The organism is Stenotrophomonas sp. YJH_SMC_40, from assembly GCF_059368615.1.
Genome location: NZ_JCAFRX010000011.1, coordinates 1 through 56,361, shown reverse-complemented (window position 1 = coordinate 56,361; position 56,361 = coordinate 1). Strand labels below are relative to the sequence as shown.

Annotated in this window: 50 protein-coding genes and 1 riboswitch (1 of these 51 only partly in view); of the genes, 28 read left to right on the top strand and 22 right to left on the bottom strand. The window is 66.8% G+C overall.

Annotation, left to right across the window (positions count from 1 at the left end):
• Positions 1-1,137, top strand: partial view of a penicillin-binding protein 1C gene (pbpC, locus tag AC5P6X_RS18670; protein ID WP_329757028.1) — the 3' portion only. It extends 1,245 nt beyond the left edge of the window; the window shows 1,137 of its 2,382 coding nt (coding positions 1,246-2,382); its start codon lies off the left edge, out of view; its stop codon occupies positions 1,135-1,137.
• 72 nt (positions 1,138-1,209) lie between these two features.
• On the opposite strand, the gene AC5P6X_RS18665 is transcribed toward pbpC, so the two are convergent.
• Together AC5P6X_RS18665 and AC5P6X_RS18660 are read right to left on the bottom strand one after the other, a co-directional pair.
• Positions 1,210-1,785: a ferritin-like domain-containing protein gene (locus tag AC5P6X_RS18665; protein WP_005410647.1), complete on the bottom strand. Its 576-nt coding sequence runs from the start codon at positions 1,783-1,785 to the stop codon at positions 1,210-1,212.
• 29 nt (positions 1,786-1,814) lie between these two features.
• Complete coding sequence (locus AC5P6X_RS18660) at positions 1,815-2,297, bottom strand: peroxiredoxin (protein WP_285311798.1); 483 nt, start codon at positions 2,295-2,297, stop codon at positions 1,815-1,817.
• 260 nt (positions 2,298-2,557) lie between these two features.
• Between AC5P6X_RS18660 and AC5P6X_RS18655 the strand changes: the two genes are divergently transcribed.
• Entirely contained in the window at positions 2,558-3,451 is an 894-nt protein-coding gene (locus AC5P6X_RS18655) for a DnaJ C-terminal domain-containing protein (RefSeq protein ID WP_005410645.1), read from the top strand.
• An 88-nt stretch (positions 3,452-3,539) separates the two neighbouring features.
• Here the strand turns inward: AC5P6X_RS18655 and pilH are convergent, their stop codons facing one another.
• Both pilH and AC5P6X_RS18645 read right to left on the bottom strand, forming a co-directional pair.
• The gene (gene pilH / locus AC5P6X_RS18650; RefSeq protein WP_005410644.1) at positions 3,540-3,911 is read right to left on the bottom strand and encodes a twitching motility response regulator PilH; all 372 of its coding nucleotides are present in this window, start codon (positions 3,909-3,911) and stop codon (positions 3,540-3,542) included.
• Between the two features lie 88 nt (positions 3,912-3,999).
• Positions 4,000-4,995: a YhdH/YhfP family quinone oxidoreductase gene (locus tag AC5P6X_RS18645; protein WP_329757030.1), complete on the bottom strand. Its 996-nt coding sequence runs from the start codon at positions 4,993-4,995 to the stop codon at positions 4,000-4,002.
• A 153-nt stretch (positions 4,996-5,148) separates the two neighbouring features.
• On the opposite strand from AC5P6X_RS18645, the gene hflK reads away from it, so the two are divergent.
• The 5 genes from hflK to AC5P6X_RS18620 all read left to right on the top strand — a co-directional run bounded on the left by hflK (position 5,149) and on the right by AC5P6X_RS18620 (position 9,886).
• Positions 5,149-6,282, top strand: a complete 1,134-nt coding sequence (hflK, locus tag AC5P6X_RS18640; protein WP_005414168.1) for an FtsH protease activity modulator HflK — start codon at positions 5,149-5,151, stop codon at positions 6,280-6,282.
• Entirely contained in the window at positions 6,279-7,142 is an 864-nt protein-coding gene (gene hflC / locus AC5P6X_RS18635; RefSeq protein ID WP_005414169.1) for a protease modulator HflC, read from the top strand. Before hflK ends, hflC begins: the two co-directional genes overlap by 4 nt.
• 34 nt (positions 7,143-7,176) lie before the next feature.
• A complete protein-coding gene (locus AC5P6X_RS18630; protein ID WP_425524694.1) occupies positions 7,177-7,857 on the top strand; it encodes a DUF2065 domain-containing protein in 681 nt (226 codons plus the stop codon).
• Positions 7,814-9,106, top strand: a complete 1,293-nt coding sequence (locus AC5P6X_RS18625) for an adenylosuccinate synthase (protein WP_005410639.1) — start codon at positions 7,814-7,816, stop codon at positions 9,104-9,106. The genes AC5P6X_RS18630 and AC5P6X_RS18625 overlap by 44 nt, the downstream gene beginning before the upstream one ends.
• Positions 9,107-9,223: 117 nt before the next feature.
• Complete coding sequence (locus AC5P6X_RS18620; RefSeq protein WP_049450955.1) at positions 9,224-9,886, top strand: hypothetical protein; 663 nt, start codon at positions 9,224-9,226, stop codon at positions 9,884-9,886.
• On the opposite strand, the gene AC5P6X_RS18615 is transcribed toward AC5P6X_RS18620, so the two are convergent.
• Positions 9,822-10,499 carry a M23 family metallopeptidase gene (locus AC5P6X_RS18615; protein ID WP_043034524.1) on the bottom strand — a complete coding sequence of 226 codons (678 nt, stop codon included), beginning with the start codon at positions 10,497-10,499 and terminating at the stop codon, positions 9,822-9,824. The two genes, AC5P6X_RS18620 and AC5P6X_RS18615, sit on opposite strands and share 65 nt — an antisense overlap.
• 4 nt (positions 10,500-10,503) lie before the next feature.
• On the bottom strand, positions 10,504-11,466 hold the full coding sequence (locus AC5P6X_RS18610) for a L,D-transpeptidase family protein (protein ID WP_005410636.1): 963 nt from the start codon (positions 11,464-11,466) through the stop codon (positions 10,504-10,506).
• A 232-nt stretch (positions 11,467-11,698) separates the two neighbouring features.
• Between AC5P6X_RS18610 and AC5P6X_RS18605 the strand changes: the two genes are divergently transcribed.
• Complete coding sequence (locus tag AC5P6X_RS18605; RefSeq protein WP_108270176.1) at positions 11,699-13,825, top strand: methyl-accepting chemotaxis protein; 2,127 nt, start codon at positions 11,699-11,701, stop codon at positions 13,823-13,825.
• 90 nt (positions 13,826-13,915) lie between these two features.
• On the opposite strand, the gene AC5P6X_RS18600 is transcribed toward AC5P6X_RS18605, so the two are convergent.
• On the bottom strand, positions 13,916-14,206 hold the full coding sequence (locus AC5P6X_RS18600; RefSeq protein WP_049450953.1) for a hypothetical protein: 291 nt from the start codon (positions 14,204-14,206) through the stop codon (positions 13,916-13,918).
• 14 nt (positions 14,207-14,220) lie between these two features.
• Positions 14,221-14,760 carry a hypothetical protein gene (locus AC5P6X_RS18595; RefSeq protein ID WP_049450951.1) on the bottom strand — a complete coding sequence of 180 codons (540 nt, stop codon included), beginning with the start codon at positions 14,758-14,760 and terminating at the stop codon, positions 14,221-14,223.
• Positions 14,761-14,900: 140 nt separating this feature from the next.
• On the opposite strand from AC5P6X_RS18595, the gene AC5P6X_RS18590 reads away from it, so the two are divergent.
• On the top strand, positions 14,901-15,641 hold the full coding sequence (locus AC5P6X_RS18590) for an alpha/beta fold hydrolase (protein ID WP_049450950.1): 741 nt from the start codon (positions 14,901-14,903) through the stop codon (positions 15,639-15,641).
• Positions 15,642-15,650: 9 nt separating this feature from the next.
• On the opposite strand, the gene AC5P6X_RS18585 is transcribed toward AC5P6X_RS18590, so the two are convergent.
• A complete protein-coding gene (locus tag AC5P6X_RS18585) occupies positions 15,651-16,142 on the bottom strand; it encodes a hypothetical protein (protein ID WP_049450948.1) in 492 nt (163 codons plus the stop codon).
• Positions 16,143-16,164: 22 nt separating this feature from the next.
• Positions 16,165-18,255, bottom strand: coding sequence for a catalase (locus AC5P6X_RS18580; protein WP_108270175.1), 2,091 nt, complete (start codon positions 18,253-18,255; stop codon positions 16,165-16,167).
• A gap of 114 nt (positions 18,256-18,369) precedes the next feature.
• On the opposite strand from AC5P6X_RS18580, the gene AC5P6X_RS18575 reads away from it, so the two are divergent.
• The 3 genes from AC5P6X_RS18575 to AC5P6X_RS18565 all read left to right on the top strand — a co-directional run bounded on the left by AC5P6X_RS18575 (position 18,370) and on the right by AC5P6X_RS18565 (position 21,056).
• The gene (locus tag AC5P6X_RS18575) at positions 18,370-19,092 is read left to right on the top strand and encodes a helix-turn-helix transcriptional regulator (RefSeq protein WP_005410629.1); all 723 of its coding nucleotides are present in this window, start codon (positions 18,370-18,372) and stop codon (positions 19,090-19,092) included.
• An 82-nt stretch (positions 19,093-19,174) separates the two neighbouring features.
• The gene (locus AC5P6X_RS18570; protein WP_005410628.1) at positions 19,175-20,542 is read left to right on the top strand and encodes an amino acid permease; all 1,368 of its coding nucleotides are present in this window, start codon (positions 19,175-19,177) and stop codon (positions 20,540-20,542) included.
• A gap of 103 nt (positions 20,543-20,645) precedes the next feature.
• On the top strand, positions 20,646-21,056 hold the full coding sequence (locus AC5P6X_RS18565) for a VOC family protein (RefSeq protein WP_005410627.1): 411 nt from the start codon (positions 20,646-20,648) through the stop codon (positions 21,054-21,056).
• A 76-nt stretch (positions 21,057-21,132) separates the two neighbouring features.
• On the opposite strand, the gene gcvP is transcribed toward AC5P6X_RS18565, so the two are convergent.
• A complete protein-coding gene (gene gcvP / locus AC5P6X_RS18560) occupies positions 21,133-24,000 on the bottom strand; it encodes an aminomethyl-transferring glycine dehydrogenase (RefSeq protein WP_049450946.1) in 2,868 nt (955 codons plus the stop codon).
• A gap of 62 nt (positions 24,001-24,062) precedes the next feature.
• Positions 24,063-24,165: riboswitch (glycine riboswitch) on the bottom strand.
• Positions 24,166-24,464: 299 nt separating this feature from the next.
• Between gcvP and AC5P6X_RS18555 the strand changes: the two genes are divergently transcribed.
• From AC5P6X_RS18555 to AC5P6X_RS18545, 3 genes are all read left to right on the top strand, one after another.
• Positions 24,465-25,691, top strand: coding sequence for a multidrug effflux MFS transporter (locus tag AC5P6X_RS18555; RefSeq protein WP_108270174.1), 1,227 nt, complete (start codon positions 24,465-24,467; stop codon positions 25,689-25,691).
• A gap of 140 nt (positions 25,692-25,831) precedes the next feature.
• A complete protein-coding gene (locus tag AC5P6X_RS18550) occupies positions 25,832-26,728 on the top strand; it encodes a siderophore-interacting protein (RefSeq protein WP_043034529.1) in 897 nt (298 codons plus the stop codon).
• 68 nt (positions 26,729-26,796) lie between these two features.
• Entirely contained in the window at positions 26,797-27,189 is a 393-nt protein-coding gene (locus AC5P6X_RS18545) for a hypothetical protein (RefSeq protein WP_005410623.1), read from the top strand.
• A gap of 291 nt (positions 27,190-27,480) precedes the next feature.
• On the opposite strand, the gene AC5P6X_RS18540 is transcribed toward AC5P6X_RS18545, so the two are convergent.
• From AC5P6X_RS18540 to AC5P6X_RS18525, 4 genes are all read right to left on the bottom strand, one after another.
• A complete protein-coding gene (locus AC5P6X_RS18540) occupies positions 27,481-29,445 on the bottom strand; it encodes a M2 family metallopeptidase (protein ID WP_108270173.1) in 1,965 nt (654 codons plus the stop codon).
• 644 nt (positions 29,446-30,089) lie between these two features.
• Entirely contained in the window at positions 30,090-31,739 is a 1,650-nt protein-coding gene (locus tag AC5P6X_RS18535) for a phosphoethanolamine transferase (protein ID WP_108270172.1), read from the bottom strand.
• A complete protein-coding gene (locus tag AC5P6X_RS18530) occupies positions 31,736-32,488 on the bottom strand; it encodes a phosphatase PAP2 family protein (protein WP_032966948.1) in 753 nt (250 codons plus the stop codon). The genes AC5P6X_RS18535 and AC5P6X_RS18530 overlap by 4 nt, the downstream gene beginning before the upstream one ends.
• Positions 32,489-32,599: 111 nt before the next feature.
• A complete protein-coding gene (locus AC5P6X_RS18525; RefSeq protein ID WP_108270171.1) occupies positions 32,600-34,303 on the bottom strand; it encodes an ArnT family glycosyltransferase in 1,704 nt (567 codons plus the stop codon).
• Positions 34,304-34,434: 131 nt separating this feature from the next.
• Here AC5P6X_RS18525 and AC5P6X_RS18520 point away from each other — a divergent pair, with 131 nt between their 5' ends.
• Together AC5P6X_RS18520 and AC5P6X_RS18515 are read left to right on the top strand one after the other, a co-directional pair.
• Positions 34,435-35,148 carry a response regulator transcription factor gene (locus tag AC5P6X_RS18520; RefSeq protein ID WP_005410617.1) on the top strand — a complete coding sequence of 238 codons (714 nt, stop codon included), beginning with the start codon at positions 34,435-34,437 and terminating at the stop codon, positions 35,146-35,148.
• The gene (locus tag AC5P6X_RS18515) at positions 35,135-36,421 is read left to right on the top strand and encodes a sensor histidine kinase (RefSeq protein WP_012480983.1); all 1,287 of its coding nucleotides are present in this window, start codon (positions 35,135-35,137) and stop codon (positions 36,419-36,421) included. Before AC5P6X_RS18520 ends, AC5P6X_RS18515 begins: the two co-directional genes overlap by 14 nt.
• An 86-nt stretch (positions 36,422-36,507) precedes the next feature.
• Here AC5P6X_RS18515 and AC5P6X_RS18510 read toward each other — a convergent pair whose 3' ends face one another.
• On the bottom strand, positions 36,508-36,897 hold the full coding sequence (locus AC5P6X_RS18510) for a VOC family protein (RefSeq protein ID WP_108270170.1): 390 nt from the start codon (positions 36,895-36,897) through the stop codon (positions 36,508-36,510).
• Between the two features lie 127 nt (positions 36,898-37,024).
• Between AC5P6X_RS18510 and AC5P6X_RS18505 the strand changes: the two genes are divergently transcribed.
• Entirely contained in the window at positions 37,025-38,275 is a 1,251-nt protein-coding gene (locus AC5P6X_RS18505; RefSeq protein ID WP_012480981.1) for a DUF819 family protein, read from the top strand.
• Positions 38,276-38,626: 351 nt separating this feature from the next.
• On the opposite strand, the gene AC5P6X_RS18500 is transcribed toward AC5P6X_RS18505, so the two are convergent.
• Entirely contained in the window at positions 38,627-38,851 is a 225-nt protein-coding gene (locus AC5P6X_RS18500) for a YbdD/YjiX family protein (RefSeq protein ID WP_005410613.1), read from the bottom strand.
• Positions 38,851-40,932: a carbon starvation CstA family protein gene (locus tag AC5P6X_RS18495; RefSeq protein ID WP_329757084.1), complete on the bottom strand. Its 2,082-nt coding sequence runs from the start codon at positions 40,930-40,932 to the stop codon at positions 38,851-38,853. The genes AC5P6X_RS18500 and AC5P6X_RS18495 overlap by 1 nt, the downstream gene beginning before the upstream one ends.
• A gap of 215 nt (positions 40,933-41,147) precedes the next feature.
• On the opposite strand from AC5P6X_RS18495, the gene AC5P6X_RS18490 reads away from it, so the two are divergent.
• On the top strand, positions 41,148-41,999 hold the full coding sequence (locus AC5P6X_RS18490; RefSeq protein ID WP_005410611.1) for a pirin family protein: 852 nt from the start codon (positions 41,148-41,150) through the stop codon (positions 41,997-41,999).
• Positions 42,000-42,127: 128 nt separating this feature from the next.
• Here AC5P6X_RS18490 and AC5P6X_RS18485 read toward each other — a convergent pair whose 3' ends face one another.
• The 4 genes from AC5P6X_RS18485 to AC5P6X_RS18470 all read right to left on the bottom strand — a co-directional run bounded on the left by AC5P6X_RS18485 (position 42,128) and on the right by AC5P6X_RS18470 (position 47,186).
• Entirely contained in the window at positions 42,128-42,586 is a 459-nt protein-coding gene (locus tag AC5P6X_RS18485) for a hypothetical protein (protein WP_005410610.1), read from the bottom strand.
• Between the two features lie 195 nt (positions 42,587-42,781).
• Complete coding sequence (gene aqpZ / locus AC5P6X_RS18480; RefSeq protein WP_005414195.1) at positions 42,782-43,501, bottom strand: aquaporin Z; 720 nt, start codon at positions 43,499-43,501, stop codon at positions 42,782-42,784.
• 121 nt (positions 43,502-43,622) lie between these two features.
• The gene (locus AC5P6X_RS18475; protein ID WP_005410608.1) at positions 43,623-44,486 is read right to left on the bottom strand and encodes a pirin family protein; all 864 of its coding nucleotides are present in this window, start codon (positions 44,484-44,486) and stop codon (positions 43,623-43,625) included.
• Between the two features lie 636 nt (positions 44,487-45,122).
• Entirely contained in the window at positions 45,123-47,186 is a 2,064-nt protein-coding gene (locus AC5P6X_RS18470; protein WP_043034534.1) for a 3-hydroxyacyl-CoA dehydrogenase NAD-binding domain-containing protein, read from the bottom strand.
• Positions 47,187-47,421: 235 nt separating this feature from the next.
• Between AC5P6X_RS18470 and rpoE the strand changes: the two genes are divergently transcribed.
• The 9 genes from rpoE to recO all read left to right on the top strand — a co-directional run bounded on the left by rpoE (position 47,422) and on the right by recO (position 56,090).
• Entirely contained in the window at positions 47,422-48,042 is a 621-nt protein-coding gene (rpoE, locus tag AC5P6X_RS18465; protein WP_005414197.1) for an RNA polymerase sigma factor RpoE, read from the top strand.
• The gene (locus AC5P6X_RS18460; RefSeq protein WP_049402273.1) at positions 48,039-48,920 is read left to right on the top strand and encodes a sigma-E factor negative regulatory protein; all 882 of its coding nucleotides are present in this window, start codon (positions 48,039-48,041) and stop codon (positions 48,918-48,920) included. The genes rpoE and AC5P6X_RS18460 overlap by 4 nt, the downstream gene beginning before the upstream one ends.
• A gap of 74 nt (positions 48,921-48,994) precedes the next feature.
• Positions 48,995-50,530, top strand: a complete 1,536-nt coding sequence (locus AC5P6X_RS18455) for a DegQ family serine endoprotease (RefSeq protein ID WP_005410604.1) — start codon at positions 48,995-48,997, stop codon at positions 50,528-50,530.
• Between the two features lie 180 nt (positions 50,531-50,710).
• Positions 50,711-52,504, top strand: coding sequence for a translation elongation factor 4 (gene lepA, locus AC5P6X_RS18450; protein ID WP_005410603.1), 1,794 nt, complete (start codon positions 50,711-50,713; stop codon positions 52,502-52,504).
• A gap of 54 nt (positions 52,505-52,558) precedes the next feature.
• Entirely contained in the window at positions 52,559-53,353 is a 795-nt protein-coding gene (lepB, locus tag AC5P6X_RS18445) for a signal peptidase I (RefSeq protein ID WP_005410602.1), read from the top strand.
• A 52-nt stretch (positions 53,354-53,405) separates the two neighbouring features.
• Positions 53,406-53,789, top strand: a complete 384-nt coding sequence (locus AC5P6X_RS18440; protein WP_005410601.1) for a DUF4845 domain-containing protein — start codon at positions 53,406-53,408, stop codon at positions 53,787-53,789.
• Positions 53,779-54,459 carry a ribonuclease III gene (gene rnc, locus AC5P6X_RS18435; RefSeq protein WP_005410600.1) on the top strand — a complete coding sequence of 227 codons (681 nt, stop codon included), beginning with the start codon at positions 53,779-53,781 and terminating at the stop codon, positions 54,457-54,459. Before AC5P6X_RS18440 ends, rnc begins: the two co-directional genes overlap by 11 nt.
• On the top strand, positions 54,456-55,352 hold the full coding sequence (era, locus tag AC5P6X_RS18430; RefSeq protein WP_005410599.1) for a GTPase Era: 897 nt from the start codon (positions 54,456-54,458) through the stop codon (positions 55,350-55,352). Before rnc ends, era begins: the two co-directional genes overlap by 4 nt.
• A gap of 18 nt (positions 55,353-55,370) precedes the next feature.
• Positions 55,371-56,090: a DNA repair protein RecO gene (recO, locus tag AC5P6X_RS18425; RefSeq protein WP_005410598.1), complete on the top strand. Its 720-nt coding sequence runs from the start codon at positions 55,371-55,373 to the stop codon at positions 56,088-56,090.
• Positions 56,091-56,361: the final 271 nt, after the last annotated feature.

Here is a 56,361-nt window from a genome sequence, read left to right as displayed (position 1 = left end):
CTGCAGCGGGTCGGTCCGGCGCGCTTTGCTGCGCGCCTGTCGCACTCCGGCATCCAGCTGCGCTTCCCGCCGGGCAGCACGCCCAACCTGTCGCTGATCCTGGGCGGCACCGGTGCGCGGCTGGAAGATCTGGTCGGTGCGTTCGCCGCGCTCAACCGCAACGGCATCGCCGGGCGCGTGCGCTACACCGATGACGAACCGATGATCGAGCGGCGCCTGGCCTCGCCAGGCGCCAGCTGGATCGTGCGCGAGATGCTGGAATCGAATCCGCGGCCGGGGTATAGCGTCGGGACGTTCGATGTCGGTGGCCGCCCGCGCGTGGCGTGGAAGACCGGCACCAGTTACGGGTACCGCGATGCGTGGGCGATCGGCAGCACCCGCCACTACACCGTGGGCGTGTGGGTGGGCCGGCCGGACGGCACACCGCTACCGGGCCAGTACGGCGCGGTGACCGCGCTGCCGCTGATGTTCGAGGTGGTGGACAGCCTGCCGCGCCAGCGCGGTGACTCGGCCGCTGCGCCGATGCCGGCCAGCGTCAGCCAGGAAGACATCTGCTGGCCGACCGGTGAGCGTGCCGAAGGCCTGCCTGCTGCGCTCTGCCAGCGGCTGATGCCAGCCTATCTGCTGGAAGGCGCGGCACCACCGACCTTCCCCGAACGCGAGGCACGGCGCTGGCAACCGGGTCGGCAGCGCTACCTTGCCGATGCGCGTACCGGTCTGCGCGTGTCAGCCGATTGCCGCTTGCCGCACGAAGAAGTCGCGCGCGAGATCGCGCGCTGGCCAGCGTTGCTGTCGCCGTGGCTGTCCAAGGCCACGCGCGAAGCCTCGCAGCTGCCGGCGCTGTCGCCGGACTGCCGTAATGATGGCCGCGAGGCCAGCGTTGCGCTGCACATCGATGGGCTCAACGATGGCGCCACGCTGGCGCGCGCGCCGAATTCGGAACATGGCGTACGCCTGCAGCTACGCGCGCTGGGTAGCGAGCAGGCGGTGGACTGGTTGCTCGATGGACGCTGGATCGCACAGACGCGCGGTGCGCAGCTGATGCAGCGCGAGTTCGCCGAGCCGGGCGCGCACACCTTGACCGCGCTGGCGGCAGATGGCGCGTGGACACAGGTAAGGTTCAACGTCCTGCGGTAGGTGCCAACCTTGGTTGGCACGCGATGAATGCGCCCACCAGGGTGGGCAACTGCCAAGGCGTATGCGGGGCCGCTATTCCCCGATCCACCCATCCAGCAGGTCGGCGAACTCGTCGGCGTGCTCTTCTTCCTGCGCCAGGATCTCTTCAAGGATGCGCTTGGTGGTGGTATCGCGGTCACCGATGAAGTTGATCATCTCGCGATAGCTGTCGATGGCGATGCGCTCGGCCACCAAGTTCTCGCGCACCATGTCGCGCAGGTCGCTGCCTTCCTTGTATTCGGCGTGCGAACGCGCGGTCAGCGTATCCGGATTGAGGTCGGGCTCGCCGCCCAGCTGGACGATGCGCTCGGCCAGCTTGCCGGCATGCGCCTGCTCCTGCTGTGCATGCTCGAGGAACTCAGCCTTGACCGCGTCGGCCAGCATGCCCTTGGCCATGAAGTAGTGCCGGTAGTAGCGCAGAACGCAGACGTACTCGGTGGCCAGTGCGTCGTTGAGCAGCTTGATCACCACCTCGCGGTCAGCGCTGTAGCTGTCTGTGATCGCCCCGTCTTCGAGGTTGCGCCGGGCGCGCTCGCGCAGGGTTGCGCGATCGCTGATGCCAGGAACGTTCGCGGCGGGCTTGCTGGCTTTGGCTGGCTTGCTGGACATGGCTGGCCGTTTCCTTCTGCGGTGGGGAATCAGGTGGGGAGATGCTCCAGCACGTACTCGGCCGAAGACACTTCGAACTGGCCGGGCTGTTCAACCCAGGCCTCTCGAACTACGCCGTTGTCGACGTACAGGGCAAAACGACGAGAGCGGATTCCCATGCCCGACGCGCTCGCATCAAGCTCCAGACCCAGGGCGCGGGTCAGCTCGGCATTGCCGTCGGACAGCATCAGAAGGCCGTCGGGCACGCTCTGGTCGGCGGCCCAGGCCTTCATCACGAACGGGTCGTTGACGGCCATGCAGTAGACGTCGATGCCGCGCTGGCGGAAGGCCTCGAACTTTTCGACGTAGCCGGGAAGGTGACGTGCCGAGCACGTCGGGGTGAACGCGCCGGGCACGGCGAACAGCACCACCTTGCGCGCATCGAACAACGAATGCGTATCAAGCGTTTCAATGCCCTCGCGGATGCGCTTGAGGGTCACTTCCGGAATGCGGTCGCCGACATGGATGGTCATGGGAACTCCTTGCTGGGGGAGGCTAGTGGGCCGGATGGGACAGGGGCGTCAAGACATTGGAAACCCGGTGTGCAGGCCCCATCTTCCGGCGTTGTGGCAGGGGCTTCCAGCCACAGCGTGGCGCACGGGGATGGCAGCCGCATTGCGCAGGATCAGTCGGCCTCACCGGGGCCGCACGAGGGGCGGCGTAGCCTCGCAGGCGCGTAGAATGAACCCGGGGCGGCGCCACCGGCGCGGCCGAAGCGAATCGAGGTAGCTGGATGGAATTCAAGGATTACTACGCCACCCTGGGGGTGGAACCGAGCGCGGGCGAGGCGGAGATCAAGACCGCCTACCGCCGGCTGGCACGCAAGTACCACCCGGACGTCAGCAAGGAGGCTGGGGCCGAAGACAAGTTCAAGGCGGTCAACGAGGCCTACGAGGCGCTGCGTGATCCGGAAAAGCGCGCGGCCTACGACCAGCTGCGCGCGCAGGGCTATCGCCCGGGCGAGGAGTTCAACGTGCCGCCGAACTACGGCGGCGCCGGTGGTTTCAATTTCGAGGAAGTGTTCGGTGGCGGCGGCCCCAACGGCGGCTTCAGCGACTTCTTCGAAAGCCTGTTCGCGCGCCAGCGCGGTGGAGCGGGCGCGGGGGCCGGTCCGGGCTTCAGCAGCCAGGGCCATGCGCCCAACCGCGATACCCGCGCCAAGTTGTCGGTGCCACTGGAAGCGGCCTACAGCGGCGACAGCCTGCGCATCACCGTCAACGGCAAGCAGCTGGACGTGCGCGTGCCCAAGGGCATCCGCCCGGGCCAGGTGATCCGCCTGGCAGGGCAGGGCAACCATGGCGGCAACCTGCTGCTGGAAGTGGAATACGCCGCCCACCCGCAGTTCGAGGTCGATGGCCGCAACATCCTCTATACGCTGCCGCTCACGCCGTGGCAGGCCGCGCTGGGCACCAGCATCAGCGTGCCGACCCTGGGCGGCGCGGTGGAACTGAAGATTCCGGCCGATTCCGATGCCGGTCGCAAGCTGCGCCTGCGCGGGCGCGGCCTGCCGGGCAACCCGGATGGCGACCAGATCGTCGAGATCGAGATCGTGGCCCCGGCTGCGACCGATGAGGCGCAGAAGAAGGCGTACCGCAATCTGGCCAAGGCGTTCGGCGAGACCATTTGAAGGTAGTGCCGGCCGCTGGCCGGCAACTTCATTGCCCTGGACGGTGATGCGTGGTTGCCGGCCAGCGGCCGGCACTACCGCGCGCGTCTCAGCCCTGGCCCGCGAACACGCGCTCCAGCACCTCGGACAGCTCGTCCTCCGAGAACGGCTTGGTGATGTAGGCCTTGGCGCCCTGGCGCATGCCCCACATGCGGTCGGTGTCCTGGTCCTTGGTGGTCACCAGGATCACCGGGATATGCCGGGTCGCCTCGTCGCGGGCGAGGGTACGGGTGGCCTGGAAGCCGTTGAGGTTGGGCATCACCACGTCCATCAGGACCAGGTCGGGCAGCTCGGCCTTGGCGGTTTCGACCCCGGCGGCGCCATCGGTGGCGGTCAGGATCTGGTGCCCGAGCTTCTCGACGATGCGCTGTATCCCCAACAGCTGCGACGGTGAGTCGTCGACGATCAGAATGCGTGCCATGTTGTTCCCCATGTAATGCCCGCAGTGTAGTGCGGGCCCATTACCGGCGGGAGGGCCACGTCTGCCGTCCGTCGCCTGCCTGCGACGTTCAGTCGATCCGCACCACGGTGCGACCCAGCGAACCGCCCGCCAGCATCCGTTCGAACACGGCAGGAAGGCCATCGAGGCCGACTTCGGCGGTGCAGATGCGGTCCAGGTGCTGCGGCTTCCAGTCACTCCCCAGCCGCGACCACACTTCCTCACGCAGTCCGCGTGGCGCATTGGCCGAGGACACGCCCAGCAGCGAGACACCGCGCAGGATGAACGGCATCACCGTCATGTCCAGCGTCGGACTGGCTGCCAGGCCGGCACTGACCACGCTGCCGTAGGGCACGGTCTGCGCCAGCAGGCTGGCCAGCATGTCGCCTCCGGCATTATCGAGGCCACCCCCGAAGCGGGCCGACTGCAGCGCGCCGGTGTCGGCCAGCGCGTCGCGCGGCAGTACCTCGGTGGCGCCGATGCTGCGCAGGAATCCTGCCTGGTCCGGCTTGCCGCTGACCGCGTGCACGCTGTAGCCGGCACGGCTGAAGATGGACAGCGCCAGCGCACCGACACCGCCGCTGGCACCGGTGACCGCCAGCGGGCCGAGTTCCGGGGTCTGGCGGTTGTCCTGCATGCGCAGCAGGGCCAGCGCCGCAGTGAAGCCGGCGGTGCCCAGCACCATCGCCTCGCGTGGGGTCAGCCCGGCCGGCTGGGCGATCACCGCGCGCGATTCCAGCCGCACGTACTGGCTGTAGCCGCCGTCGCGGGTCTCGCTGAGGCCGCAGCCGGTGGCCAGCACCGCGTCGCCTTCAAGCCAGTCCGGGTCGGTGCTGGCGACCACGGTGCCGGCCACATCGATGCCGCCCACCAGCGGGAAGCGGCGCAGGATCTTCCCTTTTCCAGTACCGGCCAGCGCGTCCTTGTAGTTGACCGAGGACCAGTGGGCGCGGATCAGCACTTGGCCGGGGTTGAGGTCGTCGACCCCGAGCCGGACCAGGCCGCTGCGGTAGCCGCCGTCGTCGTTTTCGATGCGGAAGGCGGTGAACGGGGTGGTGGGGGCCATCGGCGTTGCCTGACTTCGAGGAAAACGCCACCTTACCCCGTTGCCCCCCTTTCGATCCTGCCGATCCGCCCCATCTTGTATGATCGGTGATGGTTTCACGGCTGGCGGTGCGGGAAGGGCCCGCGCCGCAGCCCAAATCTTGATGGAGCGTGCATGGCCTGGAATACACCCGGCGGCAACAAGGGCGGACAAGGCCCCGAGGACAATCGACGCGGGCCGTTCGGGTCACGCGGCGGTGGCAATGGTGGTGGCTGGGGCGGTTTGCCCGGGCCGCTGAAGGACCTGTTCGACGGCGGCATCGTGCGTTGGGTGGTGGCAGCCGTGGTGCTGCTGGTGCTGTTCTCCAGCTTCCAGCTGATCGGCGAACAGCAGCGTGGCGTGGTGCTGCGCTTCGGCCAGTTCTCGCGCATCCTGCAGCCCGGCCCGAACTTCAAGCTGCCGTGGCCGATCGAATCGGTCACCAAGGTCAACGCCACCGAGATCAAGACGTTCTCGATCCAGGTGCCGGTGCTGACCCGCGACGAGAATATCGTCAACGTCTCGCTGAACGTCCAGTACCGCATCGACGACCCGCAGCAGTACCTGTTCGGCACCGTCGATGCCAACCAGGTGCTGGAGCAGTCGGCGCAGAGCGCCGTACGCGAGGAAGTCGGCCGCGCCGATCTCAACGCCGTGCTGAACAACCGTGGCCCGCTGGCCGTGGCCGCCGAGGAGCGCCTGCAGGCGCTGCTGAAGGCGTTCAAGACCGGCCTGACCGTGACCGGCCTGACCCTGCAGGATGCCCGTCCGCCGGAAGAAGTGAAGCCGGCTTTCGACGAGGTCAACGGTGCCCAGCAGGTCAAGGAACGCCTGATCAACGAAGCCCAGGCCTACGCCGCCAAGGTCGTGCCGGAAGCCCGGGGCCAGGCCTCGCGCGCCCGTACCACTGCCGAAGGCTACAAGCAGGCCGTGGTGTCCAAGGCCGAGGGTGACGCGCAGCGCTTCAGCCTGTTGCAGGCCCAGTACAAGGACGCCCCGGAAGTGACCCGCAAGCGCCTGTGGCTGGAGACCGTGCAGCAGGTACTGAGCGAGAACCGCAAGGTGATCGGTGGCGATGGCCGCCAGCTGATCTACGTGCCGATGACCGGCGATACCCGTCCGAGCACGTCGGCTCCGGCCGCAGTGGCCAACCCGGACGTGGTGATGCCGTCGCTGCCGGGTGCAGCGACGGAAGCTTCCCGTGATCCGGGCCGGCCGGTGGGCCGCCCGACCGGGCGACCGAGCGGCCGTGAGGAGGGCAGCCGATGAAGAGTCCTATCTGGATCGCCGTGATCGTGGCGGTGGTGCTGGGCCTGCTCGGCTCGGTGTACGTGGTCCGTGAGGACCAGACCGCCATGGTGCTGAACCTGGGCAAGGTGGTGCGTTCGGACATCAAGCCGGGCCTGCACTTCAAGGTGCCGGTGGTGGAAACGGTGAAGGTCTTCGACCGCCGCTTCCAGGTGCTCGACACCGCGCCGGCGCGCTACTTCACCGCCGAGCAGAAGGACGTCAGCGTCGACTTCTTCGCCATCGGCTACATTTCCAACGTGGGTGACTACTTCCGTGCCACCGGCGGCGATCCGCGCATCGCCAACGCCCGCCTGGCACCGATCATCACCGACTCGCTGCGCAACCAGATCAACTCGCGCACCCTGCAGCAGCTGGTCTCCGGCGACCGCAGCGAGCTGATCGCCGAGCAGCTGAAGGGGATCAACGAAGCGGTGGCCGGCCTGGGCATGCAGATGATCGACCTGCGCATCAAGCAGGTGGACCTGCCGACCGACAGCCAGGTGATCAACGACGTGTACGAGCGCATGCGTGCCCAGCGCAAGCAGGAAGCCGCAAAGCTGCGCGCGGAGGGCGAGGAGCAGTCGCTGACCATCCGCGCCCAGGCCGACCGTGACAGCACTGTGCTGATCGCCGAGGCCGAGCGTGATGCCCAGCGCCTGCGCGGTGAAGGCGATGCCGAGGCGGCCCGCATCTACGGCAAGGCCGGCTCGGCCGATCCGTCGTTCTATGCGTTCTACCGCAGCCTGGAGGCCTACCGTGGCTCCATGACCGACGGCAACGGCGTGATCGTGCTCGACAAGAACGACCCGTTCCTGCAGTACCTGAAGAACGACCGCTGAGGTCGCAGGGCAGTACCCCACGGGGCCCGGCCATATGCCGGGCCCCGTGCTTTTTCCGGAGTCCCCCATGAAAGATCTGTTTGCCGCTGTCTGCCTGGTCGCGGTGCTGGAAGGCCTGTTCCTGTTCGTCGCCCCGTTCGCCTGGAAGCGCATGGCCGAGCGCCTGCTGGACCTGCCCAGCCCGGCCCTGCGCAGCTTCGGTGGGCTGGTGCTGCTGGCCGGCCTGAGCCTGCTGTGGTGGGTGCGGCACTACCGCCTGCGTTCACATGCATGGCCCGGCTCTGGTGGATGCCAACCTTGGTTGGCGTTGCCGGCCAGCGGCCGGCGCGCCCGCCTGCGTTCACCTGCGTGGCCCGGCTCTGGTGGATGCCAACCTTGGTTGGCATTGCCGGCCAGCGGCCGGCACTACCGGGCGGGGCCTGAGTGGCCGGGACGACCGGGCGGGGCGGCTGACCGGCCGGTAAAGCCACCCGTCGGAAAGGTGGCACCCGACCCCGGAAACCCGGATAATGCACAAAAGCCGGACGGGCCTCCCCGTTCGGCTTTTTCCGTGTCTGGGCCTTCCATCGCCGGCCGCTCCCCGTTTGGAGCCGCCTTGCAGGTGCTGGCCAGCCCCGCCACGGTTTACCCGTCCGCGGCCCCGATGGCCGCAACAAATCGAGGAGCCCGTCATGGGTCAGTCTGTCGTAGTGTTGGGTGCCCAGTGGGGCGATGAAGGCAAGGGCAAGATCGTCGATCTGCTCACTGAGGAAATCGGCGCCGTCGTGCGCTTCCAGGGCGGCCACAACGCCGGCCACACCCTGGTCATCAACGGCAAGAAGACCGTCCTGCACCTGATCCCGTCGGGCATCCTGCGTGACGACGCGCTGTGCCTGATCGGCAACGGCGTGGTGATCTCGCCGGCCGCGCTGCAGAAGGAAATCGCCGAGCTGGAAGCCTCCGGCGTGGAAGTGCGGTCGCGCCTGAAGATCTCCCCGGCCGCGCCGCTGATCATGCCGTACCACATCGCCCTGGACCAGGCGCGCGAGCGCGCTGCCGGTGGCAAGGCGATCGGCACCACCGGCCGTGGCATCGGCCCGGCCTACGAAGACAAGGTGGCGCGTCGCGGCATCCGCATCGCCGACCTGCATTACCCGAAGCAGCTGGAAGAACTGCTGCGCACCGCGCTGGATTACCACAACTTCGTGCTGACCAAGTATCTGAACACCGATGCGGTCGACTTCCAGAAGACCTTCGACGAAGCGCTGGCCTTCGGCGAATACGTGCAGCCGATGAAGTCCGACGTGGCCGGCATCCTGCACGACCTGCGCAAGCAGGGTAAGCGCGTGCTGTTCGAAGGCGCGCAGGGCGCGCTGCTGGACATCGACCACGGCACCTACCCGTACGTCACCAGCTCCAACACCACCGTCGGTGGCGCGCTGGCCGGTTCCGGCGTCGGCGCCGATTCGATCGACTACGTGCTGGGCATCGCCAAGGCTTACGCCACCCGCGTCGGCGGTGGCCCGTTCCCGACCGAGCTGGACGACGAAGTCGGCCAGGGCATCCGTGACCGCGGCGCCGAGTATGGTGCGTCGACCGGCCGTCCGCGTCGTTGTGGCTGGATGGACATCGTCGCGCTGAAGCGTGCCGTGGCCATCAACGGCATCAGCGGCCTGTGCATCACCAAGCTGGACGTGCTGGACGGCATGGAAAAGCTGAAGGTCTGCATCGCCTACGAATACAACGGCAAGCGCACCGAGTACGCGCCGCTGGACGCGCAGGGCTGGGAAGAGTGCACGCCGGTGTACCTGGAGTTCCCGGGCTGGAGCGAGAACACCCACGGCATCACCAACTGGGACGACCTGCCGCCGGCTGCGCGCGCCTACCTGCGTTCGCTGGAAGAGCTGGCCGGCTGCCCGATCAGCATCGTCTCCACCGGCCCGGACCGCGACCACACCATGGTCCTGCAGGATCCGTTTGCCTGAGGTAACGCCGGGCGCTGCCCGGCGTAGGTGACAGGAAAAGCCCCGCGCAAGCGGGGCTTTTTCGTTACTGTGTCAGCGGGGTCGGCGAGGAAGCAAAGCGATGACCAGGATGTCAGCGTGAAGGGCGAAACGGCCGTGCGGATCACCCTGTGGGTGTTGTGGAGCCTGTGGGGCATCGCCTGCCTGGTACTGGTGCTGGGCGCGGCAGCCAATACCCTGGCTTCGCGCACGCAGACGGTGCCGTTGGTGCTGAGCCCTGGCGCAACCGCCCAGATCACCGTCTACCGCCTCATCGATGATCAACTGCGGCTGCGCCTGCGCTATGCCGCGGACGGTACGGACGCTGACCCCGAGGTGCTGCTGCGCATCGAAACTCCGACCGATCATGGAGACTTCCGCGCAGGGGAGCGTTCGGGAGTGGCCGGACAGGGCATCAATCGTGGGCTGGCTTCGGTTGAGTCCAGCGGCCTCATGGCGTCCTACTTCGGCTATGGTCGCGGCGATGCATTGCCACGCGGCCGCTCATGGGTGCGGCTAACCGTGCTGGAGGTGGACCCGGCGCTGGCCGATCGCGCGGCCACCGTCGAGCTGCAGCCGCCACTGGACCTGTTGAAGCTGACTGACCTGGATTATGTCTGGTTGTGGCCGTTCTTCTTCTGGAAAGTGGCGGCACTGCTCCTGCTGATTCCAGGAGCTGCCTTGGCGGTGTTCACGTTCACTTTGCGGCGCTGGCAGCACCGGGCTTCGAAGCAGGCGGATTCAGCAGTGGATACGGATTGATCGATTCCCCCTTCCACCACTGCTTCTCCGGCCCCAGCACGTGCACTTCAAAGTGCAGATGCGGAGCCTCGGCACTGGCGTTGCCGGTGCTGCCGACATAGCCGAGGACGTCTCCGCGCTTGATCACCTGCTTCTCCGCCAGGCCATCGGCGTAGCGCTGCAGATGCGCGTAGTAGTAGCACCAGCGGCCACTGGGCTCGAACTGGTAGATCGTCAGGCCACCGCGCTCGCTGTTGAACAGTTTTTCCACCGTGCCATCGGCCACTGCCAGCACCGGCGTACCGGCGGTGGCCATGATGTCGATGGCATCGTGCACGCGGCCTTCGCTACGCGCATCGGTGAACGTGTCGCGCAGCTGGGAGGCCAGGACGCCCTGTACCGGCAGCAGCAGACCCGACGGCGCATCCGCAGTCCGCGCGGCTGACGGTGCGGTGGCGGCGGGGGCAGGGGCCGTGTCGAGCGGCGCTACCGATCCCTTGGCCGGCGCCACAGCGGCTGCCGGTTGTGCTTCCGGCAGCGAGGCGGCTACCGGCTCGCCTGCATCGCGGCGCAGCCACCAGCCGGCCCCCAGTCCCAGCAGCACGCCCAGCACGATCAGCTGCGAAAGACGCATCGGCTCACTCCTGCATCACCACGGGGACGGAGGTATCCACCGCATCGGCCACGCGCAGCGCATCCCAGTTGGTCATGCGCACGCAACCATGTGACTCGGTCTTGCCGACATGGCCGGGCTCGGGCGTGCCATGCAGGCCGTAGTGTGGCTTGGACAGGTCGATCCAGACCCGGCCGACTGGATTGTTCGGGCCCGGCGGCAGTGTCGCCTTCTTTTCGCCCTTGCGCGCATCCCAGAACAGCTTGGGGTTGTAGTGGAACGGCGGGTCGCGATACACGCCCAGGATCTTCCATTCGCCGATCGGCAGCGGATCATGCTGGCTGCCGGAGGAAACCGGCACCTGAGCGATCACCTTGCCTTGCGCATCCAGCAACTGCAGGCTGGAATCGGACTTGTCGACGACCACCTTGGCCGCCTTCGGTAGCGGCGATGGTGCGATATTGGGCACCTGGATGCGGTTGCCCGCCTTGCTCAGATCCACGCCCGGATTGAGCAGCTTCAACAGCTCAGGGGATGCGTGGAAGCGTTCGCCCAGCGACTCTTCGACGTTGTTGAAGCCCAGCGATTTCAGTTTGGCCTGTGCGGCGGGGCCCTTCGGCACCGCCTGGAACGGCCCGGCGACATCCTCGCTGGTCAGCGTGTAGCTGGCCAGGGGGGTGACCGTATCAGCCTGCAGGGCCTGCCAGGTCGCGTCGTCCAGTTCACCGGTGACGGTCAGGCCGTGCGCCGCCTGGAAACCCGACACCGCGCGCCGCTGGTTGCTGCCCACTTCACCGTCGATCTGGCCGGGCGAGAAATTCGCGCGATCCAGCAGCACCTGGGCATGCAGGGCGGAACGTGCTGCGGTGTCCGGTCCGGCCTTCTCGGCGATGGGGGCGGGCAGTCCAGGCGGCGGTGCCTGCGCGAACGCCGGCGATGCCAGCAGCGAGAGAGCGAGCAGGGTGGATCGGTACACGGGTAATGGCATTGGGAACTCCAGCAGATGACGCCACCACCTTGCCTGCAGGCCGCGCCGAGCCGCCGTGAAAGAGATCTGACGTCTGCATGAGCAGTCGGGTCGTTGCGCCACCGTCCCCGCGCGGGTGCCGCCGGCCAAGGGCTCACCAAGGTGAATGGTGCCCCACGCCATTGGCGGTTGGCGATCAAGATTGCCTGGCGGGCCGCCGATAACGCCACATCCCCCCGTTTTGGATGTACCGATGAACTACTTGAGGAATGTCAGGGTTGCCTGGCGTCTTGGGCTGGGCTTTGGCCTGTTGCTGCTGTTGGTTGCGGCCGTGGTGGCCACCGGCGCCACCGCCAGTGTCGTGCAGAAGCGCGCGATGCAGCAGGTGGTCGATGTCAGCGTGGCCAAGGTGCGCCTGCTCTCGCAGATGCTCGATGCCAACAACCAGATGATGGTCGTTCGCCGCGAGATGCTGATCCGCCAGGGCGATGACCGTGGCCATGATGAGCAGCGCATCGCCGATCTGGTCAAGCGCTATGAGGCCAGTTGGACCGCCTACCAGGCGCTGCCCAGCGACGCCGAGGGCAAGGCCATTGCCGAAACCATCGCCGCCAAGCGTGCCATCGCGCGTCCGCTCAACAAGCAGACCAGCGAACTGATGGAGCAGGGCGACTACCCGGGCGCCGTGGCGCTGACCCTGGGCCCGGTGCAGGAAGCCGCCAACGGCTGGAACAAGGCGCTGTCCGATGGCGTGGACTTCGAAGAGAAGGAAAGCCGTGAGGCGGCCGCCGAGGCGATCCGCCTGGGCGAGCGCAGCCTGCTGCAGTTGCTGGTGCTGGGCGGCGTCGCGCTGCTGGTGGGCATCGCCGCCTCGGTGATGATCGGGCGCAGCCTGACCGGCCCGCTGGCCCGCGCGGTGAACCTGGCCGAGCGCCTGTCCAAGGGCCAGCTGGATCAGGAGTTCCGCCTCGGCGGCCGTGACGAACTGACCCAGCTGGGCGAGGCGATGGCCAGCGTGCGCCAGAGTGTGCAGGCGGCGATCGGCGCGCAGCTGCAGATGGCCGAACAGCACGAGGAGGGTGCGATCCGCTACCGCATGGACGCCAGCGCCTTCCCCGGTGATTTCGGCCGCATGGTGCAGGCCACCAACAGCCTGGTCGAATCGCACGTGCAGGTGGAACTGCTGATGGCCGAAGTGATGCAGCGTTACGCCATCGGTGACCTCAGCCGCGACCTGCCGGACTACCCGGGCGAGAAGGGGACGCTGACCCGCACTCTGGCCGCAGTGAAGCAGAGCCTGATGGCGATCAACGCGCAGATCGATGCACTGGCCCGGGCCGCGCGCGCCGGTGATTTCAGCATGCGTGGCGATGCTGCTGCGTTCCAGTTCCAGTTCAAGGCGATGGTCGAGCACCTCAACGGCATGATGGCCAGTTCGCAGGCCAGCATCGCTGATGTCTCCGATGTGCTGCGTGCGATCTCGCACGGCGACCTGACTGCACGCATGGACGGCGAGTACGACGGTGTATTCGCCCGCATGCGTGACGACGCCAACACCACCACCGCGCAGCTGACCGGCATCGTACGTGGCATCCAGGTGGCCGCCGACAGCATCAACAACGCGGCGCAGGAACTGGCCGCCGGCAACAACGACCTGTCGCGCCGCACCGAGCAGCAGGCCGCCAACCTGGAAGAAGCCGCCGCATCGATGGAGGAACTGACCTCGACTGTGCGCCAGAATGCCGAGCTCGCTCGTCAGGCCGACAGTGAAGCGCACGCCGCCGGTGCCGCCGTACGCGAAACCGAGCAGGCGATGGCGCAGATGGCGTCGGTGATGAGTGAGATCGATCAGTCCTCGGCACGCATCTCGGAAATCTCCACCGTGATCGACGGCATCGCGTTCCAGACCAACATCCTGGCGCTGAATGCTGCGGTTGAAGCCGCGCGTGCAGGTGAGCAGGGCCGTGGTTTTGCCGTGGTCGCCAGCGAGGTACGCACGCTCGCACAGCGTGCCGGTGTCGCCGCCAAGGAGATCAAGGAGCTGATCGAAGACGCCGCTGCCAAGGTGAAGAGCGGCCTGGCGGTGACCGTTGAATCGGAAGCCGCGATCGCCCGCGTGGCCCAGGCCAGCTCGCGCACCACGCAGCTGATGAGCGACATCGCAGCGGCCAGCAAGGAACAGGCCGCCGGTATCGAGCAGGTCAACCAGGTGGTGGTGCAGATGGACCAGGTGACCCAGCAGAACGCTGCGCTGGTGGAAGAAGCCACTGCCGCCAGCCGCGCGCTGGAAGAACAGGCGCATGCGCTGACCACGTCGGTGGCGGTGTTCAAGGTGGAGCAGGGCGCGCGCATGCCCATCGTGCCTGCGCAGGCGGCGTAAGCAACCTGCGACTGGATGTTGGATGACGCCCTGCATCGCGATGCCCCGCATGCAGGGCACCGCATGCACGCCACCGGTCGGTGCCGCTGGCTAGCGGCCGCGCGCGGCGCGTTCGATCAGCCAGCCCGCTGCGTACAGCAACAGCAGTGTTGGCGGAACCAGTACTGCATACGCGGTCGACCAGGGTTTGCGGTACAGCAGGCTGCCTGCGCCGATGGCATCGAGTGCAGCAGACTGCAGGGTGATGGGGAGCGACATCAGGATATAGGCCCCCTTCGGGTCCGCATCCGACTGCGCGCCGTGAACCAGCCATGCGGTCAACAGCAGGTAGACCACGCAAAGCGCAAGACCGGTCCAGCTCAGTAATCGCCGCATCTTCATCCGCACGCCTCCGTTCAACGGACGTCGAAGTGAGCCTGCAGAGGCAGGCTCACATTCCGCAGCAGATCCCTGACCACCACCTGCGCAGTCCACGTGCCTTTCGGATCACTGGCCTCGGCCACGAACTTCAGGTGCAGGTTGGTCATGTACAACAGGGTTGGCGGGCCGGGCAGGGCAGCGGTGAAACAGGGAACATCGCGTTCGTCGATGCTGGTAGTGCCGTCCGGGCGCAGCATGCGCAGATCGCAGTGCACCTTGGGTACGCGGTTCTCATCCAGTTGCGGGTTGGACAGGAATGTCAGCAGGAACAATTCACCGCCCGGGTGGACTTCGTCGGCCTGGGTAAAACCGGGAGTGGTCTCTGGTGGGGTTTCCCACTTGGCCCGCCAGTCGGCATCGGAGGTGACCAGCAGCGATGCCGCAAAGCCACCGCTGGATTTCATGGCATCGGTCTCCGGCATCGCCTTGCCTGCCCCGTTTATCCAGCCATCGTTGGCGGAACTGTTCAGTGGCAGCATCATGACCATCATGGCCAGCGCGTAGGTCCATCGCATCAGAGGCTCTCATTGGCAGCCGCGTCCCGCGGCAGAGCGGGGAGTATCGCTCAACCTTGACCGGCAAAGCAGCAGGAGAGCCGGAGCGAAGGTTCCGCTGCCTGCCGATGTGGGCGATGCTTGCCAGCAAAGGAGGTGACATGGGAATCGGGAGCGAGGAAAAGCCGGGCTGTGATTCAGCATCACCCACGCCGCAGCACGTGCTGATGCTGCCCGGGCTGGATGGCTCCGGCAGGCTGTCGATCCCGTTTCTGTCAGCACTCCAGGCTAATAGGCTGACGACGCAGGCGATTACGCTGCCTGCGCAGGGAGGGCAGGATCACGCCACGCTGGCCCAACGGCTGTGGTCGCAGCTGCCCGGCCATCCCTTCATCCTGCTTGCCGAGTCCTTCTCGGGCCCGTTGGCGGTTGAACTGACCACGCGACAGCCCGCCGGGCTGCGCGGACTGGTGCTTGCCGCGACCTTTGCGCGTCGGCCGGTGCCATTGCCGGCAGCCAGCGCAGCCCTGCTGACGCCGACCTGGCCTCTGCCTCCCGTGGCGTTGCTGGCGGGCCTGCTGCTGGGGTGGTGGCGCACCCGCGAGCACCTGTCGATGCTGCGCGATGCGCTGGCCCGGATTCCGGCGGCCACACTGCGGCGACGCGCCGCAGCGACCCTGCGCGTCGACGTACGCGCATTGCTGCCGGCAATCGACGTGCCGACGCTGTGCCTGCACGCGTGCCATGACCGCCTGCTGTGGCCGCCCAGCGTGGCAGAACTGCAGGCCCTTTTGCCGGATGCCCGGCATGTTTCGCTGGAAGGGCCGCATCTGCTGCTGCAGGCACGCGCTGACGCAGCCGCAGCCGAAGTTGCCGCGTGGATGAGGACGCTGTCGCCCTGATCGAAGGACTCAGCCGCGCGCGCGGGTACGCGCGGCCTTCTTCGCTGCCACCTTGCGCACGGTCTTCTTCGCCGCACGTGTCTTCGCCGCCTTCTTCGCTGCAGCACTGCGCGAGGCGGCTGTACCGGCCTTCTTGGCCGCTGTCTTCTTTGCGGTCTTCTTTGTGGCTGTCTTGCGAGCCGGTGCCTTCTTTGCCGCCACCTTCCTGGCTGTCGTCTTCTTCGCAGGGGCCTTCTTCGCCGCCGTCGCCTTGGTCGTGGCCTTCTTTGTGCCCGACTTTCTGGCAGGCGCCCTCTTGGCAGCCTTCTTGCTGGTCGCCTTCTTCGTACCCTTGCGCGCGCTGCCGCTACGCTTGCCACCACCATCCTGCTTGTTCACGGTCGCCCAGGCAATGCGCTCGGCGGTGCCTTCGCTGGCACCGCGCTCGCGCTCGCTTTCCTCGATGTGCTCGGCCTGGCGCTTCTGTTTATCGGAGTATGCGGATTTGTCACCACGGGGCATGACAGTTCTCCTGGTGTTGTAGTCAGGCCAGCAGGCGCAGCTTGGGTTCGCGCGCCCACTGGCGGGTGGCGGCCGCCGCCAGGAATGCCTTGGCGTCTTCCGCTTCGACGATGCCGGCGTCGTTGCCGACCCTTGCCGCCTTCAGCAGCGTCTGGCCGCCCGCATCGCTGGCGATGGCCTTCAGGTGCGCCCACGCCTGGCTGACGAATTCGATGGCTGCACTCTCTTTCGACAAGGCCTTCGCCGCTTCCGGGCTGAGCACCACGGCTACTGCATCGAACACGGCCGACGGGGTGCCCGCCAGTTGCCCATCCGCCGCCTGCAGCGCGCCATCGCTGAGCGTGGCGCCACCCACTCTGGGGGCGACCAGCTTCACATCCGCACCTGCTTTCCTGGCTGCCTTGCTCAGGCTGGCAATGATCCGGGCGTCGGAGCCTTCATCGAACAGGATGCCGATGCAGCGACCCTGCAGGGTAGGCTCGTTGCGCCCAATCACGCGCACCTCGGGGGCCGGGGGCATGTCCCGCACTGGAGTAGCGGTCGGCGCCGGGTCGGGCAGTGCAGGCAACGCCAGACCATCGGCCACGCGCTGCGCCAGTGAGTCATCGATGTTGCGCAGGTGACTGACGGTGCGTACCCGCACCTTCAGCGTTTCCACCTTGGACAACTCGAACACCAGCGCCGATGCCAGGTGGGCCTGCTCCGGCTTTTCGAGGCTGCGGAAGAACATGCGGGCCTGGCTGTAGTGGTCGGCGAAACTCTCCGCGCGGGTGCGACCCTTGCGGCCATCGTCGGCGCTGGCATGGCTGCGGAATCCGGCAGGCGTCTCGCGCGGGGTGTCCTCCTGCAGCGAACTGGGATCGTAGGCCACCCGACCCTTGGGAACCTGCATCTGCATGTGGCCGTCGCGCTGATGATTGGCAAACGGGCACTTGGGCGCATTCACCGGGATCTGGTGGAAGTTCGGGCCGCCCAGGCGCAGCAGCTGGGTGTCCAGGTAGGAGAACAGGCGCCCCTGCAGCAGCGGGTCGTTGCTGAAGTCGATGCCCGGTGGCACGTTGGCCGGGCAGAAAGCCACCTGCTCGGTCTCGGCGAAGAAGTTGTCCGGCCAGCGGTCCAGCACCATGCGCCCGATGACCTGCAACGGCACCAGCGATTCGGGAATGATCTTGGTCGGGTCCAGATGATCGAACGGGAATGCGTCGGCGTCTTCTTCGGTGAACAACTGCACCGCCAGTTCCCATTCCGGGAAGTCGCCGCGCTGGATGGCCTCGAACAGGTCACGGCGATGGAAGTCATTGTCGGCCGACTGCAGCTTCAGCGCTTCGTCCCAGACCGTGGACTGGATACCCAGCTTGGGCCGCCAGTGGAACTTGACGAACGTTGACTCGCCGGCCTCGTTCAGCAGGCGGAAGCTGTGCACACCGAAGCCTTCGATCATCCGCAGCGAACGCGGTATGGCGCGGTCGCTCATCGCCCACATGATCATGTGCATCGATTCGGGCATCAGCGAAATGAAGTCCCAGAACGTGTCATGGGCCGATGCGGCCTGCGGGAAGGCACGGTCCGGTTCCATCTTCACCGCGTGCACCAAGTCCGGGAATTTCATGGCGTCCTGGATGAAGAACACCGGGATGTTGTTGCCGACCAGGTCCCAGTTGCCCTCCCTGGTATAGAACTTCACCGCGAAGCCGCGCACGTCGCGCGGGGTGTCCACCGAACCTGCGCCACCGGCCACGGTCGAGAAGCGGGTGAACACGGGTGTCTTCACGCCAACCTCGGTCAGGATGCGCGCGCGGGTATGCGCCTTCAGTGATCGGGTCAACTCGAAGTAGCCATGCGCAGCGCTGCCGCGGGCGTGCACGATGCGCTCGGGAATGCGCTCATGGTCGAAGTGGGTGATCTTCTCGCGCAGGATGAAGTCCTCCAGCAGCGTAGGCCCCCGAGGTCCCTGCCGCAGGGAGTTCTGGTTGTCTGCCACCGGGATGCCCTGATCGGTGGTCATCGCCGGATGACTGCCCCCGGCCTGCTGGTGCAGTTCATCGCCGTTGCCGCGGTGGTGGTTCTCGGCGTGGGTGGTTGCGCGCTTGCCGGTCGGCTTGCTGGCGGCCATTGACGTTGGCTCCGGATGCTCAAAGAGAACCACGACACTGGAACCGGGCCCGTTAAACCGAGGTCCGGCAAAGGTGAACGTACAGGCAAAAGCAGGCTCGGGTATGCTTGTTCCATGCGAGTCGAGCCCGCCGACATCGAAGCCCTGTTCGACGCCATCCCGGATGTGCTGTTCTTCATCAAGGACCTTCAGGGGCGTTACACCCACGTCAACCAGACCATGCTGCGGCGGCTGGGCCTGCGCGCCCGCAAGGACGTGATCGGGCGTACCGCGGCGGAGATCTACCCGACCGGGCTGAGCGCCGACTACGTGGACCAGGACGCCCGCGTGCTGGCCGGTGAGGTGATCGAGAACCTGATGGAGCTGCACCTGTTCGCCAACCGCGAACCGGGCTGGTGCCTGACCTGCAAGCGTCCGCTGGTGGTCGATGGGGCCATAGAGGGCCTGATCGGCATTTCCCGCGACCTTGGCCAGAAGGACAGTCTGGGTACCCAGTACGAGCAGCTGCGGCTGGCGCTGGCCCACCTCAACGCGCACTACGCCGAGAACGTGCGCATGCAGACCCTGCTGGACATCACCGGCTTTTCGCTGTCCAAGCTGGAGCGCAGCTTCCGCAAGGTGTTCCAGATGACCCCGCAGCAGGTGCTGACCCGGCTGCGGATCCAGATGGCCATGCACCTGCTGCACGGTGACGAGAGCATCGCCAGCATCGGCCAGGCCTGCGGTTTCAGCGACCAGAGCGCCTTCACCCGCAAGTTCAAGGCTGAAACCGGTTTCTCGCCGCGTGCCTACCGCGCCCGTATTGGTGGCAGTGTCGGAGAGCCGGCACTGGCCTGAGCCGCCTGCTGCGCTGTGCCTATCCCCGCGGGCATGGGACAGGGTAAGGTGTCGCCCCTGTAGCCCGCCGCCAGCCCTGCCGATGCCCAACTCGATTCCGACCGCTTCACCGTCCCGCCTCGGACATTCGCTCAAGCCCCGCCAGCTGATCATGATGGGCCTGGGCAGCGCCATCGGCGCCGGCCTGTTCCTCGGCTCGGGCGTGGGTGTGCAGGCGGCCGGTCCGGCGGTCCTGGTGTCGTATCTGGTCGCCGGCGCGCTGGTGATCATCGTGATGAACGCTCTGGGCGAAATGGCGGCGGCCAAACCGACCAGCGGCGCGTTCTCGGTCTATGCCGCCGATGCCATGGGCGCCACCGCCGGTGCCACCGTCGGCTGGTTGTGGTGGGTGCAGCTGGTGATCGTGATCGCCGCCGAGGCGGTGGGAGCGGCCGGGCTGCTGGCCACGGTCTGGCCAGCAGTACCTGTACCGATGGCGGCGCTGGCCTTCATGCTGTTCTTCACCGCGATCAACCTGCTCGGGGTGAAGAACTTCGGCGAGTTCGAATTCTGGTTCGCCATCCTCAAAGTGGCGGCGATCCTGGCCTTCATCGCCATCGGCGTGGCGCTGCTGATGGGCTGGCTGCCGCAGGTGACCTCGCCGGGCCTGAGCAACTTCACCGAGCATGGTGGCTTCGCACCGAAGGGCCTGGCCGGTATTGGCGCTGCACTGCTGGTTGTCGTTTTTGCCTTCGGTGGCACCGAGATCGTCGCCGTTGCGGCGGCGGAGACCGAAGATCCGGAACGCAGCATCGCCCGTGCCATCCGCACCGTGGCGTGGCGCATCCTGGTGTTCTACATCGGCTCGCTGAGCGTGATCATCGCCGTGGTGCCGTGGACCAGCGAAGCGTTGAAGTCGCCCTTCGCCGCCGTGCTGGACATTGCCCGTATTCCGGGTGCCGGCACCGCCATCACCCTGATCGCGGTGATCGCGCTGCTGTCGGCACTCAATGCCAACCTCTACGGCGCCTCGCGCATGATGTATTCACTGGCGCAGCGCCGCGAAGCCCCGGCCGTGCTGGGCTGGACCGATCCGCGCCAGGTGCCGGTCATTGCCGTGCTGGCCAGCGTGCTGTTCGGTTTCGCCGCCACGGTGATGGAACTGCTGTTCCCGGACCGGGTGCTGCCGGTGCTGCTGAACATCGTCGGTTCGACCTGCCTGCTGGTGTGGACGCTGTCGCTGGTCTCACAACTGGTGTTGCGCCGCCGCGCGGATCGCCTGGGTACCCGGCTGCCGTTCCGCATGGCGGGCTTCCCGTGGCTGACCTGCTGCGCGCTGGCGATCCTGGCGCTGATCTTCGGCCTGCTGCTGAGCGAGTCGCACACCCGCCTGCAGTTCCTGTCGATGGTGGCGCTGACCGCCACCATCGCCGCCGGCAGCGCCATCGCGCGGCGCATGCGCGAGGCGTGACTGAAGCTGCCGGCCAGCGGCCGGCACTACCACGGGGGCTGCACATCTGCCGTGCCATCCTGATCGTGTGGGCCGTCATCGGCCCGTCGACCGGGAGTACCGCATGCTGCGCAGTCGCCCCTTCCTGATGTTTACCGGCCAGGCCGAGGCCGCGCTGGCCCTGTACGCCGAGGCCTTCGCCGATTTCCGCCTGCTGGCAATGCAGCGCCATCCGGACGGCGCCGGTGCCGGCGTGCCCGGGCAGGTCCGACAGGCCATCTTCCTGCTCGGTGGCACCCACTACCTGTGCTTTGACAGCCTGGACGTGCACGATTTCACCTTCAGCCCGTCGATCTCGCTGTTCGTCGAGTGCTCCGGCGCCGAGCAGTTCGAGCGCGCCGCGCGCGTGCTGGGCGAGGGCGGCCACTGGCTGATGCCGGTGGGCGACTATGACTTCAGCAACCGCTACGGCTGGGTGCAGGATCGCTTCGGCGTGTCGTGGCAGTTGAGCCTGGGGCAGATGCCGGACCCGTGATCGGATGTTTGTGCGTGTGGGCCCTGGTCCACACACCCTCATGAAAACGGCCCGCTTGCGCGGGCCGTTCCGTCAATCACGCTTCGACTTCATCGTCCTTGTAGGCATCGACCGGGATGCAGGCGCACATCACGTTCTTGTCGCCGTACACGTTGTCGACGCGTGCCACCGGCGGCCAGTACTTGCTCTGCTTCAGGCTGGCCAGCGGGAAGGCAGCCAGTTCGCGCGGGTAGGAGTGGGTCCACTCGCTGGCGGTCACTGCGGTGGCAGTGTGCGGCGCGTTCTTCAGCGGGTTGTCCTCGCGGTCCAGGCGGCCGTCTTCGATCGCGCTGATTTCCTCTCGGATCTGGATCATGGCGTTGATGAAGCGGTCCAGCTCGTGCAGCGACTCACTCTCGGTCGGCTCGACCATCAGCGTGCCGGCCACCGGGAAGCTCAGGGTCGGGGCGTGGAAGCCGAAGTCGATCAGGCGCTTGGCGACGTCCTCGGCGCCGATGCCGCTGGTCTTCTCCAGCGGGCGCACGTCGAGGATGCACTCGTGCGCCACCAGGCCGTTGCGGCCGGTGTACAGCGTCTTGAAGTGCGGCGCCAGGCGCTTGGCGATGTAGTTGGCGTTGAGCTGCGCGACCTGGGTGGCCTTGCGCAGGCCTTCGCGGCCCATCATCGCGATGTACATCCAGCTGATCGGCAGGATCGAGGCGCTGCCGAAGCTGGCCGCGCTGACCATGCCGACCGGACCGTTGTCACCCAGCTTGCCCGGCAGGAACGGCGCCAGGTGCTCCTTGACCGCGCACGGGCCGACGCCCGGGCCGCCACCGCCGTGCGGAATGCAGAAGGTCTTGTGCAGGTTCAGGTGCGAAACGTCCGAACCCCACTTGCCGGGCTTGGCCACGCCGACCAGGGCGTTCATGTTGGCGCCGTCGGTGTACACCTGGCCGCCGTGCTTGTGGATGATCTCGCAGATCTCGACCACCTCTTCCTCGAACACGCCGTGCGTGGACGGGTAGGTCATCATGATCGCGGCCAGGCGGTCGCTGTACTTCTCGGCGTTGAGGCGGATGTCTTCCACATCGACATTGCCGTTGGCATCGGTCTTGGTGACCACCACCTTCATGCCGCACATCTGCGCCGAGGCCGGGTTGGTGCCGTGCGCCGAATCCGGGATCAGGCAGATGTCGCGGTGGCCTTCGCCGCGCGAGCGGTGGTAGGCGCGGATCGCCAGCAGGCCGGCGTACTCGCCCTGTGCGCCGGAGTTCGGCTGCAGGCTGACCGCGTCGTAGCCGGTGCATTCGACCAGCATCGCTTCCAGCGTGTCGATCAGTTCCTTGTAGCCCAGCGCCTGGTCGGCCGGCACCAGCGGGTGGATCTGCGAGAACTCCGGCCAGGTCACCGGGATCATCTCGGCGGTGGCGTTGAGCTTCATGGTGCACGAACCCAGCGGGATCATCGTGCGGTCCATCGCCAGGTCCTTGTCGGCCAGCGAACGCAGGTAGCGCAGCAGTTCGTGCTCGCTGTGGTGGGTGTTGAACACCGGGTGGGTCAGGAACGCGGACTGGCGCAGCAGGCCGGCCGGCAGCGCGTCGGCGGTGCTGGCGTCCAGCGCGTCGACGTCCAGCGAGGCACCGAACACCGCAGCCACGGCGACGATGTCGGCGCGGGTGGTGGTCTCGTCCAGACTGATGCCGACCGAGTCGCTGTCGATCGCGCGCAGGTTGTAACCGGCGGCGCGTGCCTTGGCATGGATTTCATCGGCATGCACGCCGGTGACGTGCAGGGTGTCGAAGAAGTCGCCACCGACCTGCACGCCGGCATTGCGCAGCGCTGCGGCCAGGATCGAGGCCAGGCGGTGCGTGCGGCGGGCAATGCGGGTCAGGCCTTCCGGGCCGTGGTAAACGGCGTACATCGAGGCCATCACCGCCAGCAGCACCTGCGCGGTACAGATGTTGGAGGTGGCCTTCTCGCGGCGGATGTGCTGTTCGCGGGTCTGCAGGGTCAGGCGGTAGGCCGGGTTGCCCTGGGCATCGATCGAAACGCCGATCAGGCGGCCCGGCATCGAGCGCTTGTAGGCGTCACGGCAGGCCATGAAGGCGGCGTGCGGGCCACCGAAGCCGAACGGCACGCCGAAACGCTGGCTGTTGCCGACCACGATGTCCGCGCCCCATTCGCCCGGGGCAGCCAGCAGGGTCAGGGCCAGCAGGTCGGTGGCCACGGCCACCAGGCCGCCGCGTGCGTGCACGGCATCGACCAGCGCCTTGTAGTCGCCGACCTGGCCGAAGGTGTCCGGATACTGCAGCAGCAGGCCGAACGCTTCTGCTTCCAGTGCTTCGGCCGGGGTGCCGACGCGCAGCACGATGCCCATGGGCTCGGCGCGGGTACGCAGCAGTTCCAGGGTCTGTGGGTGCACGGCGTCGTGCACGAAGAAGGTGTCCGACTTCGATTTGGCCGAACGCTTGGCCAGAGTCATCGCTTCGGCGGCGGCGGTGGCTTCGTCCAGCAGCGAGGCGTTGGCGATTTCCATGCCGGTCAGGTCGGCGCACAGGGTCTGGAAGTTGATCAGCGCTTCCATGCGGCCCTGCGAGATTTCCGCCTGGTACGGGGTATAGGCGGTGTACCACGCCGGGTTTTCCAGGATGTTGCGCAGGATCACGTTCGGCGTGTGGGTACCGTAGTAACCCTGGCCGATGAAGCTGCGCAGCACGGTGTTCTTGTCGGCGATCGCACGGATCTTCGCCAGTGCCTGCACTTCGGTCATCGACTCCGGCAGTGCCAGCGGTGCCGGCGACTTGATCTTGGCCGGCACGATGGCGTCGGTCATCGCATCCAGCGACGCGTGGCCGACGACGTCGAGCATCTGCGCGATCTCGGCGTCGTTGGGGCCGATGTGGCGCTCGACGAACGCGTTGTGGTGCTCGAGCTCACGCAGGGAAGGGGTGTTCTGGGACATGGCGAAGGATCCGTCAGGAAAGGGCACACGCACGGGCACAAGCCGCCGGTCGGCGGTCTGCGGGGCGCCCCTCTGTCCTTTTGCCTGAGAGTTTAAAAGCGCGGCGGACCGCAGCTTCGTGCCCCTTCGGCGCCGGATCGAACCGGTCTCTCCAGAGTTGTGTTACGGGTGGTATCGGGCCTGAGCGATTACGGGCGTTGCGCCTTCGGCAGCGGTGTTCCGCTTCTCCCACCGTGTTGCCCGCCGATTATAGCCCGTTGCGGGCGCGGCGGCCGCCTTCGGACCTGGCGGCCGCGCCTGAATGGCCGATGGCCCGTCCGTGCGTTTTGTGCACTGCTGCATGGCATCAGGCGCAATCCCCACCTATGATGGGCGGATACCCGAATTCATCTGGCGCCGTCCCTGCTGCAGGGGACCGGCGCCCGCCGTGCGTGCCGCGCATGGCCCTGCCGGACGCCTTTCCCATGACCGCCGCTGTTGCTCCCTCCACCCGCCGCATGGCCCTGCTGCTCGCCGGCCTGGCCATGTTCGGTCCGTTCTCGATCGACACCATCTTCCCCGCGTTCCCGCAGCTGGCCCAGCGCCTGGCGGTGGACGAGGTGGCGGTGCAGCAGACCATCAGCGTGTACCTGCTGTTCTACGGCCTGATGAGCCTGGCGCACGGCCCGCTGTCCGATGCCTGGGGCCGCAAGCGGGTGATCCTCGGTGGCCTGGTGGTGTTCGTCGGCGCTTCGGTCGGCTGCGCGCTGTCCACCGACCTGACCACGCTGCTGGCGTTCCGCGCGCTGCAGGGCCTGTCAGCGGGCGTCGGCATGATCGTCGGCCGCGCGGTGATCCGCGACCTGTACCACGGACACGACGCGCAGCGCCTGATGAGCCAGGTTTCGATGCTGTTCGGCATCGCTCCGGCCATCGCACCGATCATCGGCGGCTGGATCCTGCTCAGTGGCGCTGGCTGGCCACTGATTTTCTGGTTCCTGGTGGTGTTTGCGCTGCTCCTGCTGGCGGCCACTGCACGCTACCTGCCGGAAACCCATCCGGAGGAGGCACGGGTGCCGTTGTCGCCGCGCGTGCTGCTGCGTGATTACGTGCGCATCGGTTTCAACCCGCGGTTCCTGCGCCTGGCGCTGGCCGGCAGCATCGGTTTCGGCGGCATTTTCCTGTACATCTCCTCGGCGCCGGTGTTCGTGATGCAGCACCTGCATCTGGGCGAGGGTGGTTTTGCCTGGCTGTTCATCCCCACCATCGGCGGCATGACCACCGGCTCGTTCCTGTCCGGGCGCATGGCCGGGCGCACCACGCCCACCCGCCAGGTGTCCATTGGTTTCGGCCTGTGTGCGCTGTCGGTGCTGCTGAATGTCGGCTACGTGGCGCTGTCGCCGCAGTTCGTGCTGCCGTGGGCGGTGCTGCCGATCTTCCTGGGTGGCATGGGCATGGCGCTGATCTTCCCGATCCTGGCGCTGGCGGTGCTGGACATGTATCCGCACCAGCGCGGCCTGGCCTCGTCGCTGCAGGCCTTCGTGCAGCTGATGATCAGCACGGTGGTGGCCGGCGTGGTGTCGCCGCTGCTCAGCGCCAGCCCGCTGCACCTGGCGCTGGGGCAGGCCGCGTTCTTCGCCGCCGGCTTCGTGTTCTGGTACTGGGAACACCAGCGTGAACGCGCGGCACAGGCGGCCTGCACGGGCCATTGAGCAGCGCGCAGGGGTAGGGCCGGCCGCTTTGCCCGCAACGCTTGCGAAGAGGAACGACCGGACTAGGCTGGGCACTCCAGCCAGCCGGTGCGTGGATGCACGACAGCCAGCCAATCCGATGTCGTTGCATGAGGTTCCCCATGGCTGCGCAGCAGACCTACCGCCTGTTCGAGGTGGCGCTGAAGGAGCGCCGCGTTCTTTCCCCTTCCCTGGACCGCATGGTGTTCACCGGTGCCGACGTGGCGCGGATGAAGACCGAAGGCCCTGACCAGCGCATCAAGGTGTTCTTCCCCTTGCCCGGCCAGGAGGTGCCGCAGGTCCCCAGCGGTGAAGACTGGTACCCACGCTACCGGGCCCTGCCGGACGACAAGCGCCCGCCGATGCGTACCTACACCATCCGCCAGTTGCGCGCCGAGCAGGGCGAGGTCGACGTCGATTTCGTCATCCATGGCGAAACCGGCCCCGCCTCGCGCTGGGCCATGCACGCCCGCCCTGGCGACCGCGTGGTGCTGCTGGCCCCGGACGCCGACTGTGCCGGGAGCAGCGAGGGCTGGGAGTGGAAGCCACCGGCCGGTGTCGGCCAGGTGCTGCTGGTGGCCGATGAAACCGCGTTGCCTGCGGTGGCCGGCATCCTCGAGGAACTGGCGGCCATGGTCGACCCACCGCGCACGCTGGCGCTGCTGGAGGTGGCGCAGGCCGGTGATGCGGTGCACCTGAAGGCGCCCTCCAGCGCCGAGCTGGTCTGGCTGCCGCGCGGGCAGGCCGCCTACGGACAGCGGTTGCTGCAGGCGGTCCAGGCGCGGTTGGCAGCGACCTCGGGCGTGGCTGCCGGCGATGCGCTGGAGGAGATCGACGTCGATACGCAGATCCTCTGGGAGCAGGCCGAAACCGGTGTGGCCGGGCCGCTGTATGCCTGGGTGGCGGGCGAGGCGGGGGCGGTGATGGCGATCCGTCGCCATCTGGTGCGCGACTGCGGGCTGGACCGCCGCGCGATCACCTTCATGGGCTACTGGCGGCACGGCAAAGTGCTGGACTGAGGGGTGTGAAGCGGTGCTGCGGGCGGGGTGCGCTATCCTTGCGCCCCCCTTCGCAGCGGTACCGCACCATGTCCACCAGCTCCAAGACCCGCCGCGACCAGCGCCGTCGCCAGGAAAAGCAGGCCGCCAACAAGGCCGCCGCGCAGGCCTCGCCGGTGGAGCCGCATGCGGAACTGCGCGATGCACAGCGCACCCTGCTGGCCGGTGTCGTGCGCCGCGACGGCGAATGGGTGCTGGGCATGGACGGCCGCATCGCGGGCCACAGCGAGAGCGCTGCGCAGGTGCTGGCGCTGATCATGCAGGCCGGTGAACTGCACGAACGCAATGGCACGCCGGTGCGCCTGATGTACTCCGACGCGCTGCGCGATGCCGCACAGGCCGAAGCCAGGGAGAAGGGCCAGACCTTCGAGGAATTCAAGGCCGAGCTGGCCGCAGCGATGGCCGCGAAGAAGAACAGCTGACCGCTGTTGCGGTAGAGCCGGCCGCTGGCCGGCTGCCAGACGGATTTCCACCGTGCAGTTGCCGGCCAGGGGCCGGCACTACCAAAAAGGGACGGATCCTCGCGGACCCGCCCCTTTTCTCATTTCGCCGCCGGGGCCGCGTTGGCCTGCCAGCCGCACATCTGGCCTTTGACTGCTGTTTCGGTAGAGCCGGCCGCTGGCCGGCTGCCCGTTGGGTCTTCATCGCGTAGTTGCCGGCCAGCGGCCGGCACTACCGGAAAGGGGCGGATCCTTTCGGATCCGTCCCTTTTTTCATTTCGTCGCCGGGGCCGCGTTGGCCTGCCAGCCGCACATCTGGCCTTCGTTCTGCTGCTTCAGCCACTCGTTGACCGGGGTGAAGTACTCGATCATCGGGCCGGCATCGAGCTTGTCGGTGCCGGTCAGCTCTTTCAGCGTGGCCTGCCACGGCTGGCTGGCACCCTTGCTCAGCATCGCCCAGTACTTCTGGCCGGCTTCCTTGTTGCCGTAGAAGGTGCACTCATGCAGCGGGCCCTTGTAGCCGGACGCGTCGCACAGGCCCTTGTAGAACTGGAACTGCAGGATGCGCGCCAGGAAGTAGCGGGTGTACGGAGTGTTGCCCGGCACGTGGTACTTCGCGCCCGGATCGAAGAACTCTTCGCCACGGGTGCTGGCCGGCGCCACGCCCTGGTACTTGGCCTTCAGGTCCCACCACGCCTTGTTGTAGTTGTCGGCAGTGATCGAGCCATCGAACACGCCCCAGCGCCAGCGGTCGATCATCAGCCCGAACGGCAGGAACGACACGCCTGACAGCGCCATGCGCATCTGGTTGTTGATGACCGCCTCGCGGCTTTCGGTCGGCGCATCGACCAGGCCGATCGAGCTGAGGTACTTGGGCGTCATCGCCAGCACGATGGTGTCGCCGATCGCTTCATGGAAGCCGTCGTTGGCACCGCCCTGGAACAGCGGTGGCAGCGGGTTGTAGGCCAGGTCGTAATAGATGTGGCCCAGCTCGTGGTAGATGGTGGTGAAGTTCTCTTCGTTCGGCTTGATGCACATCTTGGTGCGCACGTCGCCTTCCATGTTCATGTCCCAGGCACTGGCGTGGCAGACCACGTCGCGGTCGTCAGGCTTGATGAACTGGGTCTTTTCCCAGTAGGACTGCGGCAGCGACGGCATGCCCAGCGACACGTAGAAGTCCTGCGCGCGCTCGGTCATCTGCTTGGCGGTACGCAGTTCGGCCTCGCGCTGCGCCTTGTACTGCGCGGCCACGTTGGCATCCTTGCCGGCCTTGGCCAGCGCCGCGCTCAGGTTGGTCTGGTACTGCTTTTCCAGCGCCGCGGTGATGTCCAAGCTGCCGGCGCCCGGGTACGGTTCCAGCTGGTCCCACAGGTTCGACCAGTCCTGCTGCCACATGTTGCCCAGCAGGTGCGCGGCGATCAGGCCATTGCCTACTTCGGCCTTGTCCTTGCCATAGGTCTTGTCCAGCTTGCCGCGCGCGTAGCAGTGCAGCTGCTCGTACATCGGCTTGACCTGTTCCCACAGGCGGTCGGTTTCCGGGCCGATCTGCTCCGGCGGCATGTCATAGCCGCTGCGCCACATCTGGCCGGCATCGGTGAAGCCCATGCCCTTGGCGCCTTCGTTCACCAGGCCGACGAACTTCTGGTAGTCGCCGCGCATGCTCTTGGTGGTGCTGTGCCAGCCCTGCCAGGCGTCAAGCTGCTTGTCATAGTCGCGGCTGCGCGCCAGTACCTGTTCCAGCTCGCCCAGCTGGCGGCAGGAGTTCGGATCGTTGGCGTCGGTGCAGTACTTGCCGGCACCGTAGCTGCCTTCCATGCGGGTGGCGATCTGGGTCAGCTCGGCCAGCTTGGCCGGATCGCGCGGCGCCGGCATCGAGGACATCAGTTTCAGCAGGTGGATCGCACGCTTGCTGTCCTCGCTCATCGGCTTGCCGTCGAACTTGGCGGCCTGCTCGATCCAGCTGTTGAGCTGGGTCAGCGAGCGCTCGTTGGCCTTGGCCGCGATGCGTTCGGAATCACTGTTGATGTAGGTGGAAGACAGCCACTGCGCCGAGGTCATCTCCGGGTAGGCGGCCTTGAATTCGGCATTGATGCGGGCCACGAACTGGTCGGCGGTTTCGCCGGCCGGGGCGCTGCTGCTGGCGGTATCGGTGCCTGGGGCAGCTTCCTTTTTGCAGGCGGCCAGGGCCAGCGTGGCGGCGGCGATTGTCGAGGCCAGCAGGAGATGACGGTGTTTCACGGGCGGTCCTTGGGTGGTGAACGACGGCCGAAGGCTAGTGGGCCGTCGCTGCCACCGCAAGTGGCGGAAGTCGGCCGGGCGGCGCCCGGCACCCGCAGAGGCCTTCAAGCAACGGCAAAGGCCGAAGCAACAGCAACAGCGGACTGTCCGTGGTTTGGCGGGGCGGTGTTGGAGTGCGGGGACGCCGCAAGTACGTCCTTGTAGGCTTGGCAGCCGCATCCATGCGGCTGACACCCCGCACTCCGACACCGCCCCACCTCCGACAGATTCCATGTGCTGTCGGTAGGTGTCGACCTTGGTCGACACATCTGTCAGATATCGAATGAGTCATCCACGCATGGCGTGGATCTACTGTGTCGACCAAGGTCGACACCCACCAGGGCAATGCGTCGTTCCAACAGATCGCGGAAATCTGTCGAAGGCGGGGTGGGTCCGGTTGCGGGGGCGTGAGCCGCATGGATGCGGCGACCGAGCTTACATGGACGTACTTGCAGCGTCCCCCGCAACCGGACCCACCCCGCCAATCCACGGAATGCCAGCTTTTGCTTTTGCTTTTGCTGTTGCTGTTGCTGTTGCTGTCGAGGCTGCCGGCCAGCGGCCGGCACTACCGCGGGTGCAGGGCTGCAAGCCCTGCCGAACAACCCTCAACCTTCGCAGTTGGCGAACAGGTCGCGATCGCGCTCATACAGCGAGGTCTTCACCTGCATCAGGCCCAGCACCGACGGGAACAGGTTGTCGTGGTCGGTATACGCCGCCGAACGCTTGCGCACGCACTGCAGGTCCAACCCACGGCTGCTGGCAAAGCCCGGCGAGAACCACATCGTCATCGGTACGCGGGTCTGCTCGGCCGGAGCGATCGCATACGGCACGCCATGCAGGAACAGGCCCTTCTCGCCCAGCGATTCACCATGGTCGGACAGGTAGATCATCGCCGTGTCGTAATCCTGCATGCCCTGCAGGGTGCCGATGGTCTTGCTCAGGAAATGATCGGTGTACAACACCGCGTTGTCATAGCTGTTGGTGATCTCTTCGCGAGAGCAACGGCCGATGTCACGGGTGTCGCAGGTTGGCTTGAAGCGCGCGAAGGCTGCCGGGTAACGCTCGAAGTAGGCCGGGCCGTGGTTGCCCAGCTGGTGCAGCACCACCACGCGGTCGCCGGGCTTGGCACGCACCTGGGCGGCCAGGTCCTGCAGCAGGATCTCGTCCATGCAGCGGCCATCGGCGCACAGCCCCGGCGTGGTCGTATCGGACAGCGACTGGAACTCCAGCCCTTCGCAGACGCCCTTGCAGCCGGACTGGTTGTCACGCCACAACGGCGCGATGCCGGCGCGGTTCAGCACGTGCAGCAGCGACTGGTGTGCACGGATCTTCTTTTCATCGTAGTCGTGGCGTCCCCACGGCGAGAACAGGCACGGCAGCGATACTTCGGTGCTGGTGCCGCAGGAGTGCATGTCGGGGAAGTTGATCACCGGTGCCTGGGCCAACTCCGGGGTGGTGTTGCGGCCACCGTTGAGCCCCCAGTTCTGCGCGCGCACGGTTTCGCCCATGACGATCACCAGCAGGCGCGGCTTGCTGGCCGGGGCGCGTGGCGTGGCCTTGGCGTCGGTGCCGATCGGCAGCTTCGGCGCGCGCTGCACCGGGTTGTCGCCACGCAGCGCGCGCGGCATACCGAGCAGCACGTTGGCCGGGGTGGCGAGATAGCGTACTTCGCGCTGGTTGCGCATCAGCGCCGAGACATCCTGGAACGAGATCAGCGCACCGCCAACTGCGGTCGCCGCCGCCACGACCAGGAAGCCGAGTCGCCACAGCAGGCTGCGGCCCCAACTGCGTCGGCGCAGCTGCACGCGCCACAGCACCACCATCGGCAGCACGGCCAGCAGCAGCAGCGGCCACAGCAGCGATACGGTCATCAGCTCGCGGCTCTCCTTGGGGTCGGTCGCCAGCACGTTGCGCAGCATGTCCGCATCCAGATAGATGTGGTACCGGCTCATGTAGTGCGCAGCGAACGCCGTCACCAGCAGCAACAGGCTGATTACCACTTTGGCATTCCAGCGCCAGACCAGGATGCCCAGCAGCACGCCGTGCGCACCCAGCAGCAACAGCAGCAGCGAAAGCGCGTAACGCAGGCTGCCTGGATGGCTCGCCATCGCGCTGTGCCAGAACAGGCCGTTGCCGGCCACCGCGAAGAACAGGCTGGTCAGCGCGATCAGTGCTTCCGTGGAGAGCTGCGGCCGCCAGTTGCGAAGACCCGCAAGGGCGGGGAGGCGGGCGGGGCGTTGGACCGATGCACTCATGCGTTTGCCTCCTGGCGGTGGGGACGGTCCAGCTGACGGTGGATCAGAACATACAGGCCCAACGAAAGCAGCCAACATATCAACGCGGTGGCAATGTCATGCGAAAGGAAATGGGCGCCCCGCAACTGCTGGCTGATCCCGAACACCAGGCCGGTGCCGAGGCCGATCCAGAGCCCGGTCCACCGCCAGGACGGCCGCCACAGCAACGCGAAGAAGTACAGGCAGAGCCACGCATAGCCTGCGCTGGCGTGGCCTGCCGGGAAGCAGGCCTGTGCCGGCATGCCTTCCGGGCGCAGGGTGAACAGACCGATGAAAGGCTGGTGGCCACCGTAGCGCAGCAGGTCCCACGGGCATTCCATCGGCACCAGCGACTTCAGCAGGGAGATCACGCCGGTGCCCAGTGCCATGGCAATTACGACATAAAGCAGCGCCCATTGCAGGGTGCGATCGCGACCCCTACGCCAGTGGTGGAAGCACAGCAGGATCACGACCAGCGCCGCCGCCGTGCTCAACCATTTGCCGGCCTTGTGCACGACGCTGCGGGTGATCCAGGCGTCCTGCAGCGCCCAGTGGCTGCCTTCAAGACGGAACAGGTGATCGGCCACCCATTGATCGCCGCCGAAGCCCATCAGCAGCGTAAACAACGGCAGACCGATTGCGACAGGCAGCCAGAGGTGAGTTACGGCAAATCGAGACGCCAGTGGTGATGTCGCAAGCGGCGCTACCGAATCAAGGGGACGGACGGGCATGCTGGGAAGGGACGGTTCGGGAATCCGCAGTCATGCTCGTCACCTGGATGTCGGAGAAGGGTCGGATGCTCGTTCGTGCCGGGTTAATGTTCGTCCGGCACGTGTCAACGTTCAGTCTTCTTCGGCGGTCGATCCTGTCCGCTCGGCGTGGCACTCCGGGTTCCATGCGGTACCGGGAAGCAGTTGCCAACGATTCCTGTTGGCAACACCGATGTCGATCACTTTGGCCGGGTCCACGCAGGGGCTCATCGCATCGTCCAGCACCAGCAGCCAGCGCTTGTCCGGCGCCTCAGCGAGCCAAGGGCCGGCGTCATGCCATTGCTCTGCCCAAGGCCGCTTGAAGCCGAATTCGCGTACCGGGCGGTCGGCCTGCAGCAGGTTCTGCTCGCGCCAGGCCACCAGCGCCAGTTCGGCATCCGGTCCGATCCGCGCGCCGACCCGGCGCATCAGCGCTGACGCCGATGCATAGGGATCCAGCGCCGGGATCAGTACCAGGCCGTAGAGCATCCACAGCATGCCGTGGGTCAGCAGCACCAGCGTCGCCGCGCGGCGCACCCGCAACCACACGATCAGCGTGGCCAGCGCGATGGCGAAGGTCAGCAGGCCATCGCCCAGCACCGGCAGCAGGGTATCGGGCATGGCGCGGCGTTCCAGCTGGGCCACCGCCCAAGCGTGTTCGGTCAGCAGCATCACGCCCAGCGTGCCAGTGGCCAGCATCAGCACCACGCTGTAGCCGAACAGGTAGCGGCGAACGCACAGGCGGCGCAGCAGGCCGGGCAGCAGCGGGGCTACGGCCAGCGCCATCGCCGGCAACATCGGCAGCAGGTACACCTCGCGCTTGCCCGGGCTGGCGCTGAAGAACACCAGCACCAGCACGGCCCAGCCCAGCAGCAGCCACTGGCGGCGGTCGCCACGGCGGATACGGCGCCACCAGGGCTTGAACAGGATCGGCAGCAGCAGGCTGCCCGGCAGCCACAGGGTAAGGATCACCTGCAGGTAATACCAGGCGGGCTGCCGGTGGTGCCACGCATTGGCATAACGGGTGCCGGTCTGCTTGAACAGCAGCTCGTGCGCATAAGCCTGCAGTTCGGCACTGGGCGTGTGCAGCAGGGCCCAGCCCAGCGGCGCCAGCCACACCCCGACACCCAGCAGGAAGGCCGGGATCAGCCAGAGCAGGGTTGCCGGATGCGGACCCTCCACCGTGCGTCCGCGGCGGCGCTGGTACAGCCACCAGCCGAACCAGGGCAGCACCATCAGCAGCGGCAGGAAACCCACGCCCTTGGTCACCGTGCCGACGCCTGCGGCGAAGCCGGCCAGCCAAAGGGCAGGCAGGTTGCGGCGTTCACACAGATGACGCATCAGGCCCCAGAGGGCCACGGTGGTCATGCCCACCAGCACCATGTCGATCTGCGCGCGCTTGGCCATCAGCCCGAACTGCAGGGTGCAGAACAGCGCAGCGAGGGCGTAGATGGAATGTCGTGGCGACCACAGCCGCCGCGCCAGGTCCGACACCAGCCACAGGCTGAGCAGGGCGCCCAGCAACGACGGCAGCAGGAAGGACCACTGCCAGCTGCCGACGATCTCGTAGGCGGCGGCCTGCAGCCACATGAAGACGGGTGGCTTCTCCGCATACAGTTCCACGCCACGGTGCGGCAGCAGCCATTGCCCGCTCTCGACCATGGTCCGGGCCGCCAGCACGAAGCGCGGCTCGTCCGGCGGCTGCGGCTGCCGAAGGCCGATCCCCGCTGCCAGCGCAGCAATGATCAGCAGCCACAACAGGGGCAGGCGCCAACGGCGGGGCAGGGCTACGGGCACGGCAGGCTCCGGGAGCAAAACGGCCATTCTGAGGTGGCGGGGGTGGGAAAAGCGTCAGAGCGGCGCCGGGGCGACCGCATTCCGACATGTGCGGCGCTACCATGGTACGAACTTCCGTGGGTGTTTCGTGCATGCGTCTGTTGGTGATCGAGGACAACCGCCAGCTGGTGGCCAACCTGTTCGACTATTTCGAGTCGCGCGGGCACGTGCTCGACGTGGCGCCGGATGGCATCACCGGACTGCACCTGGCCGGGAGCCATCCGTATGACGCCGTCATCCTGGACTGGATGCTGCCGCGCATGGAGGGCCCGGAGGTGCTGCGCCGGCTGCGCGCCGAGCATGCATCGGAAGTGCCGGTGATCATGCTGACCGCGCGTGACGAGCTGCCGGACAAGATTGCCGGCTTCCGCGCCGGTGCCGACGACTACCTGACCAAGCCGTTCGCACTCCCGGAGCTGGAGGTGCGGCTGGAAGCGCTGCTGCTGCGTGCGCAGGGCCGCAACCCGCGCAAGCGCCTGCAGGTGGGCGATCTGGTGCTGGATCTGGCCACCCTGGAAGCCCAGCGCGGCACCCAGGTGCTGCACCTGTACCCGGCCTGCCGCAAGCTGCTGGAAGTGCTCATGCGCGCCAGCCCCGGCGCGGTGACCCGCCAGCAGCTGGAATTCGCTCTGTGGGGCGACGAACCGCCGGATGGCGACCTGCTGCGTTCGCATGTCTACGAGCTGCGCCGCAGTGTGGACGGACCGTTCGCCGAGAAACTGATCCATACCCTGCCGCGGGTGGGTTACCGCTTGGCCGTGACCACGCCCAGCGATGCCGGCAAGGATGATGATGAAGGCGAGTAAGCCGGGGCCGTTGTACCGGCGCGTGGTGTGGTGGTTGCTGGGCTATCTGGCGCTGCTGTCGATCGCGGTGTTCAGCGTCGGCAACTACGTGCATGAACATGCGGAGCACGCTGCCTGGCGCGCGCTGCTCAATTCCGAACTGGACAGCATCGTCGAGCACACCGAGCACGAGCCGCACTATCGCTGGCAGGACTCGGACACGCTCAGCCTGTTCCGCTTCGATGAAGGCAACATGCCGGAAAGCGTGCGCCTGCTGCACCCGGGGCTGCATGACGGGGTGCCGATCAAGGGGCGGCAGACTGCGGTGATGGTGCGTGACACCGGCTCGATGGGGCGGGTGGCGCTGGCGCTGGACATTTCCGACTTCCATGACCTGGAACAGTTCGCCACGCGCTGGGTGATGCTGGCCGGGGTGATCATGATCTTCGTCACCGTGCTGATGGCGTCGTTCGGCATGGAACGCATGGTGCGCCCGTTGAGCCTGCTGGCGCAGCACATCGCGGCGCTGCGGCCGGGCGTCCAGGGCCAGCGCATCGAGGTCGACCCGCGCGGCAGCTCCGAGCTGCACACCATTGCCGATGCACTGAACGACTATCTGGACCGCAACGAACAGTTTGTCGAACGCGAGCGGGTGTTCATCAGCACCGCCAGCCACGAGCTGCGTACGCCGATTGCGGTGATGACCGGTGCCGCAGAGCTGGCACTGGAACAGCCGGGCCTGCCCGAGCGCGCGCGCCAGCAGATGCAACGCGTGCTGCGCACCGCGCAGAGCGTGGAGCAGCTGATCGAACTGCTGCTGGTGCTGGCGCGTGACCCGGCGCGCCTGGCCGCACGCGCCGAGCGCATCGCCCTGGACCAGCTGCTGCCGGAAATCGTCGACGACCATCGCCACCTGCTCGGTGACAAGGACCTGAGCATCGGCATCCAGGCGGCCCCGGTGGATATTGTCGCGCCGCTGGCCGTCGTGCAGGCCGCGATCGGCAACCTGCTGCGCAATGCCATCGAGAACAGTGGGCGTGGCCACATTGAGTTGCGCCTGAGCTCGTCGGCGGTGCTGACCCTGCAGGACCCGGGACATGGCATGAGCCCGGAGGAGATTGCGGCGATCCACGCGCGGATGGCCCGCGGCGAGCGCGCCGACCGTGGTGGCGGCATCGGCCTGGACCTGATCGCCCGGCTCTGCGAGCACCTTGGCTGGACCCTGCAGCTGCAGCCCTGCGAGCCGCGTGGCACGCGCGCCACGCTCGATTTCAGCGCTTCACGTCCGGCCTGAACCGGCCGTCCTGGTAGATGCCAACCTTGGTTGGCATGCTGCCCGTCGACCAAGGTCGACGCCTGCCCACGCAATGTCCGTTCGCATTACCGGCCGTTCGGCCGCGCCACATGCTGGTCGATCAGGATCACATTGCCGTCGGGATCGGCCAACTGCAGGTAGCCGGTGCCCCGCCCATGAGGGTCGGTACGCACCGCCAGTTCAATGCCCTTCGCATCCAGTTCCGCCTGCAGTTCACGCACATCCTGGAAGTCGGGCAGTTCCTGCTTGTGCTGGTCCCAGCCCGGGTTGAAGGTGAGCAGGTTGCCCTCGAACATGCCCTGGAACAGGCCGATGACAATGCCGTTGTTGCGCATCACCAGCCAGTTCTGCGCCGGCTCGCCACCGGTCACCGAGAAGCCCAGTGCTTCGTAGAAGCTGCGGGAGGCCGCCAGGTCCCTGACCGAGAGGCTGACGGAGAAGGCGCCGAGCTGCATGGGAGTGGCTCCGGGAAAGGGCAGCCGGCACTGCAGCATGACCCGGCGTGAAGACAATGTTAATCTCGGGGTGCGCCGCTTCATGCGGCGCTTTTTTTTCCCGCTCTTTCGATCGACAGAGGATCCCATGCCGACCGAACCCGCTACTGCCCTGATCAGCAACGACATCGTTGGCCTGGGCCTGATTGCCGCCACCCTGGCCCTGATCTTCTGGGCTGCCAGTGGCCCGACCCCGTTATTGAAGAAGATCTTCGCCTGGGTGCCGGCGCTGCTGCTGTGCTACTTCGTCCCCGCCATCTACAACACCGCCGGTGTCATCGACGGCCACAACACCTCGCTGTACAACCCGGTCGCGCGTGACGTGCTGCTGCCGGCCGCGCTGGTCCTGCTGACCCTGTCGATCGACCTCAAGGGTATTGCCAAGCTCGGCCCGAAACTGCTGATCGTGTTCTGCGCCGGTACCGCCGGCATCATGCTCGGCGCCATCGTCTCGTTCCAGCTGATGAAGTTGATCCACCCCGAAACCGTGGCCGGTGATACCTGGGCCGGCATGGCGGCGCTGGCCGGCAGCTGGATCGGCGGCGGCGCCAACATGGTGGCCATGCGTGAAGTGTTCGGCACCGATGCCACCACCTTCGGCCAGTTCGCAGTGGTCGACGTGGCCTGCGCCAGCCTGTGGATGGCCATCCTGCTGTTCCTGGCCAACCGCGCGCAGCAGATCGATACCCGCAACGGTGCCGATACCCGTGCCATCGACGAGATGAAGGCGCGTATCAGCGCCTACGAGGCGCAGAACGCGCGCATTCCCAGCATGACCGACCTGATGGTGATCGTCGGCGTGGCACTGGGCGGCGTCGGCCTGGCCCATGCCATCGCCGCGCCGCTGGCGGGCTGGTTCAAGACCAATGTCAGCTGGGCCAGCCAGTTCAGCCTGGACAGCCAGTTCGTGTGGGTGATCCTGCTGTCGACAGCGATGGGCCTGGGCCTGAGCTTCACTCGTGCGCGCCGGCTGGAAGCCGCAGGCGCTTCGCGGCTGGGCACGGTGTTCCTGTACTTCCTGATCGCCTGCATCGGCATGCAGATGAACCTGCTGTCGCTGCTGGACCGGCCGTGGCTGTTCCTGCTCGGCGCGATCTGGATGGCCACGCATGTGCTGGTGCTGTGGGTGGTGGCCAAGCTGCTGCGCGCGCCGCTGTTCTTCTTCGCGATCGGTTCGCAGGGCAACATCGGCGCAGCCGCTTCGGCCCCCGTGGTGGCCGCAGCGTTCCATCCGACGCTGGCTCCGGTGGGCGTGCTGCTGGGCACGGTGGGCTACGCCACCGGCACCGGGCTGGCCTATGTCACTGGCCTGATCCTGAAGTGGATGGCCAACGGCTGAGTCCGGGCCGCCCAGGCGTCATGCTTGCGTAGATCCACGCCATGCGTGGATGCATTTCATGGGCCTCCATGAACATGGAAGGGGTCAGATCCGTTTCCCGGAGGAAACGGATCTGACCCCTGATGCATCTCGCCGTCACCGGAAATCTGTCGAAGGTGGGGTGGTGTCGGATGGCGGGGTGTCCGCGGCATGGATGCCGCGGCCAAGCCCCCAGGGATGGGTTTACGGCGTCCCCGCCATCCGACACCACCTCGCCAAGCACACAGAAACCCAGAGCCGACGCCTCAGCTGTTGCCGTTGCTCCGGCCTCTGCGGGCGCCGGGCTGCAAGCCCGGCACCCACCCTGGAACCTCAACAGCAGCGACCACCGTTGCGTCCGCCGTAGCGCGCTTCCTGGCGCTCGCGGAAGAACGTCTTGTAATCCATCGGCTCCTGGTCCGGATGTTTTTCCAGCATGTGCCGGACGTAGTTGTCGTAATCAGGAATGCCACAGCACAGTCGTGCGGTCTGCACCAGGCGCCGCCAGATACGGCGGTGTGCCTGGTACTGGCCGGCGGGAACCAGTTGCGTGCTCATCACAGATCCACCATTTCATGCGGCTTCAGCGCCACGTATGGGGTCTCGCGGTCGCTGCGCTGAGGATTGCGGCGGGCCGCCAGGATGGTCTTGATCGAATACACCAGCACTGCGCCCACCACCAGCAGGAACAGCGCGGTCAGGCCGGTGTTGACGTAGGCGTTGACCACGATCTGCTTCATCTGCGCCACCGACTTGGCCGGTGCCGAGATGGTGTCGCTGGCGAGGGCGGCCTGGAACTTGTGTGCCTGGGCCAGGAAGCCCTGCGCCGGATTGCTGTCGAAGATCTTGATGAAGCCGGCGTAGGTGGTGCAGATCAGCAGCCAGATGGCCGGCACGGCCGTCACCCACGCATAGCGGTCACGCTTCATCTTGAACAGCACCACCGTGCCCAGCATCAGTGCGATACCCGCCAGCATCTGGTTGGAGATGCCGAACAGCGGCCACAGCGTCTGGATGCCACCGAACGGATCGACCACGCCGGTGTAGAGCAGGTAGCCCCACAGCGCCACGCAGCCGGCGGTACCGATGATGTTGGCGGTCCACGATTCGGTCTTCTTCAGGGCCGGCACGAAGTTGCCCAGCAGGTCCTGCAGCATGAAGCGACCGGCACGGGTGCCAGCGTCGACTGCCGTGAGGATGAACAACGCTTCGAACAGGATCGCGAAGTGGTACCAGAACGCCATCATCGCGTCGCTGCCACTGGGAATCGCTTCGTGCAGGATCTGCGCGATGCCCACCGCCAGTGTCGGTGCGCCACCTGCGCGATGCAGGATGGTCGGCTCGCCAATGGCCGCCGCGGTCGCGGTCAGCTGCTCGGGCGTGATGGTGAAGCCCCAGGTGTTGGTGATGTAGTGCGCCGCCGAGGCCGCATCGGCACCGATCACCGCCGCCGGGCTGTTCATCGCGAAGTAGATGCCCGGATCGATGATCGAGGCCGCCACCAGCGCCATCACCGCCACGAACGATTCCATCAGCATGCCGCCGTAGCCGATGTAGCGCATGTGCGCTTCATTGGCCAGCAGCTTCGGCGTGGTGCCGGAGGAAATCAACGCGTGGAAACCGGAGACCGCACCGCAGGCGATGGTGATGAACAGGAACGGGAACATGCCGCCCTTCCACACCGGGCCATCACCACTGGCAGCGAACTGGGTCAGCGCCGGCATCTTCAGTTCCGGCATCACAATCAGGATGCCGACGGCCAGCGCGATGATGGTGCCGATCTTGAGGAAGGTCGACAGGTAATCGCGGGGGGCCAGCAGCAGCCACACCGGCAGCACCGAGGCAACGAAGCCGTAACCGATCAGCATCCAGGTGATCTGGGTGCCGGTGAAGGTGAAGGCCGGGCCCCAGACCGGATCGGCGGCGACCTTGCCGCCGTACCAGATCGCGGCCAGCAGCAGGATCAGGCCGACCACCGAAATCTCGCCGATCCTGCCGGGGCGGATGTAGCGCATGTACACGCCCATCAGGATCGCGATGGGCATCGTCGCGATCACCGTGAACATGCCCCACGGGCTTTCGGCCAGCGCCTTGACCACCACCATCGCCAGCACCGCCAGGATGATGATCATGATCAGGAACGCACCGAACAGCGCGATGGTGCCGGGCACCTGGCCCATCTCTTCCCGCACAAGATCGCCCAGGGAGCGGCCGTTGCGGCGGCTGGACAGGAACAGGACCATGAAGTCCTGCACCGCGCCGGCCAGCACCACGCCCACCACCAGCCACAGCAGGCCGGGCAGGTAGCCCATCTGTGCGGCCAGCACCGGTCCCACCAGCGGGCCGGCACCGGCAATGGCGGCGAAATGGTGACCGAACAGCACGTGCTTGTTGGTCGGCACGTAGTCCAGGCCATCGTTGTTGATCACCGCCGGGGTGGCCCGGGTCGGATCCAGCTGCATCACCTTGTTGGCGATGAACAGGCTGTAGAAGCGGTAGGCCACCAGGTACAGCGAAACGGCGGCGACGACGATCCACAGGGCATTGATGTGTTCGCCGCGGCGCAAGGCCACGGTGCCCAGACAGAAGGCGCCGAGCAGGGCGAGTACCGCCCAGCCTATTTTGGAAAACCCTTTCATGAGGTGCTCTCTCCCGGAAAGACAGTCAAAGAGTCCCGCGTGCCCTCGGCAGGGTCAATTGGCACAGGACGAATCGGCGGTAGTACTTTGGTCGTACGCTTGTTGTGCTGACATGCAGCGAACATCAGGGATGGAACAATCGGTTGCGGCGCCGTCCATTGGCGTGCGGCCATGTGGCGTCCATCTTCAGTGGCATCCATCCAACAGGAGTCGCCATGAGCTTTCCCGAACCGGTCCGCGTACTGCGGACCATCCGTGGCATGCCCACCTCCGACGGTGCCGGCGTGCGCCTGACCCGCGTCATCGGCGGCCCGACGCTGCCTGACCTGGACCCGTTCCTGCTGCTCGATGAATTCGGCACCGACCGTGCCGAGGACTACATCGCCGGCTTCCCGGAGCATCCGCATCGCGGTTTCGAGACCGTCACCTACATGCTCGACGGGCGCATGCGGCATCGCGACAACCACGGCAACGAGGGCCTGCTTACCCCGGGCAGCGTGCAGTGGATGACCGCAGGCCGTGGCCTGGTGCATTCGGAAATGCCCGAGCAGGAAAGCGGTCAGATGCGCGGCTTCCAGCTGTGGGTGAACCTGCCGGCGAAAGAGAAGATGACCGAGCCGAAGTACCAGGAGTTCGCGCCCGAGCGCATTCCCGTGGTGCAGCCGGACGCCGGCGTGGAAGTGAAGGTGATCGCCGGCAACGTGGATGGCACGCAGGGCCCGATCGTGCAGCCGGCCACCGATCCGCTGTACCTGGACATCACGCTGGCCCCGGATCGCGCCTGGACCTATGCCTTGCCGGAAGGGCACAACGCCTTCGCGTATGTGTTCGAAGGTGCGGTGACGGTGGGTGAGCAGGACGCGGCGCGCGACGTCGCCCGCCAGGAACTGGCGGTGCTGGGCGGTGGCGAGCAGCTGCATCTGTCGGCCGGCAGCGAGGGTGCGCGGCTGATCCTGGTGGCTGGTCGTCCGTTGCGAGAACCGGTGATGCGCCATGGCCCGTTCGTGATGAACACGCGGCAGGAACTGATGCAGGCCTTCGTCGATTTCCAGGAAGGCAAGTTCTGAGGCGGTGCCGGCCGTTGGCCGGCAACTGCCTGCGGTCACGGCGGATCGAGGTGCCGGCCAGCGGCCGGCACTACCGTCAGGTCGGCTCGCATTGCGGGGATGCTGCAAGGCAGTCATCCCCGCCATCGTCAGTTCCCGGCAGCCACGGCCGACGGGGTCAGGCTCATCCCCTGCGCCAGCTGTTGCAGCGAACCCAGTTCCTGCGCGCTGTCCGGATACAGCGAAATCTGCGCGTAACGCCCTTTGTCGAGCTTGACCACGCTGATGCGGCGCTCGGCATAACCGGGCGGCTGCTGGCCTCCCAGATCGGGCTGGTACCAGTACAGTGATTCTCCGCCGAAGCTGCCCTTTTCGTGGCGCAGCGAGCGGTTCAATGGAAGGTTGGGATCGCGTGCACTGAGCATCAGGCTCAGTACCTCGCGGCCATCGCTGGTGCTGGCGCGGCAGACCAGGAAATCGGCCTGTGCCTGCTGTTGCCACTGCAGGCCGCTGTTGGCCGGCAATGAAGGACATTCGGTGGGAGCCTGCGCGGCGGCCTGGGCCGCAGCGAACAGCAGGCTCGACAACACTACAGGCGCGAACTTCATGCATCCCCCAAGGTGGTGTGTCGTGGCTCCGTCGGATGGACCGGCGGCCTTGGCATCCCATCCCCGGATGCCCCGCCGGCCGGCATGTGCACGGACGGTCAACTCAACCTTAACGGAACGTGAGCGATCGCACAAATTGCGGTTACAAGCGTAACCATTGCGGCCGAGGGTCGGCCGCAATGGTCCGCACAGGCCTCAGCGGTCGTTGCCGAGCCACTTGTAGATGATGCCGCCGATCGCACCGCCCAGCAGGGGGGCGACCCAGAACAGCCACAGCTGGCTGACCGCCCCGCTGCCGGCGAAGAAGGCCACGGCGGTGGAGCGGGCCGGGTTCACCGAGGTGTTGGTGACCGGAATGCTGATCAGATGGATCAGGGTCAGCGACAGGCCGATCGCCAGCGGCGCGAAGCCAGCCGGTGCCTTGCCGTGGGTGGCGCCCATGATCACGATCAGGAACACGGCGGTCAGCACCACTTCGCACAGGAAGGCCGCCGCCACGCTGTAACCCCCGGGCGACAGCGCACCATAGCCATTGCTGGCGAACGCACCGGCCTGGCTGCCGTCGATGGCGAAGCCGCTGGCCCCCGAGGCGATCTGCAGCAGGATGAAGCCGGCCAACAGGCCACCAGCCACTTGGGCGATGATGTACGGCACCAGGTCCTTGGTCGGGAAGCGGCCACCGGCCCACAGGCCGACGCTGACCGCCGGATTGAAGTGCGCGCCGGAGATATGGCCGAACGCATAGGCGCCGGTCACCACGGTCAGGCCGAAGGCGAGCGCCACGCCGAGGAACCCGATACCCAGCGGATTGCTGTCACCGCCGAACTTGGCGGCCAGCACCGCACTGCCGCAGCCACCCAGAACCAGCCAGAACGTGCCGAGGAATTCGGCGGACAAGCGTTTACCCATGCTCATGTGTTGCACTCCTTTGACGGTCGAAAGTGTGATTTATGTCACATTTCAATGATCAGCGGGTGACTGTAGCGTCAACGCCGGGTGCAGGCATACACCGTCGGACGTGTGCAACACGCGATGTTCAGTACTGCGGCAGCGGGATGAATTCCTTGTCGTCGCCCGGAATGGTCCCGAAGCGGCCGGCCTCCCAATCGTGCTTGGCCTGCTCGATGCGTTCCTTCGAGCTGGACACGAAGTTCCACCACAGGTGACGCGGGCCATCCAGCGGCTCGCCACCGAACAGCATCGCCTTCACCGGCGTCTTCGCGCGCAGGCGGCCGCGTGCGCCGGCTTCGGGAATCACCAGATGCTGTGCAGGGATGTCCACGCCATCCAGCTGTGCGTCGCCTTCGAGGATGTACAGCGCGCGCTCGCGGTGGCCGTCGTCGATATCGATCTCCGCATCCGGGTCGAGATCGATTGCCACGTTGAGGGTGTCGGCGAACACCTTCACCGGCGATTCCTCGCCATAGGCGCGGCCGGCGATGACGCGCAGCCAGGCACCGTTGCGGCGCTGCTCGGGCAGGGTGGCCGCGGCGTGGTGGTAGAACGCCGGCTCGATCTCTTCATGTGACTTCGGCAGCGCCACCCAGGTCTGCATGCCGTGGATCGGGTTGTCGTGATCGCGGTCCGGTTGCGGCGTGCGCTCGGAATGGGCGATGCCGCGGCCAGCGGTCATCCAGTTGACGTCTCCGGGGCGGATCACCTGGTCCGAACCGAGTGTGTCGCGATGGCCGATGGCGCCCGACCACAGGTAGGTGACGGTGGCCAGGCCGATATGCGGATGCGGGCGCACGTCGATGGCCGTGCCGGGATGCATGAGCGCCGGGCCCATCTGGTCGACGAACACGAACGAGCCGATGCTGCGCGCCTGCAGGGTGGGGACGGCGCGACGGACTTCGAGTCCGCCGATGTCGTGCACGCGCGGGGCGATGATGGTGGTCATGCGGGCGTTCTCGCTGGCAGGGATCAGGTGATCAGCATCGCATGCGGCTGTGACGGGGACATGCCCCGTATGGGTAACAGGGCGTTCCAGCCAACGGCGCAGCCCCTCGTGGCTGTGGGGTTGGTCGCGTAAAGCAAAAGCCGCGCTTGGCCGGGCGGGGTGGGTTCGCGGGGGACGCCGTGAATCCGTCCGTGGAGGCTTGGCCGCGGCATCCATGCCGCGGACACCCCCGCGAATCCACCCCGCCCGACCTCTGACAGTTTCCGTGTGCGTCCAGCCACGGAGAAGAAAAAAGAAAATCAAAATCAAACGCCGGTCGCTTCGCTCCTGGTGGCGACCAAGGTCGACACCCACCAGTTCGTAATGATCCGTGCCGAACAAGGTCGACACCTACAGCCATCGCAGTTCACCCACCGTCACCGGGAAACTGTCAGGGGTGGGGCGGTGTCGGGTTGCGGGGTGTCCGCGGCATGGATGCCGCGGCCAAGCCCCCAAGGACGGGTTTACGGCGTCCCCGCAACCCGACACCGTCCCGCCCAACAAACAGAAAAGCCAGAGCCGGCTGTTGCTCTGGCTCTGGCTCTGGCTTCGGCGGTTGCCTCTGCGGGCGCCGGGCCGCAGGCCCGGCCGATAAACTCAAACCACTGGTTCGCGCAGGGCGGGGTTGTCCCAGCCCGGGCGCGGGGCGAAACGGTCGCCGTGGCGCTGCTGCAATGCCTTCAACCGTTCGACGATCGCATCGGCTCCCACTGCGCGGATGTGCTGGATCGGACCGCCGCGGAACGGGGCAAAGCCGGTACCGAAGATCACGCCGGCATCCAGCAGGTCCGCATCGGCCACAACGCCTTCGTGCAGGCACGCCACCGCCTCGTTCAACAGCGGCAGGATCAGGCGGTCCTCAAGATCGGCCGGGGCCTGGTAATCGCTGGCCACGTCCGGCTTCTTCGGCTTGCCGTTTTCCCAGGTATAGATGCCCTGGCCGTCCTTCTTGCCGCGCTTGTCCGGCTCCACCGTCTGCAAGGCTGCTGGAATCTGCAGGCCCAGGAACGGCGCCAGTTCGCGGCCGACGCCGGCGGCCACGTCCAGGCCGACGGTGTCGATCAGTTCGATCGGGCCCATCGGCATGCCGAACTTCACCGCGGCCCTGTCGATCACCGGGCCCGGAATGCCTTCGGCATATGCGGTGGCGGCTTCCAGCATGTACGGGAACAGCACGCGGTTGACCAGGAAGCCCGGGCTGCCGGCCACCGGTACCGGGAACTTGCCCAGCGCCTTGCAGAACGCGGCCAGGCGGCGCTCGGTCTCCGGCGCCATGCCGTCGTGGTGGATGATCTCCACCAGTGGCATCTGCGCCACCGGGTTGAAGTAGTGTAGGCCAGCAAACTGCGCCGGGCGCTGGATGTGGTCGCGCAGTTCCACCAGCGGAATCGACGAGGTGTTGGTGGTCAGCAGCGCGTCCAGCTTCATCTTCGGTTCCAGCGTCTGGTACAGCGCACGCTTGGCTTCCGGGTTCTCGATGATCGCTTCGATCACCAGGTCGGCCTCGGCCACGCCGTTGCCTTCCAGGTCGGCACGCAGGCGCGCGGCCACGGCGGGGCGCTTGCTCTCGTCGCGCACCTTCTTGGCGAACAGCGCCTGCGCGCGCTCCATGGCCGGGTCGATGAAGCGCTGCTCGCGGTCCTGGAGAGTCACTTCAAAGCCCTTGTAGGCGGCCCAGGCGGCGATGTCACCGCCCATCACGCCGGCGCCGACCACGTGCACGTGGCGGATGCCGGAATCACCACCACCGAGGCCCTTCAGGCGTTCGGTGAGGAAGAAAATGCGGATCAGGTTGCGCGCGGTCGGGGTGCTGGCCAGCTTCACCACCGCGCGGCGCTCGGCGTCCAAACGCGCCTGGATCGGCTTGCCGCCACTGCGCTGCCAGGTGCTGATCAGCGCGTAGGGCGCCGGATACTGGTCCTTCTTGGCCTTGCGTGCGACCTGCTTGACCATCTGCGGTGCCAGCAGCGTGCGTGCCAGCCAGGTGTTGGTGGCCCAGGCCGTCGCGCGCTGCTTGAACGGGCGCGTGGTGCCGGACAGCGCCAGCGCCACGGCGGTGTCGAGCACCACGGCCGGTGCCACCACCTTGTCCACCAGCCCGATGCCACGCGCGGCCGAGGCCGACAGCGTACGGCCGGTCAGCATCATGTCCATTGCCGCTGGCGCGCCGACCAGCTGCGGCAGGCGCGCGCTGCCGCCCCAGCCCGGGAAGATGCCCAGCTGGGTTTCCGGCAGGCCGATGCGGGTGCTGCTGTCATTGGAGGCCACGCGATAGCGGCAGGCCAGCGCCAGCTCGGTGCCGCCGCCCAGGCAATGGCCGTGGATGGCCGCCACGGTGGGGCAGGGCAGCTCGGCCAGCTTCTGGTAGGTAGCCTGGCCGCGGCGGATGGCGTCGTTGACGGTGCCGCGACGGTCGAACTCCTGGAACTCCTTCAGGTCCGCCCCGGCAATGAAGCCGGCTTTCTTCAGCGACTGGATCACCACGCCCTTGGGCGGGTCCAGTGCAATGCGCTCAAGCAGGTCACCCAGTTCCAGCAGCACATCCTGCGACATGGCATTGACGCTGCTGTCCTGGCGATCCAGGGAGAGGACCACCACGCCGTCGTCGCGGATCTCGGGGTGCCAGTGGCTGAAGCGGAGACCATCGAAGCCTGAGAGCATGGACGTTCCATCCGGTTGTGTATGGAGAAGCGGCTATGATCCAGAGGTTGTTTCCCCCGCGTCAAATCCCAATAGCAGGGGAGTGGCGACCCCGGATCCATGGCCGTGGACCGGAACGCTAACGGAACGGTGGTTAAAAGCTGGTGCGGCGCCGGGTGATCGGCGACTGAACTTTTCCCGGGATTGGCAGTCTCATTGCCCGACGTCGGTTGGGCTGACAGGAGTGCGGCCCCTCATGGCCGAGGTTGATACACCACAGGAGCTGGATCTGGAACTGGTCCGGCGCGTGCAGCACGGCGAGAGCGCCGCGTTCGATGTCCTGGTGCGCAAGTACCAGCATCGCGTGGTGGCCCTTGTCGGCCGCTACATCGCCGACTGGAGCGAATGTCAGGACGTCGCCCAGGACACTTTCATCCGCGCCTATCGCGCGATCGGAAGTTTCCGTGGCGACGCCCAGTTCTCAACCTGGTTGCATCGAATCGCCGTGAATACCGCCAAAAACTACCTGGCTTCACACAATCGACGGCCACCGACCGATGACATCGACATCGGCGATGCCGAACAGTTCGACAGTGGTACGCGCCTGCGCGACACCGACACGCCCGAACGCGAGTTGATGCGCCAGGAGCTGGAACAGACGGTGATGAAGGCCGTCAACGCGCTGCCGGAAGAGCTCCGGTCGGCGATCACCCTGCGCGAGGTGGAAGGCCTGAGCTACGAGGAAATCGCGCAGAAAATGGGGTGCCCGATCGGCACCGTGCGTTCACGGATCTTCCGGGCGCGCGAGGCGATCGACACCGAACTCCGGCCGCTGTTGGATATCGGCAGCGCCACCCGTGAGAAGAGCCGCGTATGACCAGTAACCCGTTCAACGAATCGCAGAACCATCAATCGCCCGCCGGGCAGCGCCTGGACCAGCGCCATCGCGAGCAGCTGTCGGCCCTGGTCGATGGCGAGCTGGGCGCCGATGAAGCGCGCTTCCTGCTGCGGCGGATGGAGCATGACCCCGAACTGGCCGGCTGCCAGGAGCGCTGGCAGCTGCTGGGCGACGTGATGCGTGGGCAGGCGTCGGCACTGGCCCCGGCCGGGTTCAGTTCCGCCGTGGCTGCTGCCATCGCCGCCGAGCCTGCGCCGCAGGCCGAGCCGCGCCGTCAGGTGCGTCGCAGTGGCTGGCGGGCCTGGGGCGGTGGTGCCGCACTGGCCGCTTCAGTGGCAGCGGTGGCGCTGTTCATGGGCGGTGAGAAGCTGAAGGAAGCCACCCCGGGCGAGCCGTTGGCACCTCAGGTGATCGCCAGCCAGGCGGAGCTGCCGACCGTGCCGACCGATCCTGCCCCGGTTACCGAAGCCTCTGCAGACACGGCCGCGATGGCTGTGGCGGCGGCTCCCGCCCTGGCGATGGCCACTGCCGGTCGCCGCCAGGACACCCGCCGCGCCAGTGCCACCCGCAGCCAGCAGGCCGCGCGTGCCGCCCAGCGTGAGGACGTGCCGCAACGCGCGGTGGCTGCTGCGCAGGCGCCGCTGACCCCGACCATACCGGCCAATGGCAGCCGCAACATGCCGTTTGGCGAGGTCGGTGGGCTGCAGGCGCGGCCGTGGCCGCGTTCCAGCCTGGCGCCTGCCGCCGGCGGCGCGCTCAATGCCAGCTTCCCGGCCCATACCGGTGGCGCCGCCTTCTACCCGTTCGAGCCGCGCCTGCAGGACGACCTGCCGGTGCCGCCGCGCCCGCGCGACTGAGCCGGGCGCTTTCACGCCCCGCCGTCAGCGGGGCCCGTATTCCTCTTTCCATCCGATCCGGAGGTTGCCGTCCGATGACTCCCCGACTCCGCACGCAGGCCATGGGCCTGTTGGCCCTGACCCTGCCGCTGGTGGCCTGCGCGCAGGCACCGGCTCCGGCCGCCCCGACCCAGGCTGCTCCAGCCACCGCGCCAAGGGCACCGGCACAGCCGCTGGTTACCGGCCTGCCCGATTTCACCAACCTTGTTGAACAGGTCGGGCCGGGTGTGGTCAACGTCGACACCACCATCGTCCGCACCAACCGCCAGGCTTCGCGGGGCCCGATGGGCGGTGACGACGACATGCCGGAGTTCTTCCGTCGCTTCTTCGGCCCGGACTTCCCGATGCCGGGGCAGGGCCCGGGCGGCCCGGACGGTGGCCCCAGCATCAAGGGCCGCGGCATGGGCTCGGGCTTCATCATTTCGCCCGATGGCTATGTGCTGACCAACTACCACGTGGTGGCCGATGCCAGCGACGTGAAGGTCAAGCTGGGCGACAGCCGTGAGTTCAACGCCAAGGTGGTGGGCAGCGACCAGCAGTACGACGTGGCGCTGCTGAAGATCGATGGCAAGAACCTGCCGACCGTGCGCGTGGGTGATTCCAATACGCTGAAGCCCGGCCAGTGGGTTGTCGCGATCGGCTCGCCGTTCGGTCTCGACCATTCGGTCACCGCCGGTATCGTCAGTGCACTGGGGCGTAGCACGGGTGGCGCCGACCAGCGCTACGTGCCGTTCATCCAGACCGACGTGGCGATCAACCAGGGCAACTCCGGCGGTCCGTTGCTGAACACCCGCGGCGAAGTGGTCGGCATCAACTCGCAGATCTTCTCCGCCTCCGGCGGCTACATGGGCATCAGCTTCGCGATCCCGATCGACCTGGCGATGAGCGCGGTCGAGCAGATCAAAAAGAGTGGCAAGGTCACCCGTGGCCAGCTGGGTGCGGTGGTCGAGCCGATCGATGCGCTGAAGGCGCAGGGCCTGGGCCTGCCCGACAGCCGTGGCGCGCTGGTCAACCAGATCGTCGCCGGCAGTGCCGCAGAGAAGGCCGGTGTGCAGATCGGCGACGTGGTGCGTTCGGTCAACGGCAGCCCGGTCAACAGCTGGTCCGACCTGCCGCCGCTGATCGGTGCGATGGCACCGGGCAGCCGGGTCACGCTGGGGGTGATCCGCGACGGCAAGCCGCGCGACCTCAGCGCCACGCTCACGGCGCTGAGCGAAGACGGTCAGGGCAATGCCCGTGCGGCGTCTGCCGCCAGGCCCGATGCGGCACCGCAGGCCGGCGCCAATGCCCTGCTGGGGCTGGACGTGAGCGACCTGACCGCACCGCAGCGCAAGCAGTTCGGCCTGGATGGCAACGAAGGCGTGCGCATCACCGGAGTCAAGGGCCAGGCGGCGCGTGATGCCGGCCTGTCCCCGGGCATGGTGATCCTGCAGGTCGGCCGTACCCCGGTCGGCAGCGTGGAGAGCCTGAACCGGGCGCTGTCCAGCTACAAGAAGGACGACGTGGTGATGCTGCTGGTGCGCACCGGCAACGGCAACAGCGCCTTCGTGGCGGTCAAGGCCGGCCAGTAAGGCCCGCCGGGGCCGCTTCGGCGGCCCCTGTGTCTCCCCTGAAGCCCCGCCCTGGCGGGGCTTCGGCCTTTCCGGGCGGGGCCCGAGCAGTCCGCTTTCGCGGTGGGGCGCCGGGCATGCGATAATCGACCGTTACCCTGACGACGCCGCGCGCCGCCGCCACCTATGTCTTCTGATTCGATGCGGAACATCCGCAACTTCTCCATCATCGCCCATGTCGACCACGGCAAGTCCACGCTGGCCGACCGCATCATCCAGCTCTGTGGTGGCCTGCAGGCCCGCGAGATGGAAGCGCAGGTGCTCGACTCCAACCCGATCGAGCGCGAGCGCGGCATCACGATCAAGGCGCAGTCGGTGTCGTTGCCGTACCTGGCCAAGGACGGGCAGACCTACCATCTGAACTTCATCGACACCCCCGGCCACGTCGACTTCTCCTATGAAGTCAGTCGCTCGCTGGCCGCCTGCGAAGGCGCGCTGCTGGTGGTCGATGCGGCCCAGGGCGTGGAAGCGCAGTCCGTGGCCAACTGCTACACCGCGGTGGAGCAGGGCCTGGAAGTGGTGCCGGTGATCAACAAGATCGACCTGCCGACCGCCGACATCGAGCGCGCCAAGGCCGAGATCGAGGCCGTGATCGGCATCGACGCCTCCGACGCCGTGCCGGTCAGTGCCAAGACCGGCCTGAACGTGCAGGACGTGCTGGAAGCGATCGTGCATCGCATCCCGCCGCCGACACCGCGCGACACCGAGAAGCTGCAGGCGCTGATCATCGACTCCTGGTTCGACAACTACCTGGGCGTGGTCTCGCTGGTACGCGTGATGCAGGGCGAGATCAAGGCCGGTGACAAGCTGCAGGTGATGTCCACCGGCCGCAATCACCAGGTCGACAACGTCGGCGTGTTCACGCCGAAGCGGAAAGTGCTGCCTGCGCTGCGTGCCGGTGAAGTGGGCTGGGTCACCGCCAGCATCAAGGACGTGCACGGTGCGCCGGTCGGCGACACCCTGACCCTGGCCGGCGACCCGGCACCGAAGCCGCTGCCGGGCTTCCAGGAAATGCAGCCGCGCGTGTTCGCCGGTCTGTTCCCGGTCGATGCCGAAGATTACCCGGACCTGCGCGAAGCGCTGGACAAGCTGCGCCTGAACGATGCCGCGCTGCGTTTCGAGCCGGAAAGCTCCGAGGCGATGGGCTTCGGCTTCCGCTGCGGCTTCCTGGGCATGCTGCACATGGAAATCGTGCAGGAACGCCTGGAGCGCGAGTACAACCTGGACCTGATCAGCACCGCGCCGACGGTGGTGTATGAAGTCCTGAAGACCGATGGCTCGATCATCAACATGGACAACCCGGCGAAGCTGCCGCCGGTGAACCAGGTCGAGGAGATCCGCGAGCCGATCATCCGTGCCAACGTGCTCACTCCCGAGGAGTACATCGGCAACATCATCAAGCTGTGCGAAGAAAAGCGCGGCAGCCAGATCGGCATCAACTACCTGGGCAGCCAGGTGCAGATCAGCTATGAGCTGCCGATGGCCGAGGTGGTGCTGGACTTCTTCGACAAGCTGAAGTCGGTCAGCCGTGGCTACGCCTCGCTGGACTACCACTTCGTGCGCTTCGACGCCGGCCCGTTCGTGCGCGTGGACGTGCTGATCAACGGCGACAAGGTCGACGCACTGTCGCTGATCGTGCACCGCAGCCATGCCGACCGTCGTGGCCGCGAGCTGTGCGAGAAGATGAAGGACCTGATTCCGCGCCAGATGTTCGACGTCGCCATCCAGGCTGCGGTCGGCTCGCAGATCATCGCCCGTACCACGGTCAAGGCCATGCGCAAGAACGTGCTGGCCAAGTGCTATGGTGGCGACGTTTCGCGCAAGAAGAAGCTTCTGGAAAAGCAGAAGGAAGGCAAGAAGCGCATGAAGCAGGTCGGCCGCGTGGAGATCCCGCAGGAAGCGTTCCTGGCCGTGCTGCAGATGGACAACAAGTAATCCCGCACCGGCCCTGCGGGGCCGGTCGTCCGGTGACGTTGCAAAGGACCCTGAATGAAACTGTTTGAGATCCTCCTGGTCGTGCTGACCCTGGCCTCGGGCCTGATCCTGCTTGCGGACAAGCTGTACCTCGCCAAGCGTCGCGCCCAGCGCGCCGGCCTGCTCGATTCCGAGCCGGTGCTGGTGGATTACTCGCGTGCGTTCTTCCCGGTGCTGGCGATCGTGCTGATCGTGCGCAGCTTCATTGCCGAACCGTACAAGATCCCGTCCAGCTCGATGATGCCGAACCTGCTGATCGGCGATTTCATCCTGGTCAACAAGTTCTCCTACGGCCTGCGCCTGCCGATCAGCAACACCAGGATCGTGCCGTTCGGCGAGCCCTCGCGTGGCGACGTGGTGGTATTCCACTTCCCCGGCCACAGCGACAACGACCCGGCCAAGGGCGAGAACTTCATCAAGCGCGTGATCGGCGTGCCGGGTGACACCGTGGTCTTCGAAGGCGACGGCGTGATCCTCAATGGCGAGCCGCTGAAGTACGACAACAAGGGCATCTACGCCGGCCACAAGGGCCAGGGCGAAGGCGCCAACCTGCTGGTCGAGCACCTGCCGGGCCGCACCCACACCGTGCTGGAGACCGACTACCCGCGCGGCCAGGGCCAGTGGACGGTGCCGGCCGGCAAGTACCTGGTGATGGGCGACAACCGCGACAACAGCGACGACGGCCGTTTCTGGGGCCTGCTGCCGGAGGAGAACCTGCGCGGCAAGGCCTTCCTGATCTGGCTGAACTGCCAGGGCTGGTTCTGCAAGGATGGCTTCGAGCCGTCGCGGATCGGCTCGAGCATCAACTGATCGGGCATCAACTGAGTACCTTCACATCCAACGCGTATCTGGGGAGAACGCAATGAAGACGATGAACACGCAGCGCGGCATGACCCTGACCTCGTTCCTGACGGTCCTGATCGTGGTCGGTTTCTTCCTCTACATCGGCATGAAGCTGTTCCCGATGTACCAGGAGTACTACGCCGTGCGCTCGGCGATGAAGAGCCTGGCCAACGAGCCGGGCGTGGGCAGCATGGAGCCGTCGCGGATCCAGGACCTGTTCTTCAAGCGCCTGTACATCAACTACTCGGACAATGTGAAGCCGGCCAACGTGAAGTTCGACCGTCGCGACAATGGCTGGACCCTCAAGGTCAACTACGAAGTGCGTCGCCAGCTGATCGGCAACCTCGATGTGGTTGGCAAATTCGATTCTTCCCAGGACCTGACACGAAGCGGTGCCCAGTAAATTCATCCAACGTGGCGACCTGATCGGTCATGCCTTCAGCGACCCGGCCCTGCTCAAGCAGGCGCTGACGCATCGCAGTGCCGGTGCGCCGCACAACGAGCGCCTGGAGTTCCTCGGCGACAGCATCGTCAACATGATGGCGGCCGAGGCGTTGTACCGACGCTGGCCCAAGGCTGACGAAGGGGCGATGACCCGTGCCCGTGCCGAGCTGGTGCGCGAAGGTGCGTTGGCGGTGATCGCGCGCACCCTGCAGTTGGGCGAGCGGCTGACCCTGGGCCCGGGCGAAATGAAGTCCGGCGGTCATCGCCGCGACTCGATCCTGGCCGACGCAGTGGAAGCCGTGGTGGCTGCGATCTACCTGGATGCCGGCTTCGAGGCCTGCCGGGCGGTGGTACTGCCCTGGTTCAGCGCTTCGATCGAGGCGCTGCCGGCCTCCGGCCGTCCCGAGAAGGACCCCAAGACCCGCCTGCAGGAATGGCTGCAGGCCCGACAGAAGGCGTTGCCGCAGTATGAACTGGTGTCAGAATCCGGTGACGACCATGCCAAGCACTTCCGGGTACGCTGCAACGTAGCCGACCCGGCCGCCAGCACCGAGGGCGAAGGCGCCTCGCGGCGGCTTGCCGAACAACAGGCGGCTGCGGCCGTCCTAGAACAACTGGATTCCAAGTGAGCGAACAAACTCCTCATCATTGCGGCAGCGTGGCCGTCATCGGCCGCCCGAACGTGGGCAAGTCGACCCTGACCAATGCCCTGGTCGGTGCGAAGGTCAGCATCGTTTCCAACCGTCCGCAGACCACGCGCCATCGCCTGCTGGGCATCGCCACCTACCCGGAAGGCCAGCTGGTGCTGGTTGATACCCCCGGCCTGCACAAGGTGCAGAAGCGGGCGATGAACCGGGTGATGAACCGTGCCGCGCGCGGCTCGCTGGAGGGCGTCGATGCCGGCCTGCTGGTGATCGAGGCCGGTCGCTGGGATGAAGAAGACAGCCTGGCCTTCAATGTGCTGCGCGATGCCGGCATTCCGGTGGTGCTGGTGGTCAACAAGATCGATCGCCTGAAGGAAAAGGGCGCGCTGCTGCCGTTCCTGCAGCAGGTGACCGAAGGCCGTGATTTCGCTGCCGTGCATCCGATCTCGGCGCAGAAGCGCAATGGCCTGGAAGCGTTGGTGCGCGACGTGCTGAAGCTGCTTCCGGAAGCGCCGCCGATGTTCGGCGAGGACGAGATCACCGACCGCAGCCAGCGTTTCCTGGCCGGCGAGCTGGTACGCGAGCAGCTGATGCGCCAGCTCGGCGAAGAGCTGCCGTACGCTACCACCGTTGAGATCGAGCGCTTCACCGAGGACGGCAACCTGTTGCGCATCGGCGCGGTGATCTGGGTCGAGCGCGAAGGCCAGAAGGCCATCGTGATCGGCAAGGGCGGCGCCCGCCTCAAGGAGATCGGCGCCAAGTCCCGCCTGCAGATGGAGCGTCTGTTCGGGGCCAAGGTGTTCCTTGAGACCTGGGTGCGCGTGCGTGAAGGCTGGTCCGATGACGAGGCCGCGCTGAAGGCCTTCGGTTACGAGTAAGCCGTTGCGGTCGCTTCGATGATGATCGAGGACGACACCGGCTTCGTGCTGCATGCGCGGGCCTACCGCGAGACCAGCCTGCTGGTCGAGGTGTTGAGCGCGCAGCATGGCCGCGTCGGCCTGCTCGCGCGTGGTGTGTCAACCGCCAAGGGCCAGGTGCTGCGCGCTGCCCTGCAGCCATTGCAGTGGATCCGCTTCAGCGCCCAGCAGCGCGGTGAACTGGCCCAGTTGCGCGGCGCTGAAGCGCTGGATGCGGCCCCGCGCCTGGTCGGCCAGGCGATGCTGGCCGGCTTCTATCTGAGTGAACTGACCCTGCGCCTGGCACCTCGCCAGGATCCGTTGCCTGAGTTGTATCTGGCCTATGGCGAAGCGCGCGCACGGCTGGCGGTCGGTGCCGGCCTGGCCTGGACGCTGCGTCGTTTCGAGCGCGAGCTGCTGACCGCGCTGGGCCTGGGTTTCGAACTGGACAGTGCCAGCGACGGCCAGCCGATCGACCCGGCCGCGCGCTACGAGCTGGACCCACAGGAAGGCGCGCAGCGCCTGCTCAGTGAGCGTGGTGGGGAACGCCGGGCGGCGGCCACTGGCTCGGCGCTGCTGGCGTTGGCGGCCGACGAAGAGCCCGCTGCCGCCGACCTGGCCAGCCTGCGCCTGCCGATGCGGCGGGTGCTGGCCCATCACCTCGGGCCACGCGGCCTGAAGTCCTGGGAAATGCTCGAGCAGCTCGCGCCCCGCAGGTAGGGGGTGTTCGGCAGGGCTTGCAGCCCTGCACCTGCCGAGGCCAAAGCAACAGCAACAACAACAGCATGCATTCCGTGGGATGGCGGGGTGGGTCCGGTTGCGGGGGGCGCTGCAAGTCCCCCTCCGGGGTCCGGCCCAGCCGCTGGCGGCTGTGCGTTCGGGCGCTTGCGAAGCAGTGCTTCGCAAGCAAAGCGCCCTCACCCATGTAAGCTCGGTCGCCGCTTGCTCGTGTGCGCTGTCCTGCGCACACGGCAAGACCGGGGTTGGGCGT

Coding starts and splice junctions, on each gene's coding strand:
- AC5P6X_RS18665 (WP_005410647.1), bottom strand. CDS start 1,785: ATGTCCAGCAAGCCAGCCAAAGCCAGCAAGCCCGCCGCGAACGTTCCT.
- AC5P6X_RS18660 (WP_285311798.1), bottom strand. CDS start 2,297: ATGACCATCCATGTCGGCGACCGCATTCCGGAAGTGACCCTCAAGCGC.
- AC5P6X_RS18655 (WP_005410645.1), top strand. CDS start 2,558: ATGGAATTCAAGGATTACTACGCCACCCTGGGGGTGGAACCGAGCGCG.
- pilH (WP_005410644.1), bottom strand. CDS start 3,911: ATGGCACGCATTCTGATCGTCGACGACTCACCGTCGCAGCTGTTGGGG.
- AC5P6X_RS18645 (WP_329757030.1), bottom strand. CDS start 4,995: ATGGCCCCCACCACCCCGTTCACCGCCTTCCGCATCGAAAACGACGAC.
- hflK (WP_005414168.1), top strand. CDS start 5,149: ATGGCCTGGAATACACCCGGCGGCAACAAGGGCGGACAAGGCCCCGAG.
- hflC (WP_005414169.1), top strand. CDS start 6,279: ATGAAGAGTCCTATCTGGATCGCCGTGATCGTGGCGGTGGTGCTGGGC.
- AC5P6X_RS18630 (WP_425524694.1), top strand. CDS start 7,177: ATGCCGGGCCCCGTGCTTTTTCCGGAGTCCCCCATGAAAGATCTGTTT.
- AC5P6X_RS18625 (WP_005410639.1), top strand. CDS start 7,814: ATGGGTCAGTCTGTCGTAGTGTTGGGTGCCCAGTGGGGCGATGAAGGC.
- AC5P6X_RS18615 (WP_043034524.1), bottom strand. CDS start 10,499: ATGCGTCTTTCGCAGCTGATCGTGCTGGGCGTGCTGCTGGGACTGGGG.
- AC5P6X_RS18610 (WP_005410636.1), bottom strand. CDS start 11,466: ATGCCATTACCCGTGTACCGATCCACCCTGCTCGCTCTCTCGCTGCTG.
- AC5P6X_RS18605 (WP_108270176.1), top strand. CDS start 11,699: ATGAACTACTTGAGGAATGTCAGGGTTGCCTGGCGTCTTGGGCTGGGC.
- AC5P6X_RS18600 (WP_049450953.1), bottom strand. CDS start 14,206: ATGAAGATGCGGCGATTACTGAGCTGGACCGGTCTTGCGCTTTGCGTG.
- AC5P6X_RS18595 (WP_049450951.1), bottom strand. CDS start 14,760: ATGCGATGGACCTACGCGCTGGCCATGATGGTCATGATGCTGCCACTG.
- AC5P6X_RS18590 (WP_049450950.1), top strand. CDS start 14,901: ATGGGAATCGGGAGCGAGGAAAAGCCGGGCTGTGATTCAGCATCACCC.
- AC5P6X_RS18585 (WP_049450948.1), bottom strand. CDS start 16,142: ATGCCCCGTGGTGACAAATCCGCATACTCCGATAAACAGAAGCGCCAG.
- AC5P6X_RS18580 (WP_108270175.1), bottom strand. CDS start 18,255: ATGGCCGCCAGCAAGCCGACCGGCAAGCGCGCAACCACCCACGCCGAG.
- AC5P6X_RS18575 (WP_005410629.1), top strand. CDS start 18,370: ATGCGAGTCGAGCCCGCCGACATCGAAGCCCTGTTCGACGCCATCCCG.
- AC5P6X_RS18570 (WP_005410628.1), top strand. CDS start 19,175: ATGCCCAACTCGATTCCGACCGCTTCACCGTCCCGCCTCGGACATTCG.
- AC5P6X_RS18565 (WP_005410627.1), top strand. CDS start 20,646: ATGCTGCGCAGTCGCCCCTTCCTGATGTTTACCGGCCAGGCCGAGGCC.
- gcvP (WP_049450946.1), bottom strand. CDS start 24,000: ATGTCCCAGAACACCCCTTCCCTGCGTGAGCTCGAGCACCACAACGCG.
- AC5P6X_RS18555 (WP_108270174.1), top strand. CDS start 24,465: ATGACCGCCGCTGTTGCTCCCTCCACCCGCCGCATGGCCCTGCTGCTC.
- AC5P6X_RS18550 (WP_043034529.1), top strand. CDS start 25,832: ATGGCTGCGCAGCAGACCTACCGCCTGTTCGAGGTGGCGCTGAAGGAG.
- AC5P6X_RS18545 (WP_005410623.1), top strand. CDS start 26,797: ATGTCCACCAGCTCCAAGACCCGCCGCGACCAGCGCCGTCGCCAGGAA.
- AC5P6X_RS18535 (WP_108270172.1), bottom strand. CDS start 31,739: ATGAGTGCATCGGTCCAACGCCCCGCCCGCCTCCCCGCCCTTGCGGGT.
- AC5P6X_RS18530 (WP_032966948.1), bottom strand. CDS start 32,488: ATGCCCGTCCGTCCCCTTGATTCGGTAGCGCCGCTTGCGACATCACCA.
- AC5P6X_RS18520 (WP_005410617.1), top strand. CDS start 34,435: ATGCGTCTGTTGGTGATCGAGGACAACCGCCAGCTGGTGGCCAACCTG.
- AC5P6X_RS18515 (WP_012480983.1), top strand. CDS start 35,135: ATGAAGGCGAGTAAGCCGGGGCCGTTGTACCGGCGCGTGGTGTGGTGG.
- AC5P6X_RS18510 (WP_108270170.1), bottom strand. CDS start 36,897: ATGCAGCTCGGCGCCTTCTCCGTCAGCCTCTCGGTCAGGGACCTGGCG.
- AC5P6X_RS18505 (WP_012480981.1), top strand. CDS start 37,025: ATGCCGACCGAACCCGCTACTGCCCTGATCAGCAACGACATCGTTGGC.
- AC5P6X_RS18500 (WP_005410613.1), bottom strand. CDS start 38,851: ATGAGCACGCAACTGGTTCCCGCCGGCCAGTACCAGGCACACCGCCGT.
- AC5P6X_RS18495 (WP_329757084.1), bottom strand. CDS start 40,932: ATGAAAGGGTTTTCCAAAATAGGCTGGGCGGTACTCGCCCTGCTCGGC.
- AC5P6X_RS18490 (WP_005410611.1), top strand. CDS start 41,148: ATGAGCTTTCCCGAACCGGTCCGCGTACTGCGGACCATCCGTGGCATG.
- AC5P6X_RS18485 (WP_005410610.1), bottom strand. CDS start 42,586: ATGAAGTTCGCGCCTGTAGTGTTGTCGAGCCTGCTGTTCGCTGCGGCC.
- aqpZ (WP_005414195.1), bottom strand. CDS start 43,501: ATGAGCATGGGTAAACGCTTGTCCGCCGAATTCCTCGGCACGTTCTGG.
- AC5P6X_RS18475 (WP_005410608.1), bottom strand. CDS start 44,486: ATGACCACCATCATCGCCCCGCGCGTGCACGACATCGGCGGACTCGAA.
- AC5P6X_RS18470 (WP_043034534.1), bottom strand. CDS start 47,186: ATGCTCTCAGGCTTCGATGGTCTCCGCTTCAGCCACTGGCACCCCGAG.
- rpoE (WP_005414197.1), top strand. CDS start 47,422: ATGGCCGAGGTTGATACACCACAGGAGCTGGATCTGGAACTGGTCCGG.
- AC5P6X_RS18460 (WP_049402273.1), top strand. CDS start 48,039: ATGACCAGTAACCCGTTCAACGAATCGCAGAACCATCAATCGCCCGCC.
- AC5P6X_RS18455 (WP_005410604.1), top strand. CDS start 48,995: ATGACTCCCCGACTCCGCACGCAGGCCATGGGCCTGTTGGCCCTGACC.
- lepA (WP_005410603.1), top strand. CDS start 50,711: ATGCGGAACATCCGCAACTTCTCCATCATCGCCCATGTCGACCACGGC.
- lepB (WP_005410602.1), top strand. CDS start 52,559: ATGAAACTGTTTGAGATCCTCCTGGTCGTGCTGACCCTGGCCTCGGGC.
- AC5P6X_RS18440 (WP_005410601.1), top strand. CDS start 53,406: ATGAAGACGATGAACACGCAGCGCGGCATGACCCTGACCTCGTTCCTG.
- recO (WP_005410598.1), top strand. CDS start 55,371: ATGATGATCGAGGACGACACCGGCTTCGTGCTGCATGCGCGGGCCTAC.